The sequence below is a fragment of the Reyranella soli genome (assembly GCF_007992495.1).
Classification (GTDB): Bacteria; Pseudomonadota; Alphaproteobacteria; order Reyranellales; family Reyranellaceae; genus Reyranella; species Reyranella soli.
Genome location: NZ_BKAJ01000099.1, coordinates 1 through 54,984, shown reverse-complemented (window position 1 = coordinate 54,984; position 54,984 = coordinate 1). Strand labels below are relative to the sequence as shown.

54 protein-coding genes are annotated in these 54,984 nt (G+C 64.8%); 24 read left to right on the top strand and 30 right to left on the bottom strand.

Translation table 11 applies throughout. From position 1 onward, the window contains the following. Window positions 1–84 precede the first annotated feature (84 nt). The 8 genes from RSO01_RS27840 to RSO01_RS27805 all read right to left on the bottom strand — a co-directional run bounded on the left by RSO01_RS27840 (window position 85) and on the right by RSO01_RS27805 (window position 7,772). Window positions 85–1,311 (bottom strand): aminotransferase-like domain-containing protein, encoded by a 1,227-nt coding sequence (locus RSO01_RS27840; RefSeq protein WP_147153622.1) that lies wholly within the window; start codon window positions 1,309–1,311, stop codon window positions 85–87. A gap of 70 nt (window positions 1,312–1,381) precedes the next feature. Beyond that, complete coding sequence (locus tag RSO01_RS27835; protein ID WP_147153620.1) at window positions 1,382–3,004, bottom strand: FMN-binding glutamate synthase family protein; 1,623 nt, start codon at window positions 3,002–3,004, stop codon at window positions 1,382–1,384. Between the two features lie 102 nt (window positions 3,005–3,106). After that, window positions 3,107–3,457 carry a winged helix-turn-helix domain-containing protein gene (locus tag RSO01_RS27830; protein WP_147153618.1) on the bottom strand — a complete coding sequence of 117 codons (351 nt, stop codon included), beginning with the start codon at window positions 3,455–3,457 and terminating at the stop codon, window positions 3,107–3,109. A gap of 51 nt (window positions 3,458–3,508) precedes the next feature. Then, window positions 3,509–4,573 (bottom strand): molybdenum ABC transporter ATP-binding protein, encoded by a 1,065-nt coding sequence (gene modC / locus RSO01_RS27825; protein ID WP_147153616.1) that lies wholly within the window; start codon window positions 4,571–4,573, stop codon window positions 3,509–3,511. Window positions 4,574–4,582: 9 nt separating this feature from the next. After that, window positions 4,583–5,269 carry a molybdate ABC transporter permease subunit gene (modB, locus tag RSO01_RS27820; RefSeq protein ID WP_147153614.1) on the bottom strand — a complete coding sequence of 229 codons (687 nt, stop codon included), beginning with the start codon at window positions 5,267–5,269 and terminating at the stop codon, window positions 4,583–4,585. Further along, window positions 5,266–6,054 carry a molybdate ABC transporter substrate-binding protein gene (modA, locus tag RSO01_RS27815; protein WP_147153612.1) on the bottom strand — a complete coding sequence of 263 codons (789 nt, stop codon included), beginning with the start codon at window positions 6,052–6,054 and terminating at the stop codon, window positions 5,266–5,268. The genes modB and modA overlap by 4 nt, the downstream gene beginning before the upstream one ends. Window positions 6,055–6,068: 14 nt before the next feature. After that, complete coding sequence (locus tag RSO01_RS27810; RefSeq protein ID WP_147153610.1) at window positions 6,069–6,920, bottom strand: protein-methionine-sulfoxide reductase heme-binding subunit MsrQ; 852 nt, start codon at window positions 6,918–6,920, stop codon at window positions 6,069–6,071. Between the two features lie 174 nt (window positions 6,921–7,094). Then, the gene (locus RSO01_RS27805) at window positions 7,095–7,772 is read right to left on the bottom strand and encodes a DUF4286 family protein (protein ID WP_147153608.1); all 678 of its coding nucleotides are present in this window, start codon (window positions 7,770–7,772) and stop codon (window positions 7,095–7,097) included. Window positions 7,773–7,879: 107 nt separating this feature from the next. On the opposite strand from RSO01_RS27805, the gene RSO01_RS27800 reads away from it, so the two are divergent. The 5 genes from RSO01_RS27800 (at window position 7,880) to RSO01_RS27780 (ending at window position 13,914) form a co-directional block, all read left to right on the top strand. Further along, a complete protein-coding gene (locus RSO01_RS27800; RefSeq protein ID WP_147153606.1) occupies window positions 7,880–9,064 on the top strand; it encodes a mandelate racemase/muconate lactonizing enzyme family protein in 1,185 nt (394 codons plus the stop codon). Between the two features lie 13 nt (window positions 9,065–9,077). Next, a complete protein-coding gene (locus RSO01_RS27795) occupies window positions 9,078–9,716 on the top strand; it encodes an NIPSNAP family protein (RefSeq protein ID WP_147153604.1) in 639 nt (212 codons plus the stop codon). A 107-nt stretch (window positions 9,717–9,823) separates the two neighbouring features. After that, a complete protein-coding gene (locus RSO01_RS27790) occupies window positions 9,824–12,166 on the top strand; it encodes a xanthine dehydrogenase family protein molybdopterin-binding subunit (RefSeq protein WP_147153603.1) in 2,343 nt (780 codons plus the stop codon). Window positions 12,167–12,169: 3 nt separating this feature from the next. Beyond that, window positions 12,170–12,934, top strand: coding sequence for an SDR family oxidoreductase (locus RSO01_RS27785; RefSeq protein WP_147153600.1), 765 nt, complete (start codon window positions 12,170–12,172; stop codon window positions 12,932–12,934). 20 nt (window positions 12,935–12,954) lie between these two features. Next, complete coding sequence (locus RSO01_RS27780; RefSeq protein WP_147153598.1) at window positions 12,955–13,914, top strand: hydroxymethylglutaryl-CoA lyase; 960 nt, start codon at window positions 12,955–12,957, stop codon at window positions 13,912–13,914. Window positions 13,915–13,923: 9 nt separating this feature from the next. Here RSO01_RS27780 and RSO01_RS27775 read toward each other — a convergent pair whose 3' ends face one another. Beyond that, on the bottom strand, window positions 13,924–15,309 hold the full coding sequence (locus tag RSO01_RS27775; protein ID WP_147153596.1) for an MFS transporter: 1,386 nt from the start codon (window positions 15,307–15,309) through the stop codon (window positions 13,924–13,926). Between the two features lie 82 nt (window positions 15,310–15,391). Here RSO01_RS27775 and RSO01_RS27770 point away from each other — a divergent pair, with 82 nt between their 5' ends. From RSO01_RS27770 to RSO01_RS27745, 6 genes are all read left to right on the top strand, one after another. Then, window positions 15,392–16,369: a quinone oxidoreductase family protein gene (locus tag RSO01_RS27770; RefSeq protein WP_170303403.1), complete on the top strand. Its 978-nt coding sequence runs from the start codon at window positions 15,392–15,394 to the stop codon at window positions 16,367–16,369. Window positions 16,370–16,463: 94 nt separating this feature from the next. Beyond that, a complete protein-coding gene (locus RSO01_RS27765) occupies window positions 16,464–18,062 on the top strand; it encodes an ABC transporter substrate-binding protein (RefSeq protein ID WP_170303402.1) in 1,599 nt (532 codons plus the stop codon). A gap of 67 nt (window positions 18,063–18,129) precedes the next feature. Further along, window positions 18,130–19,140 (top strand): ABC transporter permease, encoded by a 1,011-nt coding sequence (locus RSO01_RS27760; RefSeq protein ID WP_170303401.1) that lies wholly within the window; start codon window positions 18,130–18,132, stop codon window positions 19,138–19,140. Beyond that, window positions 19,140–20,066: an ABC transporter permease gene (locus RSO01_RS27755; RefSeq protein WP_147153590.1), complete on the top strand. Its 927-nt coding sequence runs from the start codon at window positions 19,140–19,142 to the stop codon at window positions 20,064–20,066. Before RSO01_RS27760 ends, RSO01_RS27755 begins: the two co-directional genes overlap by 1 nt. Before the next feature lie 26 nt (window positions 20,067–20,092). Continuing rightward, window positions 20,093–20,938, top strand: a complete 846-nt coding sequence (locus RSO01_RS27750; protein WP_147153634.1) for an ABC transporter ATP-binding protein — start codon at window positions 20,093–20,095, stop codon at window positions 20,936–20,938. Next, the gene (locus RSO01_RS27745; protein WP_147153588.1) at window positions 20,935–21,720 is read left to right on the top strand and encodes an ABC transporter ATP-binding protein; all 786 of its coding nucleotides are present in this window, start codon (window positions 20,935–20,937) and stop codon (window positions 21,718–21,720) included. Before RSO01_RS27750 ends, RSO01_RS27745 begins: the two co-directional genes overlap by 4 nt. Before the next feature lie 46 nt (window positions 21,721–21,766). On the opposite strand, the gene RSO01_RS27740 is transcribed toward RSO01_RS27745, so the two are convergent. The 8 genes from RSO01_RS27740 to RSO01_RS27705 all read right to left on the bottom strand — a co-directional run bounded on the left by RSO01_RS27740 (window position 21,767) and on the right by RSO01_RS27705 (window position 30,290). Then, window positions 21,767–22,159 (bottom strand): nuclear transport factor 2 family protein, encoded by a 393-nt coding sequence (locus RSO01_RS27740; protein WP_147153586.1) that lies wholly within the window; start codon window positions 22,157–22,159, stop codon window positions 21,767–21,769. A gap of 129 nt (window positions 22,160–22,288) precedes the next feature. Continuing rightward, window positions 22,289–22,768, bottom strand: a complete 480-nt coding sequence (locus RSO01_RS27735) for a DUF4437 domain-containing protein (RefSeq protein WP_147153584.1) — start codon at window positions 22,766–22,768, stop codon at window positions 22,289–22,291. Between the two features lie 40 nt (window positions 22,769–22,808). Further along, a complete protein-coding gene (locus tag RSO01_RS27730; protein ID WP_147153582.1) occupies window positions 22,809–23,597 on the bottom strand; it encodes a type 1 glutamine amidotransferase domain-containing protein in 789 nt (262 codons plus the stop codon). Between the two features lie 141 nt (window positions 23,598–23,738). Beyond that, window positions 23,739–24,458, bottom strand: a complete 720-nt coding sequence (locus RSO01_RS27725; protein ID WP_218037477.1) for an isochorismatase family protein — start codon at window positions 24,456–24,458, stop codon at window positions 23,739–23,741. Window positions 24,459–24,573: 115 nt separating this feature from the next. Further along, a complete protein-coding gene (locus tag RSO01_RS27720; protein WP_147153580.1) occupies window positions 24,574–25,080 on the bottom strand; it encodes a DUF1993 domain-containing protein in 507 nt (168 codons plus the stop codon). 38 nt (window positions 25,081–25,118) lie between these two features. Further along, a complete protein-coding gene (locus tag RSO01_RS27715; RefSeq protein WP_147153578.1) occupies window positions 25,119–25,874 on the bottom strand; it encodes an isocitrate lyase/PEP mutase family protein in 756 nt (251 codons plus the stop codon). A 166-nt stretch (window positions 25,875–26,040) separates the two neighbouring features. Next, window positions 26,041–29,238, bottom strand: a complete 3,198-nt coding sequence (locus tag RSO01_RS27710) for an efflux RND transporter permease subunit (RefSeq protein ID WP_147153576.1) — start codon at window positions 29,236–29,238, stop codon at window positions 26,041–26,043. A gap of 8 nt (window positions 29,239–29,246) precedes the next feature. Next, window positions 29,247–30,290, bottom strand: a complete 1,044-nt coding sequence (locus tag RSO01_RS27705) for an efflux RND transporter periplasmic adaptor subunit (protein WP_218037476.1) — start codon at window positions 30,288–30,290, stop codon at window positions 29,247–29,249. Between the two features lie 429 nt (window positions 30,291–30,719). On the opposite strand from RSO01_RS27705, the gene mug reads away from it, so the two are divergent. Further along, entirely contained in the window at window positions 30,720–31,244 is a 525-nt protein-coding gene (mug, locus tag RSO01_RS27700) for a G/U mismatch-specific DNA glycosylase (protein WP_147153572.1), read from the top strand. A gap of 78 nt (window positions 31,245–31,322) precedes the next feature. Here the strand turns inward: mug and RSO01_RS27695 are convergent, their stop codons facing one another. Beyond that, on the bottom strand, window positions 31,323–32,012 hold the full coding sequence (locus tag RSO01_RS27695; protein ID WP_147153570.1) for an antibiotic biosynthesis monooxygenase family protein: 690 nt from the start codon (window positions 32,010–32,012) through the stop codon (window positions 31,323–31,325). A 174-nt stretch (window positions 32,013–32,186) separates the two neighbouring features. Here RSO01_RS27695 and RSO01_RS27690 point away from each other — a divergent pair, with 174 nt between their 5' ends. Then, the gene (locus RSO01_RS27690) at window positions 32,187–32,783 is read left to right on the top strand and encodes a TetR/AcrR family transcriptional regulator (RefSeq protein WP_147153567.1); all 597 of its coding nucleotides are present in this window, start codon (window positions 32,187–32,189) and stop codon (window positions 32,781–32,783) included. A gap of 52 nt (window positions 32,784–32,835) precedes the next feature. Here RSO01_RS27690 and RSO01_RS27685 read toward each other — a convergent pair whose 3' ends face one another. Beyond that, window positions 32,836–33,609 carry an SDR family NAD(P)-dependent oxidoreductase gene (locus RSO01_RS27685; RefSeq protein ID WP_147153565.1) on the bottom strand — a complete coding sequence of 258 codons (774 nt, stop codon included), beginning with the start codon at window positions 33,607–33,609 and terminating at the stop codon, window positions 32,836–32,838. 98 nt (window positions 33,610–33,707) lie between these two features. On the opposite strand from RSO01_RS27685, the gene RSO01_RS27680 reads away from it, so the two are divergent. The 3 genes from RSO01_RS27680 to RSO01_RS27670 all read left to right on the top strand — a co-directional run bounded on the left by RSO01_RS27680 (window position 33,708) and on the right by RSO01_RS27670 (window position 36,502). Then, window positions 33,708–34,295, top strand: coding sequence for a TetR/AcrR family transcriptional regulator (locus tag RSO01_RS27680; RefSeq protein ID WP_147153564.1), 588 nt, complete (start codon window positions 33,708–33,710; stop codon window positions 34,293–34,295). Then, a complete protein-coding gene (locus RSO01_RS27675; protein WP_147153562.1) occupies window positions 34,292–34,588 on the top strand; it encodes a hypothetical protein in 297 nt (98 codons plus the stop codon). Before RSO01_RS27680 ends, RSO01_RS27675 begins: the two co-directional genes overlap by 4 nt. A 744-nt stretch (window positions 34,589–35,332) precedes the next feature. Beyond that, entirely contained in the window at window positions 35,333–36,502 is a 1,170-nt protein-coding gene (locus RSO01_RS27670; protein WP_170303400.1) for a DUF3987 domain-containing protein, read from the top strand. 213 nt (window positions 36,503–36,715) lie between these two features. Here the strand turns inward: RSO01_RS27670 and RSO01_RS27665 are convergent, their stop codons facing one another. Next, entirely contained in the window at window positions 36,716–37,231 is a 516-nt protein-coding gene (locus RSO01_RS27665) for a glutathione S-transferase family protein (protein WP_147153558.1), read from the bottom strand. A 24-nt stretch (window positions 37,232–37,255) separates the two neighbouring features. After that, window positions 37,256–38,944, bottom strand: a complete 1,689-nt coding sequence (locus RSO01_RS27660; protein WP_170303399.1) for an ABC transporter substrate-binding protein — start codon at window positions 38,942–38,944, stop codon at window positions 37,256–37,258. Between the two features lie 155 nt (window positions 38,945–39,099). On the opposite strand from RSO01_RS27660, the gene RSO01_RS27655 reads away from it, so the two are divergent. Next, a complete protein-coding gene (locus tag RSO01_RS27655) occupies window positions 39,100–40,152 on the top strand; it encodes an ABC transporter ATP-binding protein (protein ID WP_147153630.1) in 1,053 nt (350 codons plus the stop codon). Then, window positions 40,149–41,150, top strand: coding sequence for an ABC transporter ATP-binding protein (locus RSO01_RS27650; protein ID WP_147153554.1), 1,002 nt, complete (start codon window positions 40,149–40,151; stop codon window positions 41,148–41,150). The genes RSO01_RS27655 and RSO01_RS27650 overlap by 4 nt, the downstream gene beginning before the upstream one ends. Before the next feature lie 126 nt (window positions 41,151–41,276). Here RSO01_RS27650 and RSO01_RS27645 read toward each other — a convergent pair whose 3' ends face one another. The 3 genes from RSO01_RS27645 to RSO01_RS27635 form a co-directional block, all read right to left on the bottom strand. Continuing rightward, window positions 41,277–42,176, bottom strand: coding sequence for an ABC transporter permease (locus tag RSO01_RS27645; protein WP_147153552.1), 900 nt, complete (start codon window positions 42,174–42,176; stop codon window positions 41,277–41,279). Continuing rightward, window positions 42,173–43,129, bottom strand: coding sequence for an ABC transporter permease (locus tag RSO01_RS27640; RefSeq protein WP_147153549.1), 957 nt, complete (start codon window positions 43,127–43,129; stop codon window positions 42,173–42,175). Before RSO01_RS27640 ends, RSO01_RS27645 begins: the two co-directional genes overlap by 4 nt. A gap of 78 nt (window positions 43,130–43,207) precedes the next feature. Then, the gene (locus tag RSO01_RS27635; RefSeq protein ID WP_170303398.1) at window positions 43,208–43,651 is read right to left on the bottom strand and encodes a hypothetical protein; all 444 of its coding nucleotides are present in this window, start codon (window positions 43,649–43,651) and stop codon (window positions 43,208–43,210) included. A 271-nt stretch (window positions 43,652–43,922) separates the two neighbouring features. On the opposite strand from RSO01_RS27635, the gene RSO01_RS27630 reads away from it, so the two are divergent. Further along, the gene (locus RSO01_RS27630; protein WP_218037475.1) at window positions 43,923–44,810 is read left to right on the top strand and encodes an isocitrate lyase/PEP mutase family protein; all 888 of its coding nucleotides are present in this window, start codon (window positions 43,923–43,925) and stop codon (window positions 44,808–44,810) included. 54 nt (window positions 44,811–44,864) lie between these two features. On the opposite strand, the gene RSO01_RS27625 is transcribed toward RSO01_RS27630, so the two are convergent. Both RSO01_RS27625 and RSO01_RS27620 read right to left on the bottom strand, forming a co-directional pair. After that, window positions 44,865–45,323, bottom strand: coding sequence for a PRC-barrel domain-containing protein (locus tag RSO01_RS27625; RefSeq protein WP_147153545.1), 459 nt, complete (start codon window positions 45,321–45,323; stop codon window positions 44,865–44,867). A 37-nt stretch (window positions 45,324–45,360) separates the two neighbouring features. Beyond that, on the bottom strand, window positions 45,361–45,687 hold the full coding sequence (locus RSO01_RS27620; protein WP_147153543.1) for a hypothetical protein: 327 nt from the start codon (window positions 45,685–45,687) through the stop codon (window positions 45,361–45,363). 182 nt (window positions 45,688–45,869) lie between these two features. Here RSO01_RS27620 and RSO01_RS27615 point away from each other — a divergent pair, with 182 nt between their 5' ends. Both RSO01_RS27615 and RSO01_RS27610 read left to right on the top strand, forming a co-directional pair. Beyond that, complete coding sequence (locus RSO01_RS27615; RefSeq protein ID WP_147153541.1) at window positions 45,870–46,604, top strand: peptidoglycan-binding domain-containing protein; 735 nt, start codon at window positions 45,870–45,872, stop codon at window positions 46,602–46,604. A gap of 73 nt (window positions 46,605–46,677) precedes the next feature. Beyond that, complete coding sequence (locus tag RSO01_RS27610) at window positions 46,678–47,091, top strand: hypothetical protein (RefSeq protein WP_147153539.1); 414 nt, start codon at window positions 46,678–46,680, stop codon at window positions 47,089–47,091. On the opposite strand, the gene RSO01_RS27605 is transcribed toward RSO01_RS27610, so the two are convergent. After that, window positions 47,088–48,296, bottom strand: a complete 1,209-nt coding sequence (locus RSO01_RS27605) for an MFS transporter (RefSeq protein ID WP_147153537.1) — start codon at window positions 48,294–48,296, stop codon at window positions 47,088–47,090. The two genes, RSO01_RS27610 and RSO01_RS27605, sit on opposite strands and share 4 nt — an antisense overlap. A gap of 171 nt (window positions 48,297–48,467) precedes the next feature. Then, a complete protein-coding gene (locus RSO01_RS27600; RefSeq protein WP_246158863.1) occupies window positions 48,468–49,835 on the bottom strand; it encodes an MFS transporter in 1,368 nt (455 codons plus the stop codon). Between the two features lie 137 nt (window positions 49,836–49,972). Here RSO01_RS27600 and RSO01_RS27595 point away from each other — a divergent pair, with 137 nt between their 5' ends. Beyond that, window positions 49,973–50,950 carry a Bug family tripartite tricarboxylate transporter substrate binding protein gene (locus RSO01_RS27595; RefSeq protein ID WP_246158861.1) on the top strand — a complete coding sequence of 326 codons (978 nt, stop codon included), beginning with the start codon at window positions 49,973–49,975 and terminating at the stop codon, window positions 50,948–50,950. A gap of 5 nt (window positions 50,951–50,955) precedes the next feature. Here RSO01_RS27595 and RSO01_RS27590 read toward each other — a convergent pair whose 3' ends face one another. Next, window positions 50,956–51,165, bottom strand: coding sequence for a hypothetical protein (locus RSO01_RS27590; RefSeq protein ID WP_147153535.1), 210 nt, complete (start codon window positions 51,163–51,165; stop codon window positions 50,956–50,958). An 87-nt stretch (window positions 51,166–51,252) separates the two neighbouring features. On the opposite strand from RSO01_RS27590, the gene RSO01_RS27585 reads away from it, so the two are divergent. Continuing rightward, entirely contained in the window at window positions 51,253–52,281 is a 1,029-nt protein-coding gene (locus tag RSO01_RS27585; protein ID WP_281291518.1) for an ATP-dependent DNA ligase, read from the top strand. Here RSO01_RS27585 and RSO01_RS27580 read toward each other — a convergent pair. Then, window positions 52,276–53,466, bottom strand: a complete 1,191-nt coding sequence (locus RSO01_RS27580) for a GntT/GntP/DsdX family permease (RefSeq protein ID WP_170303397.1) — start codon at window positions 53,464–53,466, stop codon at window positions 52,276–52,278. The genes RSO01_RS27585 and RSO01_RS27580 overlap by 6 nt on opposite strands. A 254-nt stretch (window positions 53,467–53,720) precedes the next feature. Between RSO01_RS27580 and RSO01_RS27575 the strand changes: the two genes are divergently transcribed. Next, on the top strand, window positions 53,721–54,908 hold the full coding sequence (locus RSO01_RS27575) for a glycoside hydrolase family 5 protein (RefSeq protein WP_170303396.1): 1,188 nt from the start codon (window positions 53,721–53,723) through the stop codon (window positions 54,906–54,908). The last annotated feature ends 76 nt before the right edge of the window (window positions 54,909–54,984 follow it).

Genomic DNA, 54,984 nt, shown 5'->3' with positions numbered 1-54,984 from the left:
CAAGATCATGAGCGAGCCAGAGGCTCGCGGTCCAGGAGAGCATGATCATGATGCGGACCTGGAGGTCCGAGCTCCGGCAAGACCCTAAAGCTTGTCGATATTGGCGCTGCGCAAGGGCACGCCGAACTCGCGGCGGCAGACCTCGGCCAGCACGGCGACGCCCTGCTTGATCGCCTCGGGCTCGGGATTGGCGAAGCAGAGCCGCAGCCGGTTCCGCGAATGGACGGGGTTCACCGACCATTCCGGCCCGGGATTGATCGATACACCGGCAGCCAACGCCGCCTGGGCGAGCTTCATGGTGTCGACGTTCTCGGGCAGCTTGATCCAGAGATAGATGCCGCCCGGCGGGTCGCCGAACTCGGCGGCGGTGCCGAACTGCTCGGCCAGCGCCTCGCGCAGGACCTGCATCTTGCTCGACAGCAGCTTGTTGCTGCGCACCACATGGTCGGCGAAATGCTTGCTGCAATACTCGGCCAGGACCATCTGTTCGATCGCGCCCGTGCCGGCATCCTGCTTGAGCGCTTGCAGGCGCGACAGCACGGGCCATTTGGCGACGATGTAGCCGACGCGCAGCGCCGGCCCGAGCGATTTGGAGAACGAGCCGATGAAGATCACGCCCTCGCCCTTGGCCATGGCATAGAGCGACGGTGGCCGCTTGTTGGTCCAGATCAGGTCGGAGTAGCACTCGTCCTCGAAGATCATCACGCCGTACTCGGCGGCGAGCTTCAGCAGCGCGGCCCGGCGCGCCTCGCCCATGATGGCGCCCGTGGGATTCTGGATCGTCGGGATGGTGTAGATGTATTTGGGCTTGATGCCCTTCTGCTGCAGCTCCTCGAGCTTCTGCTTCAGCAGGTCGAGCCGCAGCCCCTCGTCATCGAGCGGGATGCCGATGGCGTTGACGCCGATCTTGACGAGCCGGGAGATGGCGCTGCCGTAAGTCTCCTGCTCGACCAGGATGGTGTCGCCCTTGCCGACCAGCAGGCTGTTGACCAGGGACAGGCCCTGGGTCGAACCGGAGGTGATCAGGATCTCGTCCGCCGTGCAGTCGATGTCGGCATGGCTCTTGAGCTTGCCGACCAGGAACTCGCGCAGTGGCCGGTAGCCCAGCGGGCCGGTGTGGTTGTACTTCGCGAGCATGGCGCCTTCGCGCTTCAGCACCGCCGTCGCCGCCGCGACCAGGTCGTCGACGGGAACCTGCTCGGCGGCGATGTGCCCGCCGATGAAATTGTACTTGGGAAAGCCGTTCCACTTGACGGCAGGGGCCGGCGTGTCGGGCGCCAGCAGAGGCGCGACGTCGAAGGGCGCAGTCATGGGCGGTTCCTCTGTTGCTTGCCCCAATTGCTGGGCTAAGCCCGACCGATTCGCAACTGCTTTGGCTGCATCAGGTCACGGCGCGGAACGAATGGGCGTCGGCCATGTTCCAGGGCTGGGTCCAGCGCGGCGGGGCCGTGCCGTTGGTGAGCGCCTTGTTGGCCAGGGCAGGATAGACGTCGTCGAAGGTCACGACCTCCTTCGGTGAGATGCGCCGGGAGATGTGGATCGGCTTGAAGTCGTTGGGATGCTCCAGGCCAGCCGCCGCCGTCAGCTCGGCGAGCTCGTGCACGGTGGCGCGGTGGAAGTTGACCACGCGCTGGATCTTGTCGGGCACGAACAGGGCGCGCTGGCGCGTCGGGTCCTGGGTGGCGACGCCGGTGGGGCAGCGGTCGGTGTGGCAGTGCTGCGACTGGATGCAGCCCACGGCGAACATGAAGCCGCGCGCGGCATTGCACCAGTCGGCGCCCAGCGCCATGGCGCGCACGATGTCGAAGGCGGTGATGATCTTGCCGGCCGCCCCGAGCTTGATGCGGTCGCGCACGCCGATGCCGATCAGCGCGTTGTGCACGAAGTAGAGGCCCTGCCGCATCGGCTTGCCGATATGGTCGACGAACTCCATGGGTGCCGCGCCGGTGCCGCCTTCCTTGCCGTCGACGACGATGAAGTCAGGATAGATGCCGGTCTCCAGCATCGCCTTGCAGATCGCGAGAAACTCCCATTCGTGGCCGATGCAGAGCTTGAAGCCGGCCGGCTTGCCGCCCGACAGGCGGCGCATCTCGGCGATGAAGCGCATCATCTCGACCGGCGTGGAGAAGGCCGAATGGCGCGACGGCGAAACGCAGTCCTGGCCCATCGGTACGCCGCGGGTCAGCGAGATCTCCCGGCTGACCTTGGGCGCGGGCAGCACGCCGCCATGGCCGGGCTTGGCGCCTTGGCTGAGCTTCAGCTCGACCATCTTGACCTGGGGGTTCTTCGCGCCCTCGGCGAAGCGCTCGGGCGAGAAGGTGCCGTCGTCGTTGCGCGCGCCGAAGTAGCCCGAGCCGATCTCCCAGACGATGTCGCCGCCGCCCTCGCGGTGATAGGGGCTGTAACCGCCCTCGCCGGTGTCGTGATAGAAGCCGCCGATCTTGGCGCCGCCGTTCAACGCGCGGATGGCGTTGGGACTGAGCGCGCCGAAGCTCATGGCGGAGATGTTGAAGATAGAGGCCGAGTAGGGCTGCGTGCACTCCGGCCCGCCGATCAGCACGCGATGCGGCTCGCGGCTCACCGGCGTCGGCGCGATCGAATGGGCCATCCATTCGTAGCCCAAGGCATAGACGTCGTACTCGGTGCCGAATGGCCGTACGTCCAATGCGTTCTTGGCGCGCTGGTAGACGATGGCGCGCCGGTCGCGGCTGAACGGCATGCCGTCCTTCTCGCCTTCGAAGAAGTACTGGCGCATCTCCGGACGGATCGCTTCGAAAATGAAGCGCATGTGCCCCGCGATCGGGTAGTTGCGCAGGATGGCGTGCGATTTCTGGATGAGGTCGCTGATGCCGACGAGGACCAGGAAGATCGAGATGCCGACAAGGACCGCGAGGATCAGCGAGCGCTGATCGAAGGCGAGTGCCGTGCCGAAGATCAGCATCGCCAGCACGGCGAGCGTCAGCGTGATGAAGCGCGGCGAGAAGGGCAATTGGAGCGGCGACATCGTTTCCTCGTTTCGTGCCTTACTTCGGTCGTACGTACCAGTTCACCGGTGTCACGATCATGACGCGGTGGGCACGAGCCGGCGCCACGCAAGGATAGCGCGTTATTTCCGGCGACTGTTGCGAGAAATCGCCTGCAGGGCCTTGAGATGCGTAGCGGTGGCCGACAGGGCCTTGCGCTCGATGGCGCGGTAGTGGCGGACCAGTTCCTCACCGTGCGGCGTCAGTACGGCGCCGCCGCCCGCCTTGCCGCCGGTCTGCGCCGCGACAAGGGGTTCGCTGAAGCTCTTGTTGATCTCCGACACCAGCTCCCAGGCGCGCTTGTAGGACATGTTCATCGACCGGCCGGCCGCCGAGATCGAGCCCTCCTGGGCGATGCGCTCCAGCAGCGCCACCTTGCCCGGTCCCAGGCGGCCTTCGTCGTCAAAATCGATGCGGATGCTGAGTTGAGGCATCGCGAGCTCCTAACGCCAATCATTCACCTCCCCCGTATGACGGGGGAGGAGTCATGAGCGCTCGAACGAGACGCTCTTGATCACGGCATAGACCGGCAGGCCCGGCGCCAGCCCCAGTCGCTGCACCGACTTAGCCGTCAGCCGCGCGGCGAGTGCATCACCGTTGCAATCGAGCCGGACCTCGGCCTGCCCGCCATTCTTGTCAGGGACGACGGCGACGACGCGGCCTGCCAGCACGTTGAGCGCGCTGATCTCTTCGGGCGGTTTCAGCGACAGCATGACGTCGCGGCCGCGGATATAGGCGCGTACCGAAGCGCCGACCGGGGCGTTGAGGCGCGGCACCTGCAACTCGCCAGCGCGCGAGGTCAATACCGTGAGCTGGAAAGGCTCGTCGTGGCGCGCCACCTGGGCATCGAGCACGCTGCCGCCATCGCCCGAATCGGCCTGCGACAGGATATCGGCGACGGGACCGACCGCGGTGACCTTGCCTTCGGTCAGGATCACCACCGTCGTGGCCAGCCGCGCCACCTCGGCGACGGAGTGGCTGACATAGAGGATCGGCAGGCCGGCCTCGTCACGCAGGCGTTCGATGTAGGGCAGGATCTCGGCACGCCGCGCCTCGTCGAGCGAGGCGAGCGGCTCGTCCATCAGCAGTACCTGCGGATGGGCGAGCAAGGCGCGGCCGATGGCGACGCGCTGCCTTTCGCCGCCCGACAGCGAGGCCGGCTGCCGTTCCAGCAGATGGCCGATGCCCAAAAGGTCGACGACCGATGCGAGGTCCGCCGATGCGGCGCCGACCTGCCGGTTGAACCAGCGTCCGTAGAGCAGGTTGCGGCGCACGCTGAGGTGGGGGAACAGCCGGCTGTCCTGGAAGACGTAGCCGATGCGCCGAAGGTGCTTGGGCACGAAGACGTTGCGCTCGGTGTCGACCAGCACCTGGCCGTCGATGGCGACGCGGCCGCGGTCGGGCTTCACCAGGCCGCCGACGATGTCGACCAGCGTGCTCTTGCCCGAGCCCGAGCGGCCGAACAGCGCCGTCAACCCGGGAGCCGCCGAGAAGCGCGCGCTGATGCGGAAGCTGCCGCGCGTATGGTCGACGTCGATCTCGAGGCTCATGCTGCGATCTTAGGCCGCCATTTGCCGGACGCCGATGCGTCGCGCCAGCAACTCCGAGCCCAGCAGCGCCAGCATGGAGATCGCGATCGACACCAGGGTCAATCGGAAGGCGCCGGCGTCGCCGCCGGGAATCTGAGTAAAGGTGTAGATCAGCGAAGGCAGCGTCTGGGTCTCGCCGGGAATGTTGGAGACGAAGGTGATGGTGGCGCCGAACTCGCCCATCGATTTGGCGAAGCAAAGGATGGCGCCGGCGATCACTCCCGGCAGGCAGAGCGGCAGGGTGACGGTGGCGAATACCCAGAGCGGATTGGCGCCGAGCGTCCCGGCGGCCGATTCAAGCCGCGTGTCGACGGCCTCGATCGACAAGCGGATGGCGCGCACCAGCAAGGGGAAACCCATGACACCGCAGGCCAGAGCCGCACCAGTCCAGCGGAAGGAGAAGACGATGCCGAAATTGTCGGCCAGGAAGGCGCCGACCGGCGCGCGCCTTCCGAAGGTGATCAGCAGCAGGTAGCCAGTGACGACGGGAGGAAGGATCAGCGGCAGGTGGACCAGCGTATCGAGCAGGCCCTTGCCCCAGAAATCCTTGCGCGCCAGCAGCCAGGCGATGGCGAGGCCGAAGGGCAGGCTGGCCAGGGTCGCCGTCGTGGCGACCAGCAGGCTCAGCCTGACCGCCGTCCATTCCTCCGGCGTCATGTCGAGGAGTTGGACTTCACCAGGACCGTGAAGCCCTGCTTCTCGAAGGCGGTGCGTGCCTTGCCGCTGCGCAGGAGGTCGAGGAAGGCTTTCGCGTCGGCGTTGTTGGAATCCTTCGTCAGCGCCGCCGGGTAGATGATTGGTGGGTGCGAGTCTTCAGGAAAGGTGGCCACGATCTTCACGTTCGGCTCGGCGGCCGCGTCGGTGCTGTAGACGATGCCGAGCGGCGCCTCGCCGCGGGCGACCAGCAGCAGCGCGGCGCGCACGTTCTCGGCCTGGGCAATGCTGCCCTTCACGGGGCTCCACGCACCGAGCTTCTCCAGCGCCGCCTTGCCGTACTTGCCGGCGGGCACGGCGTCGACGTTGGCCATCGAGAGCTTGCCGCCGGCCAGCGCCTTGGCGAGGTCGTCGCCCTTGAGGGCGAGGTTCGCGATCTTGGAATCCTTGGGCGCGATGATGACGATCTTGTTGCCTAAAAGGTTGAACCGGGTGTCGTTCTTGATGAGGTTCTTGCCCTGGACATAGTCCATCCAGTCGAGGTCGGCCGAGATGAACATGTCGGCCGGCGCGCCCTGCTCCATCTGCTTGGCGAGCGCGGAGCTCGCCGCGTAGGAGATCTTGGGCGCGGGCTTTCCGGTGTCCTTGGACCAGCTCGTGGCGATCTCATCCAGCGCATTCTTGAGGCTGGCCGCGGCGAAGATCACCACGTTGCTCTGGGCCTGCGCCATGCCCGGCAGCAACGACAGGGCGACCGCCATGCCGAGCAAACTCCGTCTCTTCAACATACCAGCCTCCGAATTCAGGGAGCCGGTATAGTTGACTGGATATAGCGCTTCGTCCAGAGCTTGTTTGCAGCGAGTGTGAGGCGGCGCAATCCCACGGCCGCGATGACTAGCAGCGAGGCGATCAGCACCTTCTGCGCAGGCCGGAAGGCGAGCTCCGGATCGAAGTTGGCCAGCAGCGCGACGATGGGATCGCGGCCGTTCACCAGCCAGTACCATGCCGCCTCGAAGACGACGGTGGCGAACGTCGAGGCAACAGCCAGGATGGCGAGCCCCAGGTAGCTGCGCTGCAGCTTCGCCGGCAGGGCGCGCCACAGCATCAGCCAGGCGAACAGGCCGGCGGTGAAGGCAGGCTCGCCGATCTTGACCTTGGACTGGATGAAGAAGTGGACGATGGCGATGAAGGCCGCCGGATAGATCAGCCAGTGCAGGCGCTTCCAGTTGCGCCGCAGGCGCTTCTGCCAGCCGTCGGTCGAGGTGATGGCGAGGATGACCAGCGCCAGCAGGGCGACGAAGCCGATGGTGAGGTAGAAGCGCTTTATGATCTCGGTCGCGACCACGACCAGGTTCCATTTCTGGTCGAGCACGTAGATCAGGAAGTGTGCGCCGGCATAGAGCGCGGCCGCGACGCCGATGCGGCGGCGGATCTGCACCAGCGGCATCCAGTCGAACAGCGCCCGCGCCGGCGTCATGGCGAGCGACAGCATGAGGAAGATGACGGCCCAGTCGCCGGTCGCATGCGTGGCCACGGTCACGGGCCTGGGCTCGAGATCGCCGTTGTACCAGCGCCAGGCAAGCTCCAGCGCGGGCAGGCAAAGCCCGATCAGTGTGGCGAGGCGCAGCCAGAAGATCTTCTGTTTGGCGGTCACGGGGCGACCTTACGCGATGCGCCGGTCAACGATAGCTCAAACTTATGTCATTGCTGGGAGCGCGGCCCGCTTTCGTCATCCTGAGCGCAGCGAAGGACCTCATGCCGGTTGCAAGCGGCGATGAGGTCCCTTCGGCGTTGCTCAGGGCAGGCCTTCGCTGCGCTCAGGATGACATTACCTCTGGTTCCCGAACAAGAACCGGTAGGTCCCGATCGTCGGCGCCACCGAAACGCCAAAATTCTTGAGCTTCGCCAAAGTGAACGTCGCGCGCGCCGCGGCGCCGACGACGCCGGCGTCGCTGCCTTCCAGCAGGGCGACCCACTCCACCTCGTCGGCCCTGGGGGCGTCCCTGCTCTTGGACTGCAAGGGCGCGTGGGCGATTTCCAGATCGTTCTCCGCCGCCATCGCGCCCACCATGCCGGGCCGCTCGATCGCCTTGGGCAGCGCCGTCTCGTTCAGCCATTCGACCAGAGCCTTGCGCGAGCGCGGGTCGGGCACGAAGCGCACTGCCGCCACCGCGCCGCCGACACCGTGCGCCAGGTCGGCCTGCACGCGCACCGTGAGCCGCGTGAACTTGGTGAACTTCGCCATCGTCGCCTGCGTCCACGGCGTCTGGTCAGCAAGCAGTGCCAGGTAGCCCGGCGTCGCCAGGTCCTCGACCGTGTCGCATTCGTAGGTCGCGAGATACTTGGGCGAGCCGCGCACGGCGACATAGCGACGCCCACGGTGAAACTCCGGCAAGTTGACGCGCTCGTCAATGTGCTCCCGGTTGTACCACTCGTTGAAGTCGCGTTCGTCGCGAGACTTCACCTCGCAGAACACGATCAGCATCCCCTTGCCGTGCAGCGGCATGGTTTCCCCCCTTCGCTCCTGCGGAGCTACGGGGGGCAAGCCCCCCGAAGATGCTTCGCAGCGAAGCAAGGCAGTCTATGCTGTCAGCCAACGGAGAGGAAACACCCATGAAAATCGTCAAAATCGAGGATCTTCACTGCAACGCCGGCTGGCGCGACTTCTCGTTCCTCAAGATCACGACCGACGAGGGGTTGATCGGCTGGTCCGAATACAACGAGGGTTATGGCAGCGCCGGCCTCACCGCCGTGATCCGGCGCATGGCGCACGACCTGATCGGTCACGATCCGCGGCCCATCGAGCGCATCATGGGGCGCCAGCAGGCGATCACCCGCCAGGCGCCGGGCGGGCTCAACCAGCAGGCCATGGCCGCCATCGAGAACGCCCTGCTCGACGTCAAGGCCAAGGCGCTGGGCGTGCCCGTCTACGAGCTGTTCGGCGGGCCGGTGCGCGATCGCCTGCCGCTCTACTGGTCGCATTGCGGCAGCTATCGCTTCCGCAATGCCGACGTCATGGGCGTGGAGCCGGTGCGCTCGCTCGACGACCTGGTGAAGCTCGGCAAGCACGTGAAGGAGCGCGGCTTCAAGGCGCTCAAGACCAACATCTTCCGCTTCGATCTGGACCCGCCCAACATGCACCAGCCGGGCTTCGCGCGCGGGCCGGGCTATCCCGAGCTGAACGCCGACGGCGCGACATTGGCCGCGATCTCCGATGGGCTGGCGGCGTTCCGCCAGGGCGCCGGTCCCGAGATGGGCATCCTGCTCGACAGCAACTTCAACTTCAAAACCGAGGGCTACATCAAGGTCGCGCGCACCTGCGAGCCCTACAATCTGTTCTGGCTGGAGATCGATTCCTACGATGCAGAGGGGCTGCGCCTGATCCGCGACCGTGCCTCGATGCCGATCGCTTCGTGCGAATCGCTGTTCGGCCGCCGCCAGTTCCGGCCGTTCTTCGAGAACCGCTCGATGGACGTGGCGATCATCGACGCGCCGTGGAACGGCGTGCAGGAATCGATGAAGATCGCGGCCATGGCCGAGCCGTACGAGATCAACTGCGCGCCGCACAATTTCTACGGCCACATGTCGACCCTGATGAGCGCCAACATGTGCGCCGCCATGCCCAATTTCCGTATCATGGAAATCGATATCGACGACGTGCCCTGGAAGGACGATCTGGTCACCCATCCGCCGGTCATCCAGAATGGCGAACTGATCGTGCCCACCCGTCCGGGCTGGGGCGCCGACATCAACGAAGAAGCCGTGCGGGCACATCCGCCCAAGAACCCACATCCGTGAGGGGAGAAGTCATATGGTGTACGAACTACGCTGCTACACGTTGGTGCCGGGCAAGATGCCGGACTACCTCAAGGCCGCCGAGACGATCGGCCGCCCGGCGCGCGGCAACAACTACGGCGTCAACCACGGCTACTGGACGGCCGAGTTCGGCGCGCTGAACCAGATCTGGCATCTGTGGAAGTACGACAGTCTCGACGAGCGGACGCGGCTGCGCGGCGAACTCGGGAAGAACAAGGACTGGACCGAGAAGTACGTGCCGACCATCCGGCCGTGGATCCAGCGCCAGGACCTGCGCCTCATGAACGCCGTGGTCGATATCAAGCCCAGCGACGGGACCACCGGCAACGTCTATGAGCTGCGCATCTACCGCACCGTGCTGGGCGGCGCGCAGCAGTACGGCAAGGACTTCCTCGAGGTGAAGGAAGCACGCGAGAAGTACTCGCCCATCTGGGGCGCCTGGACGGGTGAGGTCCCGCAGCCCAACGAGTGGATCCATCTCTGGCGCTACAAGAACCTGCAGGAGCGCTTCGAGGCGCGCGGTGCGGCGATGAAGGATCCGGCGTGGCAGGCCTATCTCGCCAAGGGCCCGGCCAAGCTGGCCGAGATGCATTCGACCTTGCTGATGCCGACGAACTACTCGCCGCTGAAGTGACCGCGTAGCGGTCATCCTGAGCGGAGCGAAGGATCTCATCGCCGTCGACGCCATGAGATCCTTCGCTTCGCTCAGGATGACATGATTTGTAAACGGAGAAATTTGAGATGGACTCCTACGACGACACCGAGCTCGCCCTGATGAAATTCGGTGTCGGCCAGCCCGTGCCGCGCATGGAGGATCCGACGCTCCTGCGCGGCCAGGGCCGTTACACCGACGACATCAATCTCGCAGGCCAGGCCTACGCCGTGATGGTGCGCAGCCGCATTGCGCACGGACTCCTGAAGGGTATCGACACGGCGGCAGCGCGCGCCATGCCGGGCGTGCTGGCGATCTACACCCACGCCGACCTCGATGCGGCGGGTTTCGGTCCGCTGAAATGCCCGATGAACATCCCGCAGCGTGACGGCTCACCGATGAAGACGCCGCCGCGGCCCTCGCTCGCCACGGGCAAGGTGAGGTTCGTCGGCGAAGCGGTGGCCTGCGTCGTTGCCGAGACGGCCGTGCAGGCCAAGGACGCTGCCGAGGCCGTCGAGCTCGACATCGAGGAACTGCCTGCCGTCACCACACCGGCCGAAGGCCTGAAGCCTGGCGCGCCGCAGATCCATGACGACGCGCCCGGCAACCTCGCGCTCGACTTCCACTACGGCGACGCCGAGGCGGTTAAGAAGGCCTTCGCCGAGGCGGCGCACGTGACGCGCCTGGACATCATTTCCAACCGCATCGTCGTCAATCCCATGGAGCCGCGCTCGGCAATCGGCTCGTACGATTCCAAGACCGAGCGCTGGACCTTGAACGTCGGCTGCCAGGGCGTGATGGGCCTGCGCGGCGGCCTGGCGCGCGACGTGCTGAAAGTTCCGGCCGACAAGGTGCGCGTGCTGACCGGCAATGTCGGCGGCTCGTTCGGCATGAAAAGCCAAGTCTATCCCGAGTATGGACCGCTGCTGCTGGCGGCCAAGCTTCTGGGCCGTCCGGTGAAGTGGACCGACGAACGCTCGGAAAGCTTTTTGAGCGACCATCACGGTCGCGACCACCAGCGCGTGGCCGAGCTGGCGCTCGACAAGAACGGCCGCTTCCTCGCCGTGCGCCTGAGCGGCACGGGCAATGCCGGCGCCTACATCTATCCGCCGATGCCCGCGACCACCAACGCGGTGAAGAACATCATCGACGTCTACGCCACGCCGGCGATGGAGGTGAACTCAAAGGTGGTGTTCACCAACACCACGCCGATCGGCGCCTATCGCGGCGCCGGCCGCCCCGAGGGCAACTATTACATGGAGCGGCTGATCGACACTGCCGCGCGCGAGATGGGCATCGACAAGGTCGAGCTGCGCCGGCGCAACCATATCGCGCCCACGCAGATGCCCTACAAGGCGCCGTCGGCGATGAACTACGATTCGGGCGAGTTCACCACTGTGCTCGACAAGGCGCTGGTCGCCGCCGACTGGCAGGGCTTCGACAAGCGCAAGGCCGAGAGCCGCGCGCGGGGCAAGCTGCGCGGCCGTGGCATCGGCTCCTACCTGGAAGTGACCGGACCTCCCGCGAAGGAATATGGCGGCGTGCGCTTCGAGGCCGACGGCACCATCACCATGCTGAGCGGCACGCTCGACTACGGCCAGGGCCATGCCACGCCGTTCGCCCAGGTGCTGGGCGGCAAGCTCGGAATCCCGGTGACCCGCTTCCGCCTGCTGCAGGGCGATTCCGACCAGCTGAAGGTCGGCGGCGGCACCGGTGGCTCGAAGTCGGCGCTGGTCGCGAGCCAGGCCTTCCTCGAAGCCGGCGACAAGGTGATCGAGCAGGGCAAGCAGATCGCCGCCCACGTGCTCGAGGCTTCGGCTGTCGACATCGAATTCTTGCGCGGGCGGTTCGTGATCGCCGGCACCGATCGCGGCATCGGCATCCTCGAACTGGCCGACAAGCTGCGCGCAGGGCTAAAGCTGCCGGCCGACGTGCCGCAGTCGCTCGACGTCAGCCACATCTCCGACAACCCGCCGTTCTCGTTCCCCAACGGCTGCCACATCGCCGAGGTCGAGATCGATCGCGACACCGGCGTGATCGAGGTGGTGCGCTATTCCATGGTCAATGACTTCGGCACGATCATCAATCCGATGCTGACCGCAGGCCAGGCGCATGGCGGCGTGATGCAGGGCATCGGCCAGGCGCTGATGGAACGCACGGTCTACGACCCGCAGGGCCAGCCGGTCGCCGGCTCCTACATGGACTACGCCCTGCCGCGCGCCGCCGATGCGCCCGACATGTCGGTGCAGAACCATTCGGTGCCCTGCAAGACCAACCTGTTGGGCGTGAAGGGCTGCGGCGAGGCGGGCTGTGCGGGCGCTTTGCCGTCGGTCATGAATGCTGTGGTCGACGCCTTGAGCGAGTTCGGCGTCACGCATATCGACATGCCGGTGACGCCGGAGAAGGTGTGGCGGGCATTGAACGGAGCCTAGTTTGTGGCATTTGAACTGTTCGACCTGACCGGCAAGCGGGCGCTCGTCACGGGCTCCTCCCAAGGCATCGGCTTTGCGATCGCCCAGGGCCTGGCTGACCATGGCGCCGAGGTCGTCCTGAACGGCCGCGATAGCGACAAGCTTGCCGCCGCGGCGGCCAAGCTGGCGGCCTGCGGGCACAAGGTGTCGACATCCGGCTTCGATGTCACCTCGGCCGCGACTGTGACGGAAGCCGTCGACGCGATCGAAAAGGCAGGGCCGATCGATATCCTGGTCAACAACGCCGGCATGCAGTTCCGCTCTCCGCTGGAAGACTTCCCGGTGGAGCGGTGGGAGCAATTGCTCGCTACGAACGTCTCCAGCGTCTTCTATGTCGGGCAGGCCGTCGCCCGGCACATGATCAAGCGCGGCAAGGGCAAGATCATCAACATCGCTTCGGTGCAGAGCGAGCTCGCGCGTCCGAACATCGCGCCTTACACGGCGACCAAGGGGGCGGTGCGCAACCTGACCCGGGGCATGTGCACCGACTGGGCGAAGTACGGCCTGCAGGTCAACGCCATCGCACCAGGCTACTTCAAGACGCCCTTGAACCAGGCGCTGGTCGACGATCCGGCATTCTCCGCCTGGCTCGAGAAGCGCACGCCGGCCGCGCGCTGGGGCAACGTCGACGAATTGATTGGCGCTGCGGTGTTCCTGTCCGGCAGCGCGTCCTCCTTCGTCAATGGGCACACGCTCTATGTCGACGGCGGCATCACCATCAGCCTTTAGGAACGCAAAGGAAACCGCCCATGTCCGACCTGCCGAAGAAGATCGTCATCGAGGAACAGGGTCCGCGCGAGGGCTTCCAGATCGAGCCCGGCCCGATCTCGACGAAGGACAAGATCGCCCTGATCGACGCGCTGTCGGCCACGGGCCTTGGCATCATCGAGGTCGCCTCGTTCGTCAACACCTCGCTGGTGCCGGGCTGGGCGGATGCAGAGGCGGTGGTGGGCGGCTTCACGCCCAAGCCGGGCGTCGCCTACACCGCGCTGTGGTTCAACTCGCACGGCATGAGGCGCGCGCTCGCCTTCAAGGACCGCCTGCAGATCGACGGCGCCGTCGCCTTCTCGGCATCCGAGGCGTTTTCGCTCAAGAACCTCAACCGCGATCACGCCGGCCACCTCGCCGCCATGCGCAAGACGACCGAGGGCCATCTCGCGGCTGGCGTGCCGGTGACGCGGCTCGTGGTCATGGCCTCGTTCGGCTGCAACTTCTCGGGTGACGTCGCGGTCAGCCAGGTGACCGGCGCGATCGAGGACGGTCTCGCCATCGCCCGCGACTACGGCTTTTCCTACAAGTCGGTCGGCTTGGCCGATTCCATGGGCTGGGCCACACCACAGAAAGTGGCGCGCGTCGTCGGCGCGGTGCGCGAGCGCTGGCCCGAGCTGGAAGTCTCCTTGCACCTGCACGACACGCGCGGGCTCGGCATATCCAACGCCTATGAGGGGCTGCGGCTCGGTGTCACCAAGTTCGACGCGACGGTGGGCGGCCTGGGCGGCTGCCCGTTCGCCGCGCAACCCGGCGCGCCGGGCAACATCGCCTCGGAAGAGCTCGTCATGCTGTGCAATGAGATGGGCATCGAGACCGGCGTCGATCTCGACGCCCTGATCGAGGCCGGGCGCCTCGCCGAGACGATCGTCGGCCATCGCCTGCCCAGCGCCGCCCTGCGTGCCGGCTCGCTCGACGGTTTCCGCCGGCGGGCGGCGTGATGTCATCTCCTACGTCACCTTAGAAGCCGACGACCGGCCGGCGATCTCGGCGCCATCTTCCTTGGACAACCGCAGTGAAAGGAAAGTGGTCAGGGCCAGCGGAAGGGCGACGAGCACGATCGCCGTTCTAAAGTCGCCGCCGGCCGTCATGACCAGCGCCGCGTAGGCGACGCCGGCCGACGCGGCAAGCTGCTTCGCGACACTCAGCAGAGTGGAGGCCTGACCCGTCTCGGACTTCGCCACGTCCGAGAAGATCACCGCTTCCAGGCCATGGATCTGTAGGACGCGCAGCAAGGCCCCGACGAAGATGATTGCCATGACGACCTGGTGCGGCGTCGTCTCGCTGATGAAAGCGAGGAACAGCGTCGACAGCGCACCGAACAAGGCGGTGGCGGCCAGGAAGCTGCGGAACCCAAACCAGCGCAGCGTCGGCGCGATGGCGAACCGGCTCAGCAGCGTGGCGACGGCGGCAATGAAGGTGATCGATCCGGATTCGAAAGGAGTCAGGCCAAATCCGACCTGCAGCAGCATCGGCAGCAGGAAGGGCAGGGCACCGACCACGGCGGCGCGCACGACGAAGCTGCCGCCGATGCCGATGCGGAACGTGCGATGGCGCAGCAGCGACAGATCCAGGACAGCCCGCGTCGTCTGCCGGGCATGCTTCACATAAAGCACGAGCAACAGGACGCCGACCACCGACAGCGCCATGCTCCACGCGAATGGAATAGTCGGTCCGCCCAGGGCGCTGAGACCGCTTCCGATCGCAACGATCCCCAGAGAGGACAGCACGAAGCCGGTCCCGTCGAAGGGGGTTCGTGGCGCGTCGGACTCCTTCGGCACGAGGAAGAGGGCAAGGACGAGCGCGCCGAGGGCGAGCGGTGCATTGATCAGGAACAGAAGACGCCAGTCGAGGAATGTCGCGACATATCCTGCCAGCAACGGGCCGATGACGAGAGTGAGGGCAGGGAGAAGGGAGGCCGACGACAGCACACGGACCAGGTCCTGCTTCGATACCGATCGGATGAGGATCATGCGTCCGATGGGAAACATCATGGCGCTCCCCGCGCCTTGGAGAATCCTGGCCGCAACGAGCATGGGGAGCGTCGTGGACACGGCGCACAGCAATGATCCGACAAGGAACACGGCGATTGCGGCCGTGAAGACCAGACGCGGACCAAAGCGATCCGACAGCCAGTTGCTCAGCGGAATCAGCGCGGCGATCACCAGGAAGTACGACGTCAAAGCCGATTTTGCCTGGACGGGATCGACCCCGAGATCGCGCGCGATCAGCGGCAATGGCGTCGAGATCATCGCGCTGTCGAGGGTCTCCATGGCAAAAGTGCCGGAAACCAGGAGCAGAAGCCAAAAGCTACGGCCGGCCATGCGGACGATCATGCATGAAAGCGGCTGTGGACTGCTGGCACGCCGACTACAGTCGGCACAGGACTTGCGTCCTCGTCTGTGGAGGAAATGCGTGATGAAAGCTGTCGTGATCCATGCGCTTGGCGGGCCGGACCAGCTCACCCTGGCGGAAATGCCCGACCCGGTGCCCGGCGCCGGCGAGGTGCTGCTGGACGTCGCCTATGCCGGCTGCAACTGGGCCGACACGCAGGTGCGCATGGGCATCTACCCACATCCCATGACCTATCCCATGGTGCTGGGCTTCGAGGTGTCAGGGAAAGTCGCTGCTCTCGGCGCGGGCGTGACGGGCGTCAAGATCGGCGACCGTGTCGCTGCGTTTCCCGAGAAGGGCGGCGCCTATGCCGAGAAATGCGTCGCGAATGCGTCGGGGCTGATCAGGCTGCCCGACGCGGTCGGGCTCGACGTTGCCGCTGCCTTTCCGATCCAGGCGCTGACGGCCTATCACATGATGTGGACGGTCTATGGCGGCCTCGGCAAGGGCGACACCGTGCTGGTCAATGCCGTGGGCGGCGGTGTCGGGCTGATGTGCACCCAGCTTGCGAAGCAGGCCGGTGCGCGCGTCATCGGCACCACCGGCACGCCGGGCAAGGAGAAGCGTGCGCTCGAGTACGGGGCGGAGCGCGTGGTCGTGACCTCGACCGAGGATTTCGAGAAGGCGGTGCTCGACTTCACCAACGGCAAGGGCGTCGATCTCGCGATCGATTCCTACGGCGCCACCATGCTCGACCGCACCTTCAACGTCGTGAAGAAGCTCGGCCACGTCGTCAGCATCGGCGAGGCCGAGGGCCAACCCTTCAAGAACATCCGCGAGCGCATCCTGCCGCGCTCACAGACTTTCACGCGTTTGCATCTCGGCCATGTCGATCATGGCCTGCCGGAATGGCAGGCGGGCATCGATCACGTGCTGGGCGGGATCGTGGCCGGCTGGCTGAAGGTGCCCATCGAGGGCGTCTTTCCGTTGGCCGAAGCGGCCGAGATGCACCGCCGTCTCGAGGGGCGTCACGTCGCCGGCAAGCTGCTGCTGAAGGCCTGACGCAACCGGGGGCCGGATGTGCGAGCCCGGGCAATGGACGCTCGCCTTGTCCGGATGCAGAATCGGCAACCGTCAACCACATGTGGAGCTGACCATGACCGAGATTTCCAGGCGCCTGCTGCTGGCGGGGGCCGCCGCCGCGCCGTTCGCCGGCTGGGTACGCATCGCCGACGCCGCCGCGCCGAAGGACACCGCCGTCTTCGCCAAGCAGATCGATGACATCATCACCCTCGATCCGGGCGAGTGCTACGAGCTGTCCGGCATCGAGATGTGCACGAACATCTACGATCGCCTGCTGCGTTACGAGGCGGAGGACCTGAACAAGCTGGTCGGCGGCGTCGCCGAGTCCTGGACGGTCTCGCCCGACGGCAAGACCTTCACCTTCAAGATCCGCCCCAACCTAAAATTCCAGTCTGGCGCGCCGGTGACCGCCGAGGACGTGGAGTTTTCCCTGCAGCGTGTCGTGCTGATGGACAAGACGTCAGCCTTCCTGCTCACCCAGCTCGGCTGGTCGAAGACCACCGTCAAGGACCTCGTGAAGGGCAGCGGCGACACGCTGACCCTCAAGATCACGGCGGATTTTGCTCCCTCCCTGGTGCTGAACCTGATGACTTCCATCGTCGCCTCGGTGGTCGAGAAGAAGGTGGCGCTGGCGAATGAGACCAACGGCGACCTAGGCAATGGCTGGTTGAAGACCCACTCGGCATCCTCCGGCGCGTTCAAGCTGCTGGCGTGGAAGGCCAACGAAAGCGTCAGCCTGGAAGCCTATCCCGGCTTCCGCCTGGGCGCCCCGCCGCTGAAGCGCGTGGTCGTTCGCCATGTGCCGGAACCGGCCTCGCAGCGCCTGCTCCTCGAGAAGGCCGACGCCGACTACGCCCGCGACCTGACTCCCGACCAGATCAAGCCGCTGGCCAGCAACCCGGACATCAAGGTGGAGTCCTTCAAGGCCGCCAACACCTTCTACATGGGCCTGAACCTGGGTTACGAGCCGCTGGCCAACCCGAAGGTGCGCCAGGCGATGAAGATGCTGGTGGACTACGACGGCATGGTGAAGAGCTTCCTGGCCGGCCGCTTCTTCGTTCAGCAGAGCTTCCTGCCGCTGGGATTCTTCGGCGCCATCGAATACGTCCCCTTCAAGCTGGACGTGGCGAAGGCCAAGGCGCTGCTGGCCGAAGCCGGCTACAAGGACGGCTTCGCGGTGAAGATGGCCGCGCCCAACGTCTCGCCGTGGACCGAAATCTCGCAATCGGTGCAGCAGACCATGGGCCAGGCCGGCATCAAGGTGTCGATCGAACCGATGGAGCTGAAGGCGGTGATCAGCCAGTACCGCGGGCGAGGGCACCAGATCGCCATGCTGTCCTGGGGCCCGGACTACTTCGATCCGCACACCAACGCCGACAGCTTCGTGCATAACGACGACAACTCCGACACGCCGAAGACCAAGCCGATCGCCTGGCGCAACAAGTGGTTCATCCCCGACATCACCAAGGAGATGCTGGCCGCGGCGAAGGAGCTCGACGCCAAGAAACGCGCCGAGCAATACGCTGCGCTGCAGAAGAAGGTGACCGACGAAGGCCCGTACATCTTCATGTTCCAGAACAACAACCAGATCGCGCGACGCACGACGGCGACCGGGTTCAATCCCGGCATCACCGAGGATCTGAACTTCTACCGCACGATCCGGAAGTCCTGACGCTTTGACCTCCCCGACCACACAGGGAGCGGCATCCGCCGCTCCCGCCTGGGGTCTGGCCAGGAGCGTGGCCAACCGGGCGGCGCGCAGCCTGCTTTCCGTTGCTCTCACTTTCCTTGGGCTCACCTGCGTCACCTTCTTCATCGGCCGCGTGATCCCGATCGATCCGGTGCTGGCCATCGTCGGCGACAAGGCCTCTGCCGAGACTTATGCGCGGGTGCGTGCCGAGATCGGCCTCGATCTGCCGCTCCCCGTGCAGTACTGGCGCTATCTGACGAAGGTGCTGCACGGCGATTTCGGCAACTCCGTCATCACCTCGCGCCCCGTGCTGCACGACCTGCTGCAGGTGTTCCCCGCGACCTTGGAGCTGGCGCTGCTGGCCTTGCTGATCGGCGTGGTGGCCGGCGTGCCGATGGGCGTGATCGCCGCAACTCATCGCGGCCGCTGGCAGGACCAGGTGATCCGCTTTTTGTCCCTGCTCGGCTACTCCATGCCGGTGTTCTGGCTGGGGCTGATAGGCCTGCTGCTGTTCTACGCCAAGCTCGGCTGGGTCGAGGGGCCGGGCCGGCTGGATGTGGCGTTCGACGACATCGTCGGCCCGGTCACCGGCATGGTCACCATCGATAGCCTCCTGGCCGGTGAATACGAGGTGTTCTGGAACGCGTTCTGGCACCTGCTGCTGCCGGCATCGATCCTCGGTTACCTGTCCCTCGCCTACGTGGCACGGATGACGCGCAGCTTCATGCTGGCGCAGTTGCGGCAGGAATATGTGCTGGCGACCCTGGCCAAAGGCCTCTCGCCCTGGCGCGTCGTCTGGGTGCATGCGCTGGGCAATGTCTGGGTGCAGCTGGTCACCGTCATCGCGCTCACCTTCGGCAGCCTGCTGGAAGGTGCGGTGCTGACCGAGACGGTGTTCGCCTGGCCGGGCCTCGGCCTCTACATGAAGAATTCCCTGTTCAATGCCGACCTCAACGCCGTGCTGGGCGCCACGGTGCTGGTGGGCGTGGTCTATATCGGGCTGAACATGATCTCCGACCTGATCTACCCGCTGGTCGATCCGCGCGCGCGGGATCAGTGATGGCCACCGCACCTGTCCCGGGCCCTGTCCCCGGATCGCTGCGGGCCTGGCTGCTGAGCCCGGCCCCCGCCAGCCGCCGCCAAGCCCGCTTCGGCCGTTGGTTCCGCGCCTGGCTCGGCTTTCGCCGCAATCCGCTGGCGATGAGCGGGCTCGCCATCGTGGCGCTGCTGGTGCTGATGGCGGTCTTCGCCCCGCTGATCGCCGACCAGCAGTCCGCCACCTTGCAGGTGCTGCAGGATCGCTTGCAGCCGGCGAGCTGGCAGCATCCGTTCGGCACCGATGAGCTGGGGCGGGACATCTTCGCCCGCGTGGTGTTCGGCTCACGCATCACGCTCACCATCGTCGTCATGGTGGGCGTGATCGTGGTGCCCGTTGGGCTCGCCATCGGCTTGCCCGCCGGGTATTTCGGCGGCGTGGTGGATACGGTGCTGATGCGCATCACCGACATCTTCCTCGCGTTCCCGCGCCTGGTGCTGGCGCTGGCCTTCGCCGCGGCCCTGGGCCCGGGAATCGAGAACGCGGTGATTGCCATCGCGCTGACCGCCTGGCCTCCCTATGCCCGCCTCGCCCGCGCCGAGACGTTGACCAGCCGGCGCGCCGAATTCATCCAGGCCGCCGAGCTGCAGGGCGCCTCGCATCTGCGCATCATCGCCACCCAGATCGTGCCGCTGTGCCTGCCCAGCGTGATCATCCGCCTGACGCTGGACATGGCCGGCATCATCCTGACCGCCGCGGGCCTTGGCTTCCTCGGCCTCGGCGCGCAGCCGCCGGCGCCGGAGTGGGGGGCGATGGTCTCCTCCGGCCGCCAGGTGCTGCTCGACCAGTGGTGGGTGGCGACCATCCCTGGCCTGGCCATCTTCATCGTCAGCCTGGGCTTCAATCTGTTGGGCGATGGCCTGCGCGACGCGAGCGACGCCAGATCATGACCGATACTGGCATGACTGATACCGGCATGACCGATACCCTGCTCACCGTACGCAACCTCAGCGTCACCTATTCCGGCGACGATGGCGATGTCCGCGCCGTGCGCAACGTCAGCTTCACCCTGGGTCGCGAGCGCCTGGGCATCGTCGGCGAAAGCGGCTCCGGCAAATCCACGACCGGACGCGCCATCATGGGTCTTGTCGGCCAGTCCGGCCGCATCGAGGCGGACGAAATGCGGCTGGGCGACACCGACCTGGCGCACCTCGGCGAACACGGCTTTCGCAAGCTGCGCGGCCAGCGCATCGCCATGGTGCTGCAGGACCCGAAATACTCGCTCGACCCGGTGATGTCCGTCGGGCGGCAGATCGCCGAGACGCACCGTACCCACCTGCGCAGCACCAAGCGCGACGCCAGGCGCGCGGCGCTCGAGATGCTGGAGGCCGTGCATATCCGCGATCCCGAGCGCGTCTACACGATGTATCCGCACCAGGTCTCCGGCGGCATGGGCCAGCGGGTGATGATCGCCATGATGCTGATCGCGGACCCGGACATCCTGATCGCCGATGAACCCACGTCGGCGCTGGACGTCACCGTGCAGACCCAGGTGCTGGCCATCATGGACGACCTGGTGCGCAGCCGCGGCATGGGGCTGATCCTGATCAGCCACAACCTGCACCTGGTCTCCTCGTTCTGCGACCGCGTGCTGGTGATGTATGCCGGCCAGGTCGTGGAGACCTGCGAGGCCGCGAAGCTGTCCGAGGCGAAGCATCCCTATACGCGCGGCCTGCTCGCCGCCCTGCCGCAGCTGGGTAACCGGCGTGCCGAGCTGCCGCAGTTGCAGCGCGACCCCGCCTGGATGGCCGACCTCGCATGATCGCTCTCGACGACGTCACCATCGCCTACGGCAGCGGCCCCCGCGCTGTGGTGGCAGTCCGCGACTTTACGCTGGCCGTCCCCGAAGGTGAGGCTGTCGGGCTGGTCGGCGAATCCGGTTCCGGCAAATCCACCGTGCTGCGCGCCGTTGCCGGACTGATTCCCTATGCAGGCGGTGAGGTCACGCTGGCTGGCCGGCGGGTCGACCGACGCCGCACCACGGCTGAACGCAAGATGGTGCAGATGGTCTTCCAGGATCCTTACGGCTCGCTGCACCCGAACCAGACGGTGGACCAGACCCTCGCCATGCCGGTCGCCATCCACCGGCTGGACAACGGCGAGGCGCGCATTGCCCAGGTGCTTGCCGAAGTCGGCCTCGGTCGTGAGCACCGCTACCGCTACCCTCATCAGCTTTCCGGCGGCCAGCGCCAGCGCGTGGCCATCGCCCGGGCCCTGATCCTGGAACCCCGCATCCTGCTGCTGGACGAACCGACCAGCGCCCTGGATGTTTCGGTGCAGGCCGAAATCCTCAACCTGCTCTCCCGCCTGCGCCGCGATCATGGACTGACCATGCTGATGGTCAGCCACGACCTCGCGGTCATCGCCCATCTTTGCGAACGCATCGGCGTGATGAGCCGCGGCCAATTGCTGGAGATCACCACCGCGACGGCCATGGCGAACAACCAGGTGACGCACGACTATACGCGTCAGCTTCTGCGCTCCAACGCCGGCTTCGACCGCAGCAGCGTCTCCAGCGGCGAACTGGACGTGGTGGTGGGCTAGCTAGTACCGAGAATCACAAATGCCTGATACAGGCTCGATTGGGGCGTCAGAACATCGTGTTCTGGTTCTTCGACGTGTCGGGGACCGACGCGATGACGTCCCAATGCTCGACGAGCTTGCCGTCCTTCACGCGGAAGATATCGACGCCGACATCGCCATTCGGGCTGATGAGCCCGGTCCAGTGAGCATGGACGGCGACGATGTCGCCGTCGGCAATCACGCGCCGGATGTCGCCCTTGGCGTTGGGGAAGCTCGTTAGGAAGCCGTTGATGTAGGCGCGCAGGCCCTCCACGCCGTCTTCGGCGGCGGGGGTGTGCTGGATGTAGGTGTCGCCGACATAGCGGGCGATCGCGCCGTCAACGTCGCCGTCGAAGTGCGCTTCCTTGTAGAAGGTCAGAACGGTCTTCTTGTTCTGCTCGGAGATGCTTTCGGTCGTCATGGCGATTTCCTGTCGGTGTGTCGCTGGCCGTCTTGGCCGGTGCGGATGGGGGTTGTGGTAGCGAGCGCGCCGGCATCGGGGGCAATGCGCTGGAGAGGGCCCGGCCGGACGCGTTAGGCCGACCGCGAGTTACTCGGGCTTGGGCGGGATCTGTGCGTCGAACTGCGCCGCCTGGACGATGTAGATTTCGCACGGCTCGTTGGAAACGCAGGCAGTCGTGTGGCTCTGCTTGCCCCGCTGGTACCAATAGGAGCCCGGCCCTAGGTTTTCGGGCGTCTGACCCGGCTGGTAGTTCTGCAGGGTGCCTTTGATGACGACTGCGTAATAGTCGTAGGTGTGCGTGTGGACGGGGCTCACGAAGCCCGGGTCGAAACGGAAGAACGCGCCGTGAGCACCCTTGGTCACATCACCCCAGACGTTGGACACCTGGATGCCGGTCTTCGGGTTGATCCCCCGAGCCCCGGTGTCCTTGAACACGTAGTGGCTCGCCGGGTTCGAGACGGATGTCCCGCCGTTCAGCGGAGGATAGGCCGCGCTGTCCTGGGCCTGTGAGGCCGTGGAGAAGGCGAAGGCCGTCGTGGCGACAAGCGCCAGAGAAAGACGTTTCATGGTGTGGGTCTCCTGATTGGCTATCTGGGTCGAGTCGCGGTCAGGCCGCCTTCTCGAGGGCCGCGACGAACTTCGCCGCGAGCTCGTGGTCCGACATCGGGTTCTGGGCGGTGATCAACTCGCGATCGACGACGACGAACGAGGTGAAGTTGTCGGCGTTGATGACCTCGGCGCCGGCTGCTTCGAGCGCGTCGGGCATGTTGAAGATCAGCTTCTTGTGGAAGACATTCTCCTCGGCATACTCCTCCTCGCTGCGCGAGAAGACGGTCATGCGATAGCCGGCATACTGCCAGCCCTTGCCCAGCGCGTGCGCCTTCACCTTATCGCCATCGATCAGCGCCGCGCGAAACGCGCGGGCGTTGTCGAGCGCGGCCAGCATGCTGATCGGACCGTGGCAGATCGCGGCGGTGGGCTTGTTGGTGCTGTGGAAGTAGCGCAGTACCTCGCCGGCGTCCGGGTCCTGCATCACGTCGACGATCGGGGCGTGACCACCCGGGAAGAAGACGCCGGCGAACCGATCGAGGCCGGCATCGATCATGGAGCGGATCGTGCGGACATCGTTCATGCCGGGATCGTTGTTGAAGAAATCGCGAGCCCGGGTGCGGGCTTCATCGTCCTGCGCGAAGTAGATCAGCGCGTCAGAGTCCTTGTCCATGACCGGCTTTTCGCCGGTCGGGGTAGCAAGGACGAAATCGTAGCCTGCGGCGACGAGCGTCATCAGGGGGACGGCGGTTTCGTTCAGGAACTGGCCGATCGTGATCGTGCCGCCGCCCCGCGCTTCGAGCTGGGTGCCGTTGGACCCGATGACGAGAATGGTGCCCTTGGTCATGAGAATCTCCTGTGGTCGAAAAGAGCGTGCTTGCTGACGGTGCGGAATGGACATGTGCCGTCCGTCGGCGTGGCCTCGTTTCCGCGCCGCCTTCGGTCGTCGTCTCTGCGCTGGGACCGGCCCTGTCGGGCCGGTTGGATGTCAGGTCGTCGCGGGCGTCCTGGCGGCCTCGATCATCCGACGAACGGTCTCATCCGTGTTCCACACGGCATTGGCCATGAAGCGCCAGTTGATCATCGCGGCATCGTAGCCGGCGCCTTCTTCGTTCGCGGCAGCCGCGACCGCATCACGCACCATCACGGTTTCGAAGCCGTCCCGAAGGAGGTTGCGCATGTGATCTTCAAGGCAGAGGTTGGCGACGGGGCCCGCCATGATGACCGTCTCGATCTTCCGGCGGCGCAGCATGTATGCCAGGTCGTTGGTCGGCGCGTAGGTGACGTGGCGAGATACGATGGTAGTGTTCACGTCCTCCATATACTTTCGGAAGCGATCGGGAACGTCCGCGCCGCCGCCGGGCAGATCGTCGGTGTGGAGCGGGCTCTGGCGCGCCACGACGCCGCCGTGAAGGGCGAGGTCTTCCATCGGGCCAAGACGGGTCTTGCCCTTGTGGTCGTGCGGGAAGAAATAGTGCGGTGACATGAACACCGGGTAGCCGTGATCCTTGGCGGTCTGGAGGAGCGTCTCCAGGTTGGCGTTCACATTGTTGCTCTTCATCAGCTCCTCGATCATGACGTAGTACTTGCCGCCATCGGTGAGGAAGTCGTTCTGGATGTCGACCAGAACCAGCGCAGTGCGGCCTGCAGTGATGTCCATATCGACTTTGTGTTCGAACAACATGATTTCAGTCTCCTTCGAAAACACGCTATCTATCGATCGATAGATCAGCCATACGGCGACCAAAAAGGCAAGTCAACGTCTATCTATCGATAGAGCGAATTCGATCTGGGCTATCACGTGAATGCTTGGGGAGATCTACTCAGGCGTCTTTCCATGTGAGAGGGCGAAGAAAGGCCATCTTGCCGATGTCGACGCCGTTATGGCGGAGGATGGCGTACGCCGTGGTTAGATGGAAGTAGACGTTCGGGATTGTGACCTGGAGCAAGTAGTGCTCGGCGTCCATGATCTTGCCCCCCGACCAGGACAGCTTGACCTTGCGCTCGCTCGCGCCTGCATACTGTGCTTCTGTCACGCCTTCCGCGAATGCGACCGTCTTCCGAATCCGATCGCGCACATCGCCGATAGTTTGCTCGGTATCTGGATGTTTAGGCGGTGTCTGCCCCGACAACCACGCGGCTGCGGCCTTCACATAGTCGCATGCGCTTTGGACCTGATAGACGAAATCTCTCATATCGGGCGCGAGGCGACTTCCCATGAGCACGTTGACGTCGAATTTCTTCGCCGCCGCGAGCTCCTCCGCCTTATCGAGCCAGACTTCCACTAACTTCAGTGTGTGAATGCACTGAGAGACGATCGGATAATACATGGGGCATTTCCTTCGTTGCGGCTGATCCTGTGGACTCGCTATGCCGCCGAAGCTCGAGCCTCTTCCTTCAGGGCATTCATTGCTTTGATGTAGGGAATGGGCCCATAGCTGATGCGTGCTACGCCTAGCTCGGCGAGGCGTTTGGCCGGCGACAGGCCATCCATGACCATGACATTGACAGGCAAGTAGACGTTGTCGCTGATCTTCTTGATCAAGGCATCGTCTGTGAGACCTGGTATGAAAAAGCCCGATGCGCCAGCGTCTCTGTACGTCTTTGCTCGCTCGAGAGCTTCTTCGGTGAGTTTCTCCGGATTACCATCACCAAAGAACAGATCCGTGCGCGCATTGATGAACAAATCGACGCCCAGCTTCCTCGCGACATCTCGGATCGCTGCTATCCGCTGCGCTTGGCGCTGGGCGGGATAGAGCCCCTCGCCCTTTACGACGCGATCTTCGAAATTGATGCCGATGATTCCCAGCTCGATGAGTCGAGAGACGTTCTTCGCGAGAACGCCATCGTCTTCGCTATATCCACCCTCGAAATCCACCGTCACCGGGACGTCGACCGCCTTGGCGATCCTGGCGATGATCTGCTCGGCGAGCGAAAGAGGAATACGTTCTCCGTCTTGATATCCCTGCGCTTCGGCGACGGACCAGCTGCTTGTCGCGATCGCCGTGGCGCCGGCACCCTGAATGACTTTGGCGGTTCCGGCGTCCCACGCGTTAAAGAGGATGAGAGGAGTTCCCTTGATGTGAAGCGCAGCGAACTGTTTCGCCTTTTGTGCCTGAGTCATATCAACCTCCGTATTCTACCACCCATCAAAATGTTCAGGCCGACGAGACGTGAAGCATCCGCCACGCGCGCAGGCATGTGATGCCAGCTGCGCCCGCCCACCTGGCCGCCCAGGAGCCCCGACGATTGCTACTTGCGTGTCCCATGATCGGCCGCCTTTCTGGGCGCTACAGACCCATCCGGTCGGCCGGACTCGCTTTTCCGCGGATAGGAGTGAGCGCCCGTCGTGTCGTGCTCCCGGACCCAAGCTTGCGGACGAACGTGTAAAACGCCGGCGTGAACAGCAGACCGAAGACAGTGACACCGAGCATGCCGAAGAATACGGCGGTACCCAAGGACTGGCGCATTTCCGAACCCGCCCCCGCTGCCACAACGAGCGGGAACACTCCCAGGATGAACGCGAAAGACGTCATCAGGATCGGGCGCAAGCGGGTCTTGGCGGCTGCTGTCGCGGCGTCCTCGGGCGAATCACCATCGCGATCCTGTCGTTGCCGCGCGAACTCAACGATCAAGATCGCATTCTTCGCGGCCAGCCCGACCAGCACCACGAAACCGATTTGCGCGAGGATGTCGATGGGCATGCCTCTGAAGTCGAGCCCGGTAGCCGAAGTCAGCAAACACATTGGCACGATGAGCACGATCGCCAACGGCAACTTCCAGCTCTCATATTGAGCCGCAAGCACAAGAAACACGAACACGGCAGACGCTGCGAAAATTGCCAGCGTCGGAACCCCTTGCTGCTCCTGCTGATGAGATAGATCGGTCCATTCGAACGCGAAGCCAGAGGGGAGCACTTCCTTAGCCAGTTCAGCCATGCGTGCCATCGCAGTTCCCGACGCGACTCCAGGTGCCGCGGCACCCATGATTTCGGCCGCTGGATGGAGATTGTACCGCGGGACACGATACGGCGCGGTCACGTCTCTGAACGTAGCAACCGTTCCGATGGGCACCATCTCGCCGGCACTATTGCGAGCCTTGAGTCGTGCGATGTCTTGCGGCGTCTTCCGAAATGCCTCGTCCGCCTGAGCGAGTACCTGATAGGTTCGGCCCAGGTAGTTGAAGTCATTGACGTACTGCGAGCCGAGGTACAGCTGCAGGGTCGCGAAGACGTCACTCGGCGTCAGGCCCACCTTTTGCGCTTTCAGACGATTGATGTCAGTAAAGAGCGACGGCGAGCCGGCGTTGAACAGGGTGAAGACGCCGGCAAACGCCGGATCCTTGTTCGCAGCTGCTACGAGCGCATTCGTCGCCCGGGCGAGGGCCTGCGGCCCGGCATTGTTGCGATCCTCCACCATCAACTTGAAGCCTCCGGCCGCGCCGAGGCCCTGAACTGGAGGTGGGTTGATCACCAGCACGAATGCATCCTTGATGCCGGCCAGGCGCGCACGTACGGCTGCGAGCATCGTCGCAGCATTCACGCCCGGAATGTGGCGACCATAGAGTGAGGGCAAACCGAGGAAGATCGTGGCCGCATTGGGCGCAATAGTATTTGTCGTCACATCGAACCCGGTCACCGGTGACGTGTGTTCGATACCAGGAGTGTCAAGAATGATCTCATTGACTTGCCTGACGATAGCGTCTGTTCGCTCAAGGCTCGATCCCGGTGGCAGCTGAATGACGGTGACCAAATAGCCAATATCCTGCTCCGGAATGAAGCCGGTGCTCATTCTGGAGAATTGGTAGCCGGTGAGCGATATCAGACCGACGTACACGGTCAAGATGATCGCAAGCATACGTACAACGCCTGCAGTCATCTCGCCGTACGCCGTTGACATCCAGTCGAAGCCGGCATTGAAACGGCTGAAGGCGGCTTTGAGTAGCCGGCCCACGCCTCGTGGCTCGGTACGAGTGTGATGCGGCTTCAACAATACGGCGCAGAGCGCCGGGCTCAACGTGAGCGAGACGAAGCACGAAATCACCGTCGACGCGGCGATGGTTGTGGCGAACTGGGCGAAGAACAGACCCGATATGCCGGAGATGAACACGGACGGCGTAAAGACGGCGCACAACGTCAGCGCAATGGCGATGAGTGCTGCCGAGACCTCGTCCATCGTCTTGTGCGCAGCCTCTTTCGCAGACATGCCTCGAGCCATGTTGCGCTCGACGTTCTCGACCACGACGATGGCATCATCGACCACGATGCCCACTGCGAGCACCAAGCCAAACAGGGACAGATTATTGATCGAAGTCCCAAGCACCGATAGGATCGAAAAGGAACCTATAAGCGACACCGGAATGGCGACCACCGGTATGAGTGTCGCCCGCCAATCCTGCAGGAACACGTAGACGACACCGACGACAAGGGCGATGGCGATGCCGATCGTGAGTATCACCTCGTCGATGGATTGACTCACGAACGTCGTCGGATCGTAAATGTTGATGTAATCGAGACCCGCCGGGAAGCTCTTCTTGAGCTCCGCCATCTTGTCCCACACCGCGTGCTCAACCTTGACCACGTCCGCGCCAGGTGTGGCGATGACCCAAAACGGAGCTGAGGCATGGCGATCGGCGTACGCGACGGAGCCGTAGTCTACCGATCCGACCTCTACACGCCCGATATCCCGAATGCGAGTGACGCGACCTTCGGCGTCTGACTTGACGATAACATTGCTGAACTCGTCGGGCGTCGTCAGCCGCCCGAGTGCCTCGACACTAATCTGATACGCAGCGCCCCCCTTGCGGAGTATAGGAGGCTGGTTGAGCGCCCCAGCCGATACTTGAACATTTTGAGCGCGCAAGGCGCTTAGGATATCACCTGCACTGATACTGTTTGCGGCGGCCTTACCCGGATCAATCCATATCCGCATGGCATACTGTCGTTCGCCAAGGCTCCAAAGATCCGAAACCCCCGGAAGCCGTGAGATCTCGTCTTTGACGTGAAGGATCATGTAGTTGGAGATGTATTCCGCATCACGCGATCCGTCGGGTGAATACGGATGAATGCCAAGCAGCAAGGCCGGGATCGTCTTCTTAACTTGCACGCCTTGTAGCTGCACCTCCTGCGGCAGCCTGGCCAGCGTGTCCTGCACACGATTGCGCGTAAGCATGAGGGCAATGTTCGTATCGGTGCCGATTTTGAAGATCACCGTGATGGTGATGAGACCGTTACTCGTGGACTGGCTGCTGATGTAATCCATGTTCTCGACGCCATTGATTGCTTGTTCAAGCGGCGTCGCGACAGTCCGAGCGATCGTCTCTCCTGATGCACCGGGATAGGCCGTCGTGATCTGGATTGTCGGCGGCACGATGTTGGGGTATTGCGCCACTGGCAGGAACGCTGCGGCAGCCAATCCGAACACAACGATGAAAATGCTGATCACCGTGGCGAACCGGGGATGATCAATGAAGAAGTGCGAAAGCTTCATCGCTTGCCTCACTTCTCGCTTTGCTGAGATGCGAACCGTATCGACCCATCACGCGGTGATACCTTTGTACCCGGCGCGACAGCTGGTATGCCGTCGATGATGATCTTGTCAGTGGGAGTGAGACCCCACCGGATTACCCGAAGGCCGTCGCGCAGATCGCCCAGCTCGACCTGCTTGGGCGTCACGACGTTGTTTGAATCCACGGTCAAGACGACATGCTTTGACTGATCAGGCAGCACGGACGCGTCGGGTACCAGCAGAACAGGCGCCGGCGGCGCGACCTCAAGGCGCACGCGCGCGAAGCCACCTGGCGTGAGGAGTGAGTCTCCATTGGGGAGAGTGGCACGAGCGTGGATTGTGCCACTTGACCGGTCGAGTGAATTGTCGACGAAGTCGAGTGTCCCTATACGCGTGAACTCCTGTTCGTCGCTCAGCGACACTTTCACTTTGCTGGCGAGTGGGCCGCTCTGTTTTTGTCGTTCTCGAGCGAACACCATGTACTCCGCTTCGCTCATGTCGAAATCCAGGTAGATGGTTTCGAACGAGACAAGTGTCGCAAGTAGAGTGGTGGGGCTCGTACCAGCCCGGCTGCCAGCGACGAGATTGCCGACAGATACAAGGTGGGAACCAATGCGTCCTGTGAAGGGTGCGGTTATGCGGGTATGGTCGAGGTCAAATTGAGCGTCACGGATGAGCGCCTCGGCTTGGTCGACAGCGGCCTGAGCCGCCCGGCGCTCGGCTGATCGTTGATCGGTGTTTTGGACGCTGCCGACGCCAGTGCGGCTCAACGAGTCGGCGCGAGTGAACTCTTGATTTGCCAGTTCGAGGCGTGCGCGAGCCGCCGCGAGCTGTGCCGTCGTCTGTCGTAGCCTGATTTCGTATGGCGTCGGATCAATGACAAACAACAGGTCGCCTTTGTGGACGATGTCGCCGTCCTTAAAGGTGATTTGGGTGAGGGTGCCGCCAACTTGGGCGCGAAGTTCAACTCGATCGACCGCGGAAAACTGCCCGAGAAACTGAAGGCGAGAGCTCATATCGCGCTGAAGCGGCATACTGACCGCCACGCTCGGCAGAGGACGCGCAGCGACTGGACTGGGCGGCGACCCAATGAGGCGAGGGCCTATAACAACAGCAGCCGCGACGAGTCCCAGTGCAACGAGAGCCGTGGCCAACGCCTTTGTGTGGGACCTTTTCGTGGGCAAGCTGGGCGGCTTCCTTGAGTCAGACCCGACAGATGTACCCGTAAGCAGGGGGGGCAGTGTCTCGACGTCAGTATTGAAATCCGTGGTGTCCATGGCGGCCCTCGCTCAATCGGCATTCAAGACGGATTCTATCTATCGATAGGTGCCATCTAGGTTGATAAATAAAGGGGCGTCAACCTCTATCTATCGATAGAATGGTACCATCGGCAACGAGTTGTCGGATGCCAATCCAACCGGCAATCTCCCAAAGGCCGCTGGGCTAAGACATGATGAGGTGCCATGCCTCGCTACCGATCAGACATCCTCGCGAGAAACCTCGACGTCGTATTCTGCGGCCTTAACCCGGCAGAGAGTGCTGCCGCAGACGGACATAATTTCTCCAACAGAAACAATCGATTCTGGCCGGTCCTGCATCTCGCGGGGTTCACCGGTACATGCCTTTGTCCGCACGATGAACGCCGGCTGCTGCGATATGGCTGTGGCATCACCGCCGTCGTCAGTCGACCGACCAAGAGCGCGGTAGACGTGTCTTCAGCGGAATACAGAGACGCTCGGCCCGCGTTCGAAGCAAAAATTCGGCGTTATGCGCCTCGCTGCGTTGCGTTTCTCGGCAAGCGAGCTCTGTCCGCCATGACCGGCCAATCGAGACTCGACTGGGGCGCGTATGCGGCGGGCTTTGCCGGGGCCTTGGCGTGGATTCTTCCTAACCCGAGTGGCCGCAATCGAGCCTTCACGCGTGATGCGCTGGTACAGGCCTATTCGGAGCTTCGGATAGCCCTTGGTCGTTCATCCGAAGCGAACTGAAACACGATCAAATGATCGCGATGAGGCCAGCGGCAGTGTACTCGGCGCTCGGCACGCCTTATCGAGACGTCGATCGCGTCAAGTGATGCTACCGGAAGATCGATTTCCGATCGGAGGATAGTACTGCGGACTTTCGCGCCGATCGAACATGCCGTAGTCGCGCACCACACGCACGATGCGATGTCGGGTGCTGATACCGGCGAACAACCGTGGCTTAAACCGTTCGGCTGACGGTCGATCTCGCCATGATGCCAGAAAGGCACACTTTCCCTGATTGTAAATGCTGGAAAAGACATCGTAATCGAGCAGGTCACCGGCGTGGCGATCAAGCAGCAGGCTCTCTGGCAACGTTGCAGCGGACGCTATGTGCACCTCGCTCGAGCTGGGGTGAACCTCGGTCAGTGTCGCGAACTTGGCAGCGCCGGTCTCGGTCTCGTCCAACCGTTGTTCGACGATCGACCTGCCAGGAGGCGGCGCTGTATCCGCCACGATTTCCCCTACGCGCAGATGGTAGTCCTGGAAGACTTCGTCCCGGCCGCGTTGCTGCGTGTCGTGGTGCTGAGCCACCGTTCGCCACCGCACGACCGATTTTTCATCGCGCCAGGTCGAGTGCGACAAGATCCAGCCAGGCCGACGACTGCTCTCGAAGCGCTCGTTGTCAACGAACCCGTCCATTCCCTCAAGTGCCGGCCTCAGGCGCTTCGCCAGATCGAGGTAGAGGTCGAACTTCTCCGGCTTGGGATGGACTTCGAAGATAACTGAGAACATCGCATTCACCTCGCACTGCCGAAAAGCAAATGCCCCATGAGCGGAAGGCTTCGTCCTAACCTGGCGAGCTACAGGGTGGGCATTGCCCACGGTTCTATCGAGAGATAGGCTTGATACCGCGCTGGGGTACCGAGCGGCAAGGACTATCGATCAGAAGGTAGACAAGGAGATTCCATGAATGACGTTAAGACCGCGATCTTGGATGCTGCTGAACGGCGCATACAGCTCGGCGGTTTCGGCGGCTTCAGCTTTCGGGAGATCGCAACGGATGTCGGCATAAAGAGCTCGAGCGTCCACTATCATTTCCCTACGAAGGAAGACCTCGCTGCGGCCGTCATTCGCCGCTGGCGCGAAGAGACGTCGAAATTCGTCGATGAGGCATTGCAAAAAGAACCGGATCCGGTCCGAGTATGGGCAAGAGCATTTCGGGGTACGGCCCAGTCCGAAGGACGCATGTGCCCCTGCACAGTGCTGGGCGCTGCCTCGCAAGATCTGCCGCCGCAGGTAGCGAAGGAAGTGAAGGCATTCTTCCAGATGTGCCTGGACAAGCTGGTTGCGGAAGGAGTAGCGCCGAGTGCGGCGGCGGAACTGTTATCGACTATTACCGGCGCCCTAGTGGTCGCAAACGCTCTGGGCGATCCTGCAGCGTACGATCGCGCCATCGGTGACTTGCTCCGTCAACGAAAGCCAGTGCCGCGCCGTGGCGCGCACAATTCTGCGCACGTCCGGGGTGTACACAAGGGAACATCGCGCCGAGCGGCGGGCGCCTGAGAGAACGCCGCCGCCCGCATGACTTACTGACTGATAAGACGAAGTGCCGTGATCACTGGCGACCGGCCATGACACCGCCATCTACCGGCAGCACGACGCCGGTGATGAAGCTCGCCTGATCAGACGCGAGGAACAAGAGAGCCTCCGCAGCGTCCGCCGCTTGGCCGTTGCGGCCGAGTGGATGGAGCGCATTGAACGTTGGGAGGGCGGCCTTGACCTGCTCGGGGGGCAGGAACGTGTAGTAGATGGGCGTTTCGATGACCGCCGGCGCAATCGCGTTCACACGGATCCTGTCGGGTGCAAGCTCGATCGCGAGGTTCTTCACCAGGGCATGCACGCCAGCCTTCGCCGCGGAATATGCCGACGATGGCGTCGCACCAATCGCCTGTAGTGCCCACATCGATCCGGTTTGCACAATGCTGCCGCCGCGACCGGCACTCTTCATGGCCTTTGCCGCGGCCTGAGAGGTGAAGAACGTACCCTTGAGCGTCCCATCAAGGAACCGATCGAATTCGGCTTCGGTGACTTCCAGGAACGGCTTTGGCGCAAAGACACCGGCATTGTTAAACAGCACATCGACGTGACCGAATTGGTCGAGCGACCGCTGCACAATAGCCTCGCCGGTCTTTGGGAGTGCTACGTCGCCGGCGTACGAGACCGCGCGCTTCCCGGTCGGGTCTAGCTGACGTACCGCCGCGTTTAGCTTGGCGGTGTCGCGGCCGTTGATGACGACCGAACCGCCTTCGGCGATGAAGCGCGAGGCGACTTCCTTGCCAATACCCGACGCGCCGCCTGTGATAACCGCGACCTTGTCCTTGAATCTCATGGCGACCTCCGTCGGCTATCTATCAGTAGGTCGCCACTTAACGCTGGATATCTCCTCTGTCAACGGCTATCTATCGATAGACAGAGGAGTGCGAAGCCGTGAACGAGACTGCGGAGCGCCTAATGGATTTGGCGGAGAGCCATATCCGCAACGCGGGATACGGCGGCTTTAGCTTCCGAGAGCTCGCAGCCGAGATCGGCATAAAGAGCGCGAGCGTACACCATCATTTTCCGACCAAGGCAACGATGGCTGCAGCTGTCGCCAGCCGATATGCAGACCGATTTCTAGCCGCAGTCGTCCATCAGCCAAACGAGACCGCAGAGGACGCGGTCGCAATGTACCGGTCTGCGTTCCGGACGGCGCTCGACCGCGATGGCCGGATGTGTCTGTGCGGTGTCCTAGGCGCCGAGGCCGGCGGCCTCCCGCCAGAAGTCGCGAAAGCGACACGGACCTTCTTCCGCCGCTGCATTGAAGATCTTTCCGCGCGGATGGGTGGTGGCCCTGAAACGAAGGCCAGGGCGTTGCAAGTGATGGCGACCCTGGAAGGCGGAATGGTGCTTGCTCGCGCACTGGGCTCAATCGACGCATTCGATCAAGCGACCGCTAGTCTCGCGAAGCCAGTGGAAATCTCGAAACCCGACGAAGCATCCAAGGCGAAAACTACACCTCCAGAGGTGTGCCCATGAAAATCGACAAGAAAGCGCGAGATAAATCGTCGCTTCGAGACGACGAAACAGCGGTGGAACTGCACAACCGTCTGGCAAAGCGGATCGTTTCGATGATCGTGCACGAGCAAGTCGCAGCCGGCGGAACAGTCTCCGATATCATGTTTCTCTGCGAAAGCGTGCTGGTCGGTGTTGTCCTTGGGTGCTTCCAACTTGGGAGTGACGAGAGAGCACTCGATGCGATCGTGAGCCGCGTCAAAGAGCGACTCGCCAAGGTGCGGCTGGAGGATCTCGAAATCAAAGGCAAGGCATGACCGTTGAACTGAGATTGTGCAGGAGCCGTTGACATGCTGATTGAAGATCGGAAGTCACCGGTCTTTCCAACGCTTACGCCTCGTCAGCTGGAGTTTGCCGCTCGCGTTGCAAGTGGTCCCTCAAAGGCCTCCGGAGCTGGTGAGAACATTTTTCAATGTTGGTGACCGCGACGCGGGCATTTGGCTCGTCGCGAAAGGCGGCATCATCGCCACTCGTAGGGACGGATTAGAGAGAGGAGCTGTTCGCGACGTGTGGTCCGGGCCAGTTCAGCGCGAAGTGAGCGAGCTTGGAGGCCAGGCTTCGTTGGCCGGTGCATGTGCAGCACCAGAAGGGTGCGTCGCATAAGCGTTAGGGGCACCCCGGGCAAAAGGGCAACGCGTCTCTGCGGATGCATTGCCAAGAATCCTATTTCCGCCGGACCTCGCTGCCACCCGCAATCGTTCTGGTGCTGCAGAAACCGTGACAGAAGTTCTAATAACTTGGGTGCTTGACGTTCTTTGTTCGTTCTTTTATGTTCTCGACGGTAACATGGATATCCCGGAGCGATGTCAGGCATGGACCACCGAACCAAAGGGCTGAGCGAGGCGTCTGCCGATGCTTCTGCTGTCAGTGCTGTCGCCGCACGATCGTCGGGCACCGAGGATGCCGGTGCGCCTCATTTCTCACGCTTTTCCGGTTGGTCGGAGATCGAGGGCGATCTTCTCGACGATCGTCGCGTCTGTGTCCCGGCCTTTCCCCTCGAGTTGCTGCCGCCGCCTTGGCGCGACTGGTCGAGCGATGCGGCGCGGTGTGCCGACGCGCCCGTCGACTATGTGGCGCAGGCGGTGCTGGCGGCGATCGTCGGCGTATGTGGTCCTCGCGTCTTTCTGTCCATCGCGCCAGGCTGGTCGGAGCCCTTGCTGCTGCGGCTGGCTGTGGTCGGCGCGGCCTCGACAGGCAAGACGCCGGCGCTTTTGTCGGTTCGTCGCTTGTTGGCCATGCTCGAAAGAGAGCCGAGCGATGACGGCGGTGAGCCGAAGCGACAGATCGTCCTGCGCGAGGCCAGGTTTGAAAAGATGGCTGCAACGCTAGCCAGGAACCCGCGCGGCATGCTGCTATGGCGCGACGGGGCTGCAGGCTGTTTGGCGCCGCTCGGCGGTGGACGCAGTGTCCGCGACCTCGACCCCTACGCAGTGAGCATCCTGGGCTCGATGGAGCCCGATTGCCTGGTCCAGAGCTTGCCGCGCGGCGGAGATGGCCTGGCTGCGCGCTTCCTCTATGCTTGGCCAAATCCGTCGCCCTTTCGGCCGCTCGCCGATCGCAAGCCACTGCGCAATGAGGCGGTGTTAATTCTGCTGCGGCGGCTGCTGCAGGCGATCGACACTTCCAGCAAACCCCATGTTCTGTCCGTGGATCGATCGGGTGCGGAGGCCTTCGATGTCTTCCTGGCGCGGCTCGATCGCGAGATCCGACAAGCCGAAGAACCCGAGGCGGCATGGCTGGGAAAAGGGCGCGGCGCGGTGGCGTGTCTCGCCGGCACCTTCTCGTTGCTGCGGTGGTCGGCCGCGAACTCGGACGAGCCGCCGCGTCGCATCGGCCTTGAATCGATGGAGCACGCCGTGTCGCTGTGGTCCGACTACTACCGGCCGCACGCCCGCGCCTTCCTGCAGCGCGCCCTGCCAACGGACCTGGAATGTCGGGCCCGGCGGGTCGTGCGTTGGCTGCGCGCCGACGACCGCGCCAGCTTGTCGCGAGAAGACGTGCGGCGCACGGCGCTCGGCCAGACGGTCGACGCCCGAGAAGCCGATCGCGTCTTGGCGCGTCTCGTGGAGGGCGGCGTGCTGCGCCGGCTGGCGGCGAACTCCCGCCCGCAAGGTGGCCGGCCCGCGCTGCGCTGGCAGGTCAATCCGCTTCTCACGGCGGCCCAGGCTTAGGGCGCCAGCGCAAACTGCGGGAACTGCGGAAACCTCAAAAGCTCCCATGAAATGCGCATCGAGCACATCCATGGTTCTCAAGTCGCAAACTGCGGGAACTGCGCAAACCTCGAATGGACCGCAGTCGATGCTCGCCCTTCCTGGCTCAACGCGGCAGCGAGTAGCCGACCTTCTCCTCGATCTCGATGGTCTTCTTGACCGCCGGCCGCGCCATCACGCGCTGTAGTGCGCCTCGACGTTGGCGAAACCGCCCGCCTTGGGCTCGAGCGCGTCGCGGATGCGCCAGTAGAGGCGGAACAAGTGTATGTCGGCGATCGAATAGCTGCCGCCGACCGCCCATTCATTCGCGCCCAACCGCTTGTCGGCGATCTGCCAGATCTCGCGTGCTCGTTCCATGCCGGCCGTGCGCGCCGGATGGATGGCCGAGGCGATGAAGGACATCCACGAGACGACCTGCGCTTCGGCCTCCGGATCGTCGGCCGGCAGCAGGTCGGCCTTGGGATAGGCCCGCGCCAGGTAGAACAGGCAGCCCGCGACCTCGGTCAGGACACGGCCGTCGACCAGCAGCGTCGGCACCTTGCCGTTGGGATTGATCGCCAGGAATTCCGGCTTCTGCATGTCCTTGGTCGCAAAAGACATCGGGCGCGCCTCGAAAGGCGCGCCCGTTTCGTGCAAGGCAATGTGAACCGCCATCGAGCTCGAACCGGGGGCGAAGTAGAAGGTCAGCATCCCCCGGTGATGGCGCTCGGCCGGCTACTTGTCCAGCCAGAACGTGTCGAAGCGCACCACGTCGTAGATGCCGAAATACTCCTTCGGATTGTGGCCCTTCACGTAGTTGAACCAGGCGTCGTTGATCTTCTCCCAGGACACCGGGAGCAGCGGCGGATCCTCCTCCATGATCATCTCGGCCTGGCGGATGTACTCGAGCCGCTTCTTGGGATCGACCTCGGTGTCGATCTGCGGCAGCAGCGCGGCGAACTTGGGATTGTCCCACTGCGAGTAGTTCTGCGGTCCGCCCTTCTTGTACCAGGCGTTGAAGTAGTCACTGGGGTCGAGCAGGGTCGACACGATGGCGCCGATCGCCAGGTCGAACTTGCCGGTGTTCACGTCGTCGAACCACACGGATTCGACGGCGGTGCGGATGTTGGACTGCACGTTGAGGTTCTGCTGCAGCATGGCCTGGATGGCCTGGGCCCACACCTTGAACGAGGCGACTTCGCGCACCAGGAAGTCGAGGCCCTGGATGCCCTTCTCGTAGCCCGCCGCCTTCATCAGGGCCTGGGCCTCCTTGACCGAGGCGCTCTGATCGGCCTGGTAGCCCAGCCGCTTGTTGAGCTCGGCGATGGGCGTGGCGACACTCGAGAACGGATAGATGAAGCCGCCGACCATCATCGGCGCGATGTCCTTCACCACGTCGACCAGCACGGGCTTGTCGAGCGCGAGGTGGAAGGCGCGGCGCACCCGCGGATCGTCCATCGGCTTCTTCTTGTTGTTCATCCAGGTGGCCTGGATGACGCTCTGGTAGAAGTTGAGGCTGGTCATGCCCTGGGTCGCCTGCGCTTTGCGGGCGGTCACCGGATCGAGGATTCGCGCATAGTCGACGCGGCCCGACAGTATGGCGGAGCCGAGCTCGGGCGAGAACGGCAGGGCGTGATAGAATTCGATACCGTCGAGATAGGGCAGGCCCTTGTTCCAGTAGTTCGGGTTCTTCTCCATCACCCAGACTTCGTTCTCGACGCGGCGCTTGCTCTTGAACGGGCCGGTACCGGGAATGTCGACGACGCGACGCAGGTTGTACTGGTTGTCCTCCAGCGTCTTCTTGCGGACGATGCCGTTCCAGCCGCTGGCGATCGCGCCCATGATGAAGTCGGGCGGCCGCGGTGCCGAGAGCTTGAACACCACGACGTTCTTGTCGGGAGCGGTGATCTCCTCGACCGCGGCGAACAGCGTGCTGCGCGGGATGCTGATGCCCTGCGGCGGCTTGGCGATCCGGTCGAACGTCGCCTTGACGTCCTCGGAGGTGAGCTCGGCGCCGTCATGGAACTGCACGCCTTTGCGCAGGTGGAACGTATAGGTCTTGCCGTCCTTGGAGATCTCCCAGCTGTGCGCCAGGTCGGGGATGATGGTCTTGCCCGAATCGCGCGGATCGCGCCGCACCAGGTTGTCGAACATGCAGCCCTGGCTGCCCAGGCTGTTGATGGTGCCCGACTGGTGGAAGTCGAAGTGCGGCGGACGCATGGTGATGCCGTACTTCAGCACGCCACCCGACTTCGGGTTGGGTTCCGGCGCCGCCAACTGGAACTTCGAGCCGTCGTACTCGAGCGGCACACCCTGCGCCAGGGCAGGCCACGGCGTGCCATAGAGCGCGACGGCAGCCGCTGTGCCGCCCATGACGAACTCACGACGGTTTACGCCCCTACGCTTGGACTTCGACTCACTCATTTTGTTTCCTCCCATAAGCCTTACGGCCATTTGGCCTTTTGCAGACTGAGCACGATGTGCTCAGATGGCTTTGTCCATTCCCCGTATGGACCAAGGCTAACACGATAAAATTCAGGGAGTCTCGCGTGAATCCTCGCCAGCCGGCGCCGCGGGTTATGAACGGCACCGCCCCAGAGTCGCCCATAGAGTCCGCACAAACAGTCCTGCAGATCGAGGATCTCCAGACGCATTTCTTCACCCCGGTGGGTGTGGTTCGCGCTGTCGACGGGGTGTCTTACGCCCTGAAAAGCGGTGAAACACTGGGGGTTGTCGGCGAATCGGGCTGCGGCAAGAGCGTGTCGGCGCTGTCGATCCTGCGCCTGGTCGCCAACCCGCCGGGCCGCATCGTCGGCGGCGCCATCCGCTTCGAGGGCCGCAACTTGCTGGAGTTCAGCGAGCCCGAGATGGAGCGCATTCGCGGCAACGACATCTCGATGATCTTCCAGGAGCCGATGACCTCGCTCAACCCGCTCTACACGTGCGGCAAGCAGATCGCCGAGGCTGTTGCACTGCACCAGGGTCTGAGCAAGCGCGACTCCTGGGACCGCGCGGTGGAGATGCTGCGCAGCGTCTCCATCCCCGAGCCCGAGCGGCGGGCGCACGCCTATCCGCACCAGCTCTCGGGCGGCATGCGCCAGCGCGTCATGATCGCCATGGCGCTGTCGTGCAATCCCAAGGTGCTGATCGCCGATGAGCCGACCACCGCGCTCGACGTCACCATCCAGGCGCAGATCCTCGACCTGATGCGCGCGCTGCAGGACAAGTACGGCACCGCCATCATCCTGATCACCCACGACATGGGCGTGGTGGCCGAGAACGCCGACCGCGTGGTGGTGATGTATGCCGGCCGCAAGGTCGAGGAAGCCAATGCCGCCGAGCTGTTCGACAATCCGGGGCATCCCTACACCAAGGGCCTGCTGGGCTCGATCCCCCATCTCGACACCGCCGCCCGCACCGACACCAAGCGCGCCAAGCTGAACGAGATCAAGGGCATGGTGCCGTCGCTGTTCAACCTCCCGCAGGGCTGCAGCTTCGCGCCGCGCTGCGGGCTGGCGAGCGACCACTGCCGCAACCACAAGCCGCCGCTGGAAGAGCAGAGGCCCGGCCATTGGATCGCCTGCTGGCATGCCGATCGGGTGCTCGGCGGTGTCGCCGTAGGTGCCGCATGACCGCGCTGCTCGAAGTCGAAGGCCTGAAGAAGCACTTCCCGATCCACAAGGGCGTGTTCTCGAAGGTGTCGGGTCAGGTCTATGCCGTCGACGGCGTGTCGTTCTCGATCGGTCGTGGCGAGACGCTGGGACTTGTGGGCGAGAGTGGCTGCGGCAAGTCGACGGTCGGCCGCACGCTCCTGAAGCTGCTCGAGCCGACCGACGGCACCATCAAGGTCGGCGGCGAGGACATCACCGGGCTCGGTGCCCAGGCCATGCTGCCGTACCGGCGGCGCATGCAGATGATCTACCAGGATCCCTACGCCTCGCTGAACCCGCGCATGACGGCGGGCGAGATCGTGGGCGAGCCGCTGATCGTGCACAATATCGGTACGCCGGCCGAGCGCCGCGAGCGCGTTGCCGGCCTGTTCGAGCGCGCCGGGCTCAGGCCGGAGGCGGCGAACTCCTATCCGCACGAATTCTCCGGCGGCCAGCGCCAGAGGATCGGCATCGCCCGCGCGCTGGCGCTCAATCCCGAGCTGATCGTCGGCGACGAGCCGGTGTCGGCGCTCGACGTCTCGATCCAGGCGCAGATCATCAACCTGCTGATGGAGCTGCAGGACGAGTTCCAGCTCTCCTACCTGTTCGTCGCCCACGACCTCGCCGTTGTCGAGCACATCAGCCACCGCGTGGCGGTGATGTATCTCGGCCGCATCGTCGAGATGACCGACAAGCGCTCGCTGTTCGAGATGCCGCTGCATCCCTACACCGAGGCGCTGCTCTCGGCCGTGCCGATCCCCAAGTCGAGCGCGCGCGGCCGCAAACGCGTGATCCTGACCGGCGACGTGCCGAGCCCGATCAACCCGCCGCCGGGCTGCCACTTCCACGCCCGCTGCCCCTACGCCATGCCGCGCTGCAAGACCGACGTGCCGGCCTTGCGCGAGGTGATACCGGGCCACTTCGCGTCGTGCCACCTGCACGACGGCGGGGTGAAGGTCCCGTTGGGCGCTGCGGCCTAGCCGTCATCCCGAGCGAAGCCGCCCGAAGGGCGGCGCAGCCGAGGGACCTATTTTTGTCGACAGGCGACGAAAAGAGGTCCCTCCACTTCGCCTCGCTGCGCTCGGCTCCGGTCGGGATGACGGGAGTTAAACTGACCCTCTCAACCTCGGATCCAGCAGGTCGCGAATCCCGTCGCCCAACAGGTTGAACGCCAGCACCGTGATGGTGATCGCCACGCCCGGGAACACCACCAGCCACCAGGGCGGCACCAGGCCGGAGTTCAGCGAATCGGCCAGCATGTTGCCCCAGGTCGGCGTGGGCGGCGGGATGCCGACACCAAGGAAGCCGAGCGAGGCCTCGATGATGATGGCGACGCCGAGATGGGTCGTCGCGAGGATCAGGTAGGGCGCCACGCACTGCGGCAGGATGTGGCGGAACATCATGCGCGCGTGCGAGGCGCCGATGCCGCGAGCCGCCTCGACATACTGCATCTCCTTGAGCGACAGCACGACCGAGCGGATGACGCGTCCGCCGAAGGGTATTCGGGTGATGGCAATGGCCACGATCACCGTCAGCATGCCGCCGCCCAGCGCCATGGCGATGGCCATCGCCAGGATCAGGTCGGGAAAGGATTGCAGGAACTCGATGACACGCTGACTCGCCATGTCGAAGCGTCCACCGAAATAGCCGCAGGCCAGGCCCCACAGGGCGCCGACCGTCGTGCCGAACACCACCGCGCCCAGCGCCACGGTGAGCGAGCTCTGCGCGCCGTACATGACACGGCTCAGCGTATCGCGGCCGATCTGGTCGGTGCCGAACCAGTGCGCCTCGCTCGGCGGCTTCTGCATGGCGCGGAAGTCCGACTTCAGCGGCGGATAGGGCGCGATGACCGGCGCGGCGATCGCCATGGTGACGATCAGGGCGGCGATGACGCCCCAGAAGGCCGAAAGCGGCGCGCGGCGGACCAGGGTGCGGATGCTGCGTGCGATCGTGCGCAGGCGCGAGGGCGGGGCGGGTACGGCGGCGCCGGTGACAGTCGTGGTCATCGCAGGCGAATCCTAGGATCGAGGAGCGCGATCGCCACATCGACGACGATATTCAGCATCACGAACACCACCGAATAAATGAACACCAGGTTCTGCATGACGAAGACGTCGCGCTCGCTCACCGCTTGGAACATCGAATAGCCGAGGCCGGGCGTGCCGAAGGCACGTTCGACCGGGATCGAGCCTGCCAGCACCAGGCCGAGCAGGACGCCGGACAGGGTGATCACCGGCAGCAGCGCGTTGGGCAGCGCGTGCAGCGCGATCACCCAGCGGTTGTTCAACCCTTTGGCTCGCGCGGTGCGCACGTAGTCCTCGCGGATCACTTCCAGCAGGCTCGAGCGACCCATGCGGGCGATATAGGCGGCCTGGCCCAGCCCCAGCACGATGGCGGGCCCGATGACGAGCTGCAGGTTGCCTATCGGGTCGGTGAAAAAGCCGACACCGGCCATCGGCGCGCGATAGCCGAACCAGAACAGCAGCGCGAGCACGATCAGCATGCCGACCCAGAAGCCGGGCACGGCGATGAACAGGATGCTGACGAAGCGCGCCACGCTGTCGGCCACTGTGTTGGGCTTGAGCGCGCTGATGATGGCGACGGGAATCCCGACCAGCCAGGAGAGCACGACGGAGATCAGGGCGATCTCGGCCGTCAGCGGCCCACGGCGAAGGATCATGTCGGCGACGCTCTCGGAGCGGAAGAACGATTGGCCGAAATTGCCCTGGATGATGTCCTTCACCCAGCGCAGATACTGCACCCACAACGGATCGCTCAGCCCCAGCTCGCGCATGTAGCTGGCGCGCTGCTCCTCGGTGAGCTTCGTCATACCCTCCGGTCCGAAGATCGCGACCAGTGGATCCCCGGGCAGGATACGCATCACCACGAAGACCATGATCGATACGCCGACCACGGTAAGCGCGCCGAACGCAAACCTGCGCGCGATGTAACTGTACACGGCGCCTCCCTATGTCATCGGCCTTAGTGGCCTGTTGTTGGAGGCATCATAGGGCCGGTTCGGGGCCTGAGGCGACTCCTATGACGACGCGCTGACGCCGCTTTCACGGCAGAGCGACACCACCTCGGCGCGCTCGCGCTCGGAGGCGGCGATGCCGACCACGACGAACTCAGGTGCGGCCGGCGTGCCCATCATCACGCCGACATAGGGCTTCATGCCGACATAGGCGCCGTTGCCGTTGCGGCCATCGACCTCGCCGCACACCGTGATCGTGCCGCGGCTGTTGCGCGCGCCGTTCATGATGCCGAACCGGGTCGAGGCCGGGGTCTTCATCCATTTGCTGACGCCCGCCACCACGGCTTCCTGCTGGCGGGCATCGAGCGTCACCTTGGTGCCGGCCTCGATCGACATGCCTGCCGGCGCCGGCGGCAACTCGCTGTAGGGCGGCACGAGCGAGACCGGATTGTGGGCAATATGCTGGCCAGCGTCGGACACGCAGGCGCCAACGCAGGCGAACGCCATCGCGCAAATGATGGACCGAACCGGGCTGCGCATGAACTCCCCTTTCAAACGCAGAGTCCGGTAAGCCTAAACCCATCGGTCCGGGCCGTCGACCGTCGCGCCGCAACTTTCGGTGCCGCTCTCCTTGCAATCGCACTGAATCGCGGATGGCGCGGTGGGCGGTCGGGCATCATTGTCCTCCTGCGAAACAATGATCCGCGCGGCATCGCTGTTGCGACGGCAGGCCGGTGGTCTGTTATCGTCCGCCGAGAACTGCTTCGGAGGAGATGTCATGAACGCGCCGACCGCCAAACCCACCCTGACCGCGCCGCAGCGCCTGCGCGCCCTGCTGACCGAGCCCGGCCTGGTCGTCATGCCGGCGGTCTATGACGGGCTTTCCGCCAAGCTCACCGCCGAGGCCGGTTTCAAGACGGCCTTTCTCTCGGGTTCCTGCGTGGCGGCGAGCCGGCTCGGCGGTCCCGATCTCGACCTGCTGTCGTTCGGTGAGATGTTCGATTCCTTCCAGATGGTTCATGGCGCGGCACCCGACCTGCTGGTGCTGGCCGACGGCGACCACGGCTACGGCAATGCCATGAACGTCCAGCGCACGGTCAGCGCCTACGGCCGCGCCGGCGCCGCCGCCGTGCTGATCGAGGACAAGATCACGCCGCGCGCGCTCACCGCCGCCGGCAAGCCCTGCCTGCCGCGAGCCGAGGCGCGCATGAAGATCCGCGCCGCCGTCGAGGCAGCCAGGGACTCCGGCATTCTGGTTCTGGCACGCACCGACTGCCGTCCCACGCAAGGCATCGACGAGGCCGTGGCGCGCATCGAGATGTATGTCGAAGAAGGCGCCGACATCCTGTTCCTGGACTCGCCGGCCGACGACGCCGAGATCGGCCGCGCCATCGCCGCCGCCAAGGGCCGCCCGTCATTCGTGGTGCTGTCGCCCGGCGCGCCGCGCGCGACGCCTTCGCAAAAGCAGGCCGAAGCGCTCGGCTTCAAGATCGGCACCTTCCCGACTGGACTGCTGTCGCCCGCGACTGCTGGCATGAAGGCCGGCCTGGCCGCTCTCAAGGCGGGCGAATCGGAGGCCAAGAGCGCGCTGCCGCCGCCGGAACTGCGCACCATCCTCGGTTACAGCGACTACGACACCAAGGCCAAGCCGTTCATCACGGGCTGAAAAAGAAGACGGGCACCCCGCTGGGGTGCCCGTTCTCCTGTCACGCTCGGCCGGTCATTGACTCGCCGGTCGCGCCATCCACGGGCCGGTATCGGTGAAGACCTGGCCACGCCAGGTTTCGTTCCTGTATCTGTACTCGGGCTTGGCCTTGAGCTGGTCCTTGGTCATGTTGACCGTGACCTTCTCGCCGTTGTCGGCGATCTTCAGGTCGGACCAGGCAATGCGCACCTCGCGGTCGCCGACACCCAGGAAACCGCCGACGCTCACCATCACGCTGTCGACCTTGCCGTCCTTGGTGAGATAGATCGACTTGATCTCGCCGATCGACTCGCCGTCGGCGTTCTTGATGTTGCGGCCGATCAGCTTGCGGGTGTCGGCGGTGGCCGCCGGGCCCATCGTCCTGTCAGCCGGGGCCGTCGCCGACGCGGGTGGACTCGTCGCCTGTTGCGGCTGCGCATAGGCGGCGGCTGCGCCGCACGTCAGCAACGCCGCGAGCACGATGTGCTTGAGCATGGGTATTACTCCTACTTAATGATGACTCGATACCGGGCTAACGGGAGCTCGGTGTACTCGTTGCCCGCCGCGGGCTCGGCATCGGCCGCACCTCAGGCAGCGGCAGCGTGGCGTCGCGCGGCAGCTCGCTCAGCTCCTCGTCCTGTCGCAGACCCGGCATCGGCATGACGGCCTGATTCTTGGAGTTCGGACCGATCGTGGAACCCGTGCCGCCGACCATCGCCGGACCCGACTCCGGCATCTTCGACGCATCGATCGCCTGCGCTGGCCCCTGGATCGGACCCTGGGCCTTCAGGACAGGCACGCAAAGCGCCAGCGGCAGGGCGGTGGCGAAAGCGAATACGAAAAGGACTGCACGTTTCATGGCAAACCTCCGCCGTTTGACGATTCAACAAGCCGGCGTTCGCCCACGTTGCATGCAACCTTCGCCCTATTTGGCCCTGTATTTTCGAAGGTTCCCTGGTCGCAGGCTGGTCACACCGTCCCGAATGGCAAGGCGTTAGAGAGGGCTCCACCCCGACAACGCGCCAGCATCGGATCGTCGGAATGCCGCCCCAGTCTCCGCCACCGCCGCCGTTCCGTCGTCCGGCGACGCCGCACATGGCGGGTCCCGCGCCAGGCGGGCCGCGTCCGGCCGAGCGCAACGAGTTCGCCGATGCCGTCTCGCGCATGTTCGAGCATCGCCAACGGCTGGCACCCGATTTCGCGCCGTCCCTTCGCGACGACATACCCGTGCGCGACGATGTCGATGAATGGGATACCCCGCGCGCCTCGTGGCTGAGCTCGCTGCTGGGCACGTCCGCGTTGCGGCGCGCGCTGTCGATCGTGCCCTTGGCCGTCGCCGGCTACGCCGTCGTCTGGTTCCTCTACTTCGAGCCCTCGCAGAACGTCACGGCAAAGCCGGTCGTCGAGGTCAAGCCGGAGACGCCTCAGGTGGCTGCTCCGGTCGAACTGCCGCCGCCGGCGCGACCGGAAGTGGCCGAAGCCAAGCCGACGCCGGCACCCGGGCCTGCGCCGGCCGTGACGACACAAGCTGCGCCGGCGGCGGCGCCGGCAGCCGTCGCCGCTGCTCCGTCGCGGCCATTGACGAAGGACGAGGTCAAGGAACTGCAGGGCAAGTTGGGTGCGGCCGGTTTCACGGCCGGTCCGATCGACGGCGTCGTGGGGCCGCAGACCCAGGCGGCGCTGCGCCGCTACGCCCAGGCGCGCAGCCTCGCCACGCCGGAGGCGACCCAGGAAACGCTACTGAGGTTGCGTTCGGAAACTCAGGCCAGCCAGTAGCTCAGGTCACGGAAAGATCACTGCACGACGGCCGGCGGCTTCCTAACCTCGCTCGACCAGCGGGGGCGGGGAGATGCGTTCGGTCGTAGTCGTGCTGCTTGGATTGATCGCGGGCGTCCATGCGGCACAGGCACAGGCTTGGCTGACGGTAGCGGACGCCGAAGGTCGATTCTGGCTCGAGATGCCCGTGCCGTTCGATTTGCCGCCGTCGCAGGTCGCGCCCGACGGCACCGTCACTTTCGCCTACGTCCACGAGACGCCGGAACTGGCGCTGCGCTTCGAGGTGGTCGACCACGGCGAGGCGATGCAGGTCCTGCCGATGCCCGTCAGCCGGATGTGGGACAGCGAGCGCATGGTGCAGGTGCGGTCCCATGTCGTCGGCCGCCGGACCTATCGCGTGGTCGCGATTTTCCCGCCTGAGCTCGAGGGCGATGCGACCATCCTGCGATTCATGCGATCGGTTCACTACAACGACGATGCGAACTAGCGCACGGACGAGCGGCGACGCAACCATATCGTCAGCGCCGCGGTGAACAGCAAGCCCATCGTCGCCATCACCAGCACGGCGGTGCGCGGACCGAATTCGGTGGCGATCGCACCGGCCGCCAGCACGCCGAGCGGCCCGGTGCCGATGCCCACCGTAACGATGCCCATCAGGCGCGAGCGCATGTCCGGCGGCGCCTCGGTCAGCATCAGCGTGGTCTGCATGTTGCCGAAGCCTGCGGTGCCGAAGCCGCCCAGCACCAGCACGGCGAAGGCCAGCCAATAGGATGGCGACAACGCCATCACGATCAATGCCACCATGAACAGCGCCGCGCCGCCGGCGAAGGCGAGCCGCCGGTCCATGCGCACGACGCCGGCCGCGATCAGCGCGCCGCCCGCAAGCGCACCGATCGGCTCGGCTGCCGCCAGCAGCCCGACCAGCGCCGGCGAGACGTGGAAGGCGCTGATGCCGAGCGGCGCCACCAGGCCCGAATAGGCGAAGGCGAACGCATTGGTGACGACGGTGATGCCCCACACCAGCAGGATGGTGGGCTTGGTCCAGGCGTAGGCCAAGCCCTCGGCGATCTCGGCGGGAATGCGCGCGAGGTCGAGGCGGCGCGTCAGCTGCGGATGGACAAGGCCCGCCAGCGCGAAGGCGCCGGCGAACTGAACCAGGGCGGTGAAGGTATAGGCGCCCTTCATGCCGAGCCATCCGAAGACGATGCCGCCCAGCAGCGGGCCGACCATGCGGGTGGCGGCATTGGTCGCAGAATCGAGCGCGATTGCCGGCACGATGCGATGCGGACCCGCGACCTCGCCCACCATGCGCCGCCGCGTCGACATCTCGGTCGCCCACATCGTGCCCGACAGCAAGTTGCCGAGCGCCACATGCCAAAGCGAGAGCTGGCCGGTGGTGGCGAGCGTAGCCAGCACGGTCGAGACCACGGCCGGCACGATGAGCGCCAGCATGACGATGGTCTTGCGATTGACCGCTTCGGAGACCGCGCCGGCGAAAGCGCCGAACAGGAGCTGTGGCAGCTGGCGCGCCGCGACGACGGCGGTCGCCGCCATCGCCGATCCCGTCACCTCATAGGCGAACAGGCCGGAGGCTAGCAGCTCCAGCCAGCGCATGGCGTTGGCGAACGCACCCACCAGCCACAGCCGCAGGAAGTCCGGTGTCTTGAGCAGTTCCCCGATCGGGCCGTTCATTTTCTTTTTCCTCCCCCGTCATACGGGGGAGGGTAGGGAGGGGGAAAGCTACAAAGAGGATCTGCGAAATATGGAGATCGTGATCTGAAATTGTCGGGCACCGCGCCTGTGGCTCGCCCCCTCCCTACCCTCCCCCGTATGACGGGTTTGTATGACGGGGGAGGAGGTGTATCAGCGTCCGATCTCCTCCAAACTGACGCCCATCGTCTCGATGCGGAACTGCCAGGTCACCCAGGCGCCGAGCAGTGAGCTTGCGATCAGGACACCGAGCAGCAGGTTGACGCCGATGTCGGCCAGCAGCACCGGGAACAGGAACGCCGTCAGGACGGCGCCGACCTTGGCGAAGGCGGCGGCAAAGCCCGCACCCTTGCCGCGGATCTCGGTCGGAAACACTTCGCCGGCCAGCAGATAGGTCTGCGCGTTGGGCCCGACGTTGGTCATGAAGTTGAACAGCATGAAGCCCGCGAACAGCAGCACGGTGCGCATCGGTTCCGCCGTATGCAGCGACAGGGTCGCCAGCCCCAGCCCCGCCGCGCAGCCGATGAAGCCCACGATCTGCAGGCGGATGCGGCCGACCCGATCAGACAGCAGGACGGCCGCCAGGATGCCGACGATCAGCAGCACGTCGAGCAGCGCCGCGCCCTTGGCGGCCAGGATGTCGCACGCGATCAGGGCGCTGACATTGTGCGGGACGATGTCCTCGTGCCCAATCGCCTTGACCAGGATGGTGGGCGTGAAGATGCCGATGCCATAGGTGCCGAGATCCTGCAGGAACCACGGCACCGAGGCGAGGATGGTGGCGCGCCGCGCAGGCAATACGAAGAGCTCACGCCAGCCGCCATTGCGGCGCACGCGCGCCATCGCAGCTTGCTCGTCGGCCGGGAGATCGGTCAGGCGCACTTGCTTCGGATACGGCGGCTCGCGCTCGAGCAGGCGCGCGACCTCGGCTTCGGCCTCGGCCTTGCGGCCCTGGGTCATCAGCCAGTGACCGCTGTCGCTGATCCTGACGCGGCCCATCACGACCACGATGGCCGGCACGATGGCGGTGGCATACATCCAGCGCCATGCCCCGATCTCCGGGAAATTCGACAGAATGGCGAAGCCCATGACAGTGCCGACCAGCGCGCCGATCGCCTGGAAGGCGAAGGCGCTCAGCACCAGCCGCCCACGGTCCTTGCTGGCGATGCTCTCGGAGATCACCAAGTGGGCCGTCGGATAGTCGCAGCCCAGCGCCAGTCCGACGCCGAACAGGAACACAACCATCCAGAGATAGGTCGGGCTCCAGGTGAGTCCGATCAGGAACAGGACGAACACCACCATCTCGACCACGAACATGTAGCGGCGGCCGTAGATGTCGGCGAGGCCGCCCAACGCGATCGCGCCGACCATGATGCCGGCCAGCGGGGCCGCGCTGACGATGCCCTTTTCGGCAGGCGAGAGCCCGAATTCCTTGACGAGCAGCGGCAGGGCGACGCGGTTATGAACACGACCAGCCCTTCGAAAACCTTGCCGGCCGAGGCGAGCAGCCAGATCCGCCACTGCATGGCGGTCATCGGAATGAAACCGGTGGGCGTGCCGTCGGGCCAATTGGGCGTTTGGTCGATGTAGCCCTGGACGGTGCGCGGCAGCTCGGTCATGTCATGGCATTATTAGAAGAAACATATTGAGGAAACGTGATGCTGAGACGCAGCCTGCTTGCCTCCTCACTTGCCGCGCCCTTGGTGATGCGCGGGCTCACCGCCGAGGCACAGGCGCAATGGCCGGCCAAGACGGTGCGCTTCATCGTGCCCTTTGCACCGGGCGGCGGCACCGACACGGTGAGCCGCCTGATCTGCGACCAGCTCGGGCGCACCTTCGGCCAGCAGTTCGTGGTCGACAACAAGGGCGGGGCAGGCGGCAACATCGGCACGGCCGAGCTCGCGCGCGCCACGCCCGACGGCTACACGATCGGGCTGATAACCGTCGCCAGCCACACGCTGAACCCGATGCTCTACAGCAAGCTGCCTTACGACGCTGACAAGGACATCGTCGGCATCTCGCGCGTCGCCGTGCTGTCGAACCTTTTGGGCGTGCCGCAGTCGCTGCCGGTCAACTCCGTCGCCGAGCTGATCGCGCTCTGCAAGAAGGAGCCGGGCAAGTATTCCTTCGCCTCGTCGGGGCCCGGCACGTCGCTGCATCTCAGCGGCGAGCTGTTCAAGACCATGGCCGGCGTCGACATCATCCATGTGCCCTACAAGGGCGCCGGACCCGCCTACAACGACCTGGTCGCCGGCACGGTGCAGATGATGTTCGCCAACATGCCGTCGATGCTGCCGCAGGTGCGCGGCGGCAAGCTGAAGGGGCTGGGCGTCACGTCGGCCGAGCGCTCGAAAGCGGCACCCGATATCCCGGCGATCGCCGAGACGCTGCCGGGCTATGTCGCCACGTCATGGTACGGCGTCGGCGCGCCGGCCGGTACGCCCGAGCCGATCCTGGCCAAGCTCGAAGCCGCCATCGCCGAGGCCATGAAGCAGCCGGAGATCCAGAAGCGCTGGGCCGACGATCTCGGCCTCGACATGCCACCGCCCGGTCGCGTCGGGTTCGACGCTTTTCTCGCCGAAGACCGCAAGCTCTGGGCGCCGGTGGTCAAGCCGTCGGGTGTGAAGCTCGATTGATCGCTTCAGGTCACGGCGACGGCCAGGGCTATGGCCGCGACGGAAATGCCCGCACCCACGGCGAACCACAGCCCGTGGTCGGGCTCTGCGTCCGGTTGGAACATGGAGCGCAGTCCCGCCGCCTTCTCGGCGGCGTCGATCTGCTCGGCGGTCTTCTCGTCGGCATGGGCGTGATCGATGTCGTGGCGCACTTGATCGATGGTCGAGCCTCGCATGGCGACCTCCTTGGCAACTCCGCAACGAACGCCCCGGGCGGCGTGTGGGTTGCCGCAACGGCGATGCAGTTTTGTCGTTGCTACGTAATGGCAAAGGCCGTCCCGCGGACAACGATGGAAGCGCAGCAGGTCGATGAGCTGCCGAGCGACAAAGGCTGGCAGTTCGAGCCGAAATGGGACGGCTTTCGCTGCCTGGCGAGCCGTGACGGTGCCAAGGTCGAGTTGATGGGCCGGTCGGGCAAGAGCTTGGCTCGCTACTTTCCCGAGGTCGTTGCCGGCCTCGCCGACCTGCCAGTACGGCGTTTCACCCTCGACGGCGAGCTCGTCATCCCGGTCGGCAAGGCGCTGTCATTCGATGCGTTGCAGATGCGCCTGCATCCGGCGGCAAGCCGCATCGCCAAGCTCTCCGCCGAGACGCCGGCGCTTCTGATCGTGTTCGACGTGTTGCGCACGCCCGACGCCGACGTCGCCGGACGACCGTTGATCGAACGGCGCGCGGCGCTGGAGAAGCTGTTCACGCGCCTCGCCGATGCGCCGCATCTGCGTCTGTCGCCCGCGACCACGCGGCGCGCCGAGGCGTCGCGCTGGCTGGCGCGGGCCGGCGGCGGTGCGCTTGACGGCGTCGTCGCCAAGCGACTCGACGAGCCTTATCGCGCAGGCGAGCGGGCAATGCTCAAGATCAAGTGCCTGCGCTCAGCTGACTGCGTCGTCGGTGGCTTCCGCTACGCCACGGCAAGCAAGATGGTCGGCTCGCTGCTGCTCGGTCTCTATGACGACCAGGGCCTGCTCGATCATGTCGGCTTCACTTCGGCGATCTCCGATGCCGAACGTCCGGCGCTGACGCGCAAGCTCGACAAGCTGCGCGGCGGGCCGGGCTTCACCGGTGACGCGCCGGGCGGCCCCAGCCGTTGGTCGACCGAACGCAGCGGGCAATGGGAGCCTCTCAAGCCCCGGCTGGTCGTCGAGGTGCAATACGATCACGTGACGGGGCAGCGCTTCCGCCACGGCACGCGCTTCGTGCGCTGGCGGCCCGATAAGCTGCCGCGGCAATGCACCATGGATCAGTTGCAGCGTGAGGCGCGGCCGTCGCGATTGATCCGCGAGATGCGGCTATAGGAACTGGCGCAGCGCCGCCAGCACGACCAGCGCACCGACGGCCATTACCACGCTGCCCAGCGAGATCACGTAGAGCGCGCGGCCCGGCGACAGCCGCGCCATGCTGGCGGCGATCCAGAAGAACGGATCGTTGAGGTGGCAGATCGCCATCGAGCCCGCGCCGACTGCGGCGGCGGCCAGCGTGCGGCCCATGGTGCTGTCGAGGCCGAGCGCAGGCAGCATCGGCTCGACCATGCCCGAGGCGGTGAGGATGGCGGTGAGCGAATTGCCTTGCATGGTCTTGACGATGGCTGCGGCGAGGAACGGCGTGAGGATGCCGTAGCGCGGATGGAGGGCGTACTCGGCCAGAAGCTCGGCCATGCCGGTCTCGTCGAACACGCGGCTCAAGCCGCCGGCGGCGCCGACGGCCAGCAGCAGCGGCGCCCAGCCGCGGCCGGCCAGCGCCGACGGTTGCCAGCGGCCGGCGAACAGCACGCCGACCGTGATGGCGATGGCCGCCAGCATCAGCGGCTTGGAGATGCCGATGTAGAATTCGCGCGCGCCGCCCTTGCCCAGCGGCTCGCTCGGCATCTGCGCCACCGCCTGCAGGATCAAGAGCGCGATCGGAATGGCGACGGCGAGCCACGCCCAGCTGCCGCGGCCCGGCGTCTTGCTCGCCGGCACCTGGCGCGAGACGAACCACCAGCCCAGCAACGCCGCGATCACGGCAAGCGGCAGGCCGACCACGGCCAGGCTGCGCGGCGGGATCTTCATCACCGACGCCGCGGCGACGGCGAGCGGCGAGGGCGTCGCCAGGGCGGCGAAGGCGAGCAGCGTGAGGGCGAGGCCGAGTGCGCGGCGCGGCGCGTCCTGGCCAGCCGGCTGCAACAGCGCCAAGCCGCCGGCTGCCGAGGCGCCGAGGCCTGCCAGCGCGCCGGCGGCAGCCGACGTGCCGGTGCCGAGCGGCTCGCGCAGCACCAGGCTCGCGACCAGCGCGCCCGCGACCACCAGCAGTCCGACCTGCTCGATGGCCGCCGTGAAGCCCAGCCCGAACGCCTTGCCGACCGACATGAAGGTCATGTCCGCCGCGATGCCGTAGACCACGACCGTCGCCATGATGGCGAGGAAGGCAGGAAGATGCAGGCGCTGGACCAGCAACACGATCGAGATGACGGCGAGCGGCAGGAGAAGAGAGGCGAGGAGCATTGCGGGCGAGACATTAGCGTGCTTCGACGCATTGTCACCCGGAGCAACCCACCGCTTTCTCATCTCCTCCCCCGTCATACGGGGGAGGGTAGGGAGGGGGAAAGCCTCAGCGATAATCTCTCGAAGATGAGATCATGATCTGAAAGTGGCCGCACTGAGTTCGTTGGCCTGCCCCCTCCTGTATCCTCCCCCGTATGACGGGGGAGGACATGAGCGGGAGACATGAGAGGGTGTCTGTGGGCTATAGTCGCACCGTGCGCCTCCTTCTCGCTCTGCTGCTATTCTTCGGTCTCGCCACCGCATCGCGCGCCGACACCATCGTGCGCATCGAAGGCAAGAACTTCATCGCGCCCGACGGCGGCACGCTGCTGATCAAGGGCATCAGCCTCGGCAACTGGCTGATGCCCGAGGGCTACATGTTCAAGTTCGAGGTGGCGAAATCGCCGCGCCAGATCTACGGCGCCTTCGACCGCCTGCTGGGGCCCGAGCGCGCCCAGGCGTTCTGGCGGAGGTTCCGCGACACCTACATCACGCAGGACGACATCGCCTTCATCAAGTCGGTCGGCTTCAACACCGTGCGCATCCCGCTGCACTATCGGCTGTTCATGAACGCCGACGGCGAGATCACGGGCGAGGGCTGGTTCCTGCTCGACCGCGTGCTGGGCTGGGTGCGCGACGCCGGCCTTCTCGCCATCGTCGACCTGCACGCCGCGCCCGGCGGCCAGACCGGCATCAACCACGATGACGGGCCGGGTTATCCCTTGATGTTCTATGTGTCACGCGACCGGCTTCTGACGGTGAAGCTGTGGCGGGCGATCGCCAAGCGCTATGCCGGCAATCCGGCGATCCTGGGCTACGACATCCTGAACGAGCCGATCGCGCCTTATCATGATGTGGCGACGCTCAATCCGCGACTGGAACCTTTCTACAAGGAAGTAACGGCAGCGATCCGCGAGGTCGATCCCGGCCGCGTCGTGATCCTGGCCGCCGGGCAGTGGAGCTCGAGCTTCGACATGTTCGGCACACCCTTCGCCGACAACCTCGCCTACACGTATCACTCGTTCTGGGCGAGCACGAAGCGCGACTCCATTCAGCGGCACCTGAACTTCTCGGCGCGCTACGACGTGCCGTTGTTCCTGGGCGAGACCGGCGAGCTCACCGACGAATGGAACGCGCGCTTCCGCAAGCTGCATGAGACGCACGGCATCGGCTGGTCGTTCTGGACCTACAAGAACCTCGACACGCCCTCGACCGTCGTCTCCATCCCGCGCCCCGACGGCTGGAACGAGATCGTGGCCTTCGCCGACGGCAAGCGCACGACCAAGCCCGACGCGACGCTGATCGACCGCGCGATTGCCGAGTATCTCGACGGCATCCGCTTCAGGAACGGCATGGTGCGGTGGAGCTATCTGGAGTCGCTGGGATTGAAGGGCGCCCCCTGACCCTTCTTGCCGGACCGCGGGCCTCCAGGCCCGCTCATCGTCTTCGTCTTCCGGACCGCGCGCATCCTGCGCGCTC

Bases quoted from the DNA above. Each gene is read 5' to 3' on its own strand.
- RSO01_RS27840 (WP_147153622.1), bottom strand. From the start codon at position 1,311: ATGACTGCGCCCTTCGACGTCGCGCCTCTGCTGGCGCCCGACACGCCG.
- RSO01_RS27835 (WP_147153620.1), bottom strand. From the start codon at position 3,004: ATGTCGCCGCTCCAATTGCCCTTCTCGCCGCGCTTCATCACGCTGACG.
- RSO01_RS27830 (WP_147153618.1), bottom strand. From the start codon at position 3,457: ATGCCTCAACTCAGCATCCGCATCGATTTTGACGACGAAGGCCGCCTG.
- modC (WP_147153616.1), bottom strand. From the start codon at position 4,573: ATGAGCCTCGAGATCGACGTCGACCATACGCGCGGCAGCTTCCGCATC.
- modB (WP_147153614.1), bottom strand. From the start codon at position 5,269: ATGACGCCGGAGGAATGGACGGCGGTCAGGCTGAGCCTGCTGGTCGCC.
- modA (WP_147153612.1), bottom strand. From the start codon at position 6,054: ATGTTGAAGAGACGGAGTTTGCTCGGCATGGCGGTCGCCCTGTCGTTG.
- RSO01_RS27805 (WP_147153608.1), bottom strand. From the start codon at position 7,772: ATGCCGCTGCACGGCAAGGGGATGCTGATCGTGTTCTGCGAGGTGAAG.
- RSO01_RS27800 (WP_147153606.1), top strand. From the start codon at position 7,880: ATGAAAATCGTCAAAATCGAGGATCTTCACTGCAACGCCGGCTGGCGC.
- RSO01_RS27795 (WP_147153604.1), top strand. From the start codon at position 9,078: ATGGTGTACGAACTACGCTGCTACACGTTGGTGCCGGGCAAGATGCCG.
- RSO01_RS27790 (WP_147153603.1), top strand. From the start codon at position 9,824: ATGGACTCCTACGACGACACCGAGCTCGCCCTGATGAAATTCGGTGTC.
- RSO01_RS27780 (WP_147153598.1), top strand. From the start codon at position 12,955: ATGTCCGACCTGCCGAAGAAGATCGTCATCGAGGAACAGGGTCCGCGC.
- RSO01_RS27775 (WP_147153596.1), bottom strand. From the start codon at position 15,309: ATGATCGTCCGCATGGCCGGCCGTAGCTTTTGGCTTCTGCTCCTGGTT.
- RSO01_RS27770 (WP_170303403.1), top strand. From the start codon at position 15,392: ATGAAAGCTGTCGTGATCCATGCGCTTGGCGGGCCGGACCAGCTCACC.
- RSO01_RS27765 (WP_170303402.1), top strand. From the start codon at position 16,464: ATGACCGAGATTTCCAGGCGCCTGCTGCTGGCGGGGGCCGCCGCCGCG.
- RSO01_RS27755 (WP_147153590.1), top strand. From the start codon at position 19,140: ATGGCCACCGCACCTGTCCCGGGCCCTGTCCCCGGATCGCTGCGGGCC.
- RSO01_RS27750 (WP_147153634.1), top strand. From the start codon at position 20,093: ATGACCGATACCCTGCTCACCGTACGCAACCTCAGCGTCACCTATTCC.
- RSO01_RS27745 (WP_147153588.1), top strand. From the start codon at position 20,935: ATGATCGCTCTCGACGACGTCACCATCGCCTACGGCAGCGGCCCCCGC.
- RSO01_RS27740 (WP_147153586.1), bottom strand. From the start codon at position 22,159: ATGACGACCGAAAGCATCTCCGAGCAGAACAAGAAGACCGTTCTGACC.
- RSO01_RS27735 (WP_147153584.1), bottom strand. From the start codon at position 22,768: ATGAAACGTCTTTCTCTGGCGCTTGTCGCCACGACGGCCTTCGCCTTC.
- RSO01_RS27730 (WP_147153582.1), bottom strand. From the start codon at position 23,597: ATGACCAAGGGCACCATTCTCGTCATCGGGTCCAACGGCACCCAGCTC.
- RSO01_RS27720 (WP_147153580.1), bottom strand. From the start codon at position 25,080: ATGTATTATCCGATCGTCTCTCAGTGCATTCACACACTGAAGTTAGTG.
- RSO01_RS27715 (WP_147153578.1), bottom strand. From the start codon at position 25,874: ATGACTCAGGCACAAAAGGCGAAACAGTTCGCTGCGCTTCACATCAAG.
- RSO01_RS27710 (WP_147153576.1), bottom strand. From the start codon at position 29,238: ATGAAGCTTTCGCACTTCTTCATTGATCATCCCCGGTTCGCCACGGTG.
- RSO01_RS27705 (WP_218037476.1), bottom strand. From the start codon at position 30,290: ATGCCGCTTCAGCGCGATATGAGCTCTCGCCTTCAGTTTCTCGGGCAG.
- mug (WP_147153572.1), top strand. From the start codon at position 30,720: ATGCCTCGCTACCGATCAGACATCCTCGCGAGAAACCTCGACGTCGTA.
- RSO01_RS27695 (WP_147153570.1), bottom strand. From the start codon at position 32,012: ATGTTCTCAGTTATCTTCGAAGTCCATCCCAAGCCGGAGAAGTTCGAC.
- RSO01_RS27690 (WP_147153567.1), top strand. From the start codon at position 32,187: ATGAATGACGTTAAGACCGCGATCTTGGATGCTGCTGAACGGCGCATA.
- RSO01_RS27685 (WP_147153565.1), bottom strand. From the start codon at position 33,609: ATGAGATTCAAGGACAAGGTCGCGGTTATCACAGGCGGCGCGTCGGGT.
- RSO01_RS27675 (WP_147153562.1), top strand. From the start codon at position 34,292: ATGAAAATCGACAAGAAAGCGCGAGATAAATCGTCGCTTCGAGACGAC.
- RSO01_RS27665 (WP_147153558.1), bottom strand. From the start codon at position 37,231: ATGCTGACCTTCTACTTCGCCCCCGGTTCGAGCTCGATGGCGGTTCAC.
- RSO01_RS27660 (WP_170303399.1), bottom strand. From the start codon at position 38,944: ATGAGTGAGTCGAAGTCCAAGCGTAGGGGCGTAAACCGTCGTGAGTTC.
- RSO01_RS27655 (WP_147153630.1), top strand. From the start codon at position 39,100: ATGAACGGCACCGCCCCAGAGTCGCCCATAGAGTCCGCACAAACAGTC.
- RSO01_RS27650 (WP_147153554.1), top strand. From the start codon at position 40,149: ATGACCGCGCTGCTCGAAGTCGAAGGCCTGAAGAAGCACTTCCCGATC.
- RSO01_RS27645 (WP_147153552.1), bottom strand. From the start codon at position 42,176: ATGACCACGACTGTCACCGGCGCCGCCGTACCCGCCCCGCCCTCGCGC.
- RSO01_RS27635 (WP_170303398.1), bottom strand. From the start codon at position 43,651: ATGGCGTTCGCCTGCGTTGGCGCCTGCGTGTCCGACGCTGGCCAGCAT.
- RSO01_RS27630 (WP_218037475.1), top strand. From the start codon at position 43,923: ATGAACGCGCCGACCGCCAAACCCACCCTGACCGCGCCGCAGCGCCTG.
- RSO01_RS27625 (WP_147153545.1), bottom strand. From the start codon at position 45,323: ATGCTCAAGCACATCGTGCTCGCGGCGTTGCTGACGTGCGGCGCAGCC.
- RSO01_RS27620 (WP_147153543.1), bottom strand. From the start codon at position 45,687: ATGAAACGTGCAGTCCTTTTCGTATTCGCTTTCGCCACCGCCCTGCCG.
- RSO01_RS27615 (WP_147153541.1), top strand. From the start codon at position 45,870: ATGCCGCCCCAGTCTCCGCCACCGCCGCCGTTCCGTCGTCCGGCGACG.
- RSO01_RS27610 (WP_147153539.1), top strand. From the start codon at position 46,678: ATGCGTTCGGTCGTAGTCGTGCTGCTTGGATTGATCGCGGGCGTCCAT.
- RSO01_RS27605 (WP_147153537.1), bottom strand. From the start codon at position 48,296: ATGAACGGCCCGATCGGGGAACTGCTCAAGACACCGGACTTCCTGCGG.
- RSO01_RS27595 (WP_246158861.1), top strand. From the start codon at position 49,973: ATGCTGAGACGCAGCCTGCTTGCCTCCTCACTTGCCGCGCCCTTGGTG.
- RSO01_RS27590 (WP_147153535.1), bottom strand. From the start codon at position 51,165: ATGCGAGGCTCGACCATCGATCAAGTGCGCCACGACATCGATCACGCC.
- RSO01_RS27585 (WP_281291518.1), top strand. From the start codon at position 51,253: ATGGCAAAGGCCGTCCCGCGGACAACGATGGAAGCGCAGCAGGTCGAT.
- RSO01_RS27580 (WP_170303397.1), bottom strand. From the start codon at position 53,466: ATGCTCCTCGCCTCTCTTCTCCTGCCGCTCGCCGTCATCTCGATCGTG.